This window comes from Caldibacillus sp. 210928-DFI.2.18, from assembly GCF_020554505.1.
In the GTDB taxonomy this organism is placed as follows: Bacteria; Bacillota; Bacilli; order Bacillales; family Caldibacillaceae; genus Caldifermentibacillus; species Caldifermentibacillus hisashii.
In genome coordinates, this window is record NZ_JAJCHL010000002.1 from 1 (window position 1) to 57,671 (window position 57,671).

The window sequence follows — 57,671 nt, forward strand, 5'->3', positions numbered from 1 at the left end:
TTCTCAGTCGCTGGCGCTCGGAGCTAGACAATAAAACTAATCCCAAGTTATTTACATGTATTTTTATACTTTCTTATACTAAAAAAAAGAAAGAGCAAGTTTACACTCACTCTTGTGGTTTTTCTTTATAATCGCAATTCGTACATTGGATTTGTACACCTTTTTTAATCTTTTTCTCGACCAGCATTCCGTTACATTTTGGACATGGCCTCGCGACCGGTTTATCCCAGGACAAGAAGTCACATTCAGGATAGCGGCTGCAACCATAAAAGATGCGGTTTTTTTTACTTTTTCTTTCAATAACTTGACCTTTGTTACATTTTGGACAAGGAACACCGATTTCTTTAATAATCGGTTTCGTATTTCGACAATCGGGAAAATTGCTACAAGCCATAAATTTCCCGAATCGTCCCATTTTAATTACCATCGGGTTCCCGCAAATTTCACAATCTTCCCCTGCGTATTCATCCTTGATTTCTATTTTTTCCATTTCCAATTCAGCTTTTTCTAAATACTTCCTGAAATCTTTATAGAACTCATCGATGACTTTAACCCATTGGACTTTTCCTTCTTCAATTTCATCCAGTTCCCGTTCCATTTTTGCGGTAAACTCCACATTAATAATTTCAGGGAAAAATTCAGACATAAGTTGAATGACAATTTCACCCAGTTCTGTCGGTACGAATCTTTTATTTTCAAGGGATACATAACCCCTTTTTTGGATGGTATCCAATGTCGGTGCATAAGTAGAAGGTCTACCAATCCCTAATTCTTCCAGTGTTTTCACTAATCGGGCTTCTGAATATCTTGGCGGTGGCTGGGTAAAGTGTTGTTTCGGTTCGATATCCTTATTTTTTATTACCTCGCCTTCCTTTAGATCCGGAAGAAGAATATCTTTTGTTTCTTGATTATCATCTGTCGCTTCGACATATACTTTCATGAAACCTTGAAACTTCACTTTAGAACCATTCGCACGAAAAACGACTTGCCCATTTACTAAATCCACCGTCATCGTATCCATGATTGCCGGGGACATTTGACTGGCCACAAAACGTTCCCAAATAAGTTTATACAGTTTCCATTGATCTCTGGACAAAAAGTCTTTTATGCTGTTCGGCGTCCTTATCACACTTGTCGGTCGGATCGCTTCGTGGGCATCTTGGACATTCCCTTGTTTTTTTCCTTTTACTTCAACTTGTTCCGCATACTCTTTGCCAAATTCAGCTGTAATAAACTCTTTTGCTTCTTTTTGAGCGGTTTCCGAAACACGAACTGAATCCGTTCTCATATAAGTTATTAATCCGACAGATCCTTCTTTCCCAAGATCAATTCCTTCATACAATTGTTGTGCAATCATCATCGTTTTTCGGGCCCGAAAATTTAACTTTCTTGCTGCCTCTTGTTGTAAAGATGAAGTGGTAAAAGGTGGTGCCGGATTTCGTTTTCTTTCTCTTTTTACAATTGAATTCACTTGAAATTCTTTTTTATCTAATTGTGATAGGATTTTGTTCACTTCTTGTTCGGACTTTAGTTCCAATTTTTCTTTTCCAATCCCGAAAAACTGTGCAGGAAAAGTTATATTTCCATACTCGAACTGTCCACTGATCGTCCAGTATTCTTCAGGAATAAAATTGTTTATCTCATTTTCTCGATCAATAATTAGTTTGACGGCAACCGATTGAACACGGCCCGCACTTAAACCTTTTTTAACCTTCTTCCATAACAACGGACTGATTTTATAACCGACAAGCCGGTCCAGTATTCTTCTTGCTTGCTGAGCATCAACCAAATCCATATTAATGGGTCTTGGATGCTTAAACGATTCTTTGATGGCATCTTTGGTAATTTCATTAAAAACAACCCGGCAATCGGATGTTGTATCGAGATCCAGTGTATGTGCCAAATGCCAGGCAATTGCCTCACCTTCACGATCAGGGTCAGCTGCCAAGTAAATTTTTTTTGCCTTTTTTGCCGCTGATTTTAATTCTTTTAAGACTGGTCCTTTTCCCCGAATCGTAATATATTTCGGTTCATAGTTATTATCGACATCAACCCCGGTTTGACTTTTTGGCAAATCCCGGACATGGCCCATGGATGCTTTCACTTTATATTTTTTTCCTAAATATTTTTCAATCGTTTTTGCTTTTGCTGGTGATTCTACAATCACTAAATAATCTGACATATAGATCCTCCTTAGAGGTTTCCGCTACTGCTTTTAATTTAGAAACTTCCAAATTAATTTGTTTCCCTCTTATTATATGTTTATACGTTTTGAAAAGCCTTCTCCTTATATTCCAAAAATAAGTTCATTTGAAAGGATTTTCTTCCCAGCAATAAACTATCACTTATTATTAAAGATAATTTAATGATTTGTCAATAAGAAAGTCATTAGACCCAGAAAAACCTTTCAATTTCATTTTTCATATTATATACCCGATTATATGTAAAATGTACTGGAAACGTACATTTAATCAGAGGAATATTCAAATTCAGTTAATATATCTTCAATTGACATGACCAGTTTTGCCCCTTCTTGAATCAGTAAGTTTGTCCCTTTTGATGTTGGCGAAAATATCGAACCCGGAACAGCAAAAACTTCTCTTCCTTCATTCAAAGCGAATTGTGCGGTAATTAACGATCCGCTTTTTTCCTTTGCCTCTATTACAAGGGTTCCAAGAGAAAGACCGCTAATGATTCGATTTCTTGCCGGAAAATAAGATTTATGGGGTTTTATATATGGCGGATACTCGGTTAATAATAAATGCTTATTTTTCATTTCTTCTGCCATAGTAATATGCTCCCTAGGATAAATATGCTCAAAACCACTTCCTAAAACTGCAATTGTCTTACCGTTTGCAGCGATAGCTTGTTTATGAGCTTCAAAGTCGACACCTTTAGCTAAACCGCTTACTATTATAAAGTCCTTTTCCACCAGCTCTTTCACGATTAGTCTCGTTGCGTTTAGTCCGTAAACAGTTGGGATTCGTGTACCGACCACCGCTATCATTTTTTTCTGCAATAGCCTGGTGTCTCCCTGGCAATAGAGAACATATGGAGGCATATAAATTTGTTTTAATAAAAATGGATATTCTTTATCAACGATTGTTATGATTGTAATATGTTTTTTATTATAATCGGATAATATTCCTGAAATATTTTTTGTATGAAGATCGTTAAAAAATAACGAAACATATTGTGAGGGTATTTGGAATTGTTCCCGTAAATCATGGGGACTCATGAAATAGATCGACTTTAACGTCGGATCATATGATAGCATTTTGTAAATCGTTTTAACTCCAATCCCGCGACATTCATGAAGATGAATTAACCGCTCTCTCGTACTTACTTCTTTCACTTGACCAACTCCTTTATAAAAAATAGGGGACACCACAAGAATGCGGTGTCCTTTTTGTTTTAATTAATGGGTTTTACATTTTTCGTACAAACCTTTTTCTTTTAACACGTTAATTAGTGTTTCTCCAATAACAGATGGAGTATCAGCCACTTGTATACCACATTCATTCATGACTCGAATTTTTTCATCAGCCGTACCTTTACCACCGGAAATAATCGCACCGGCATGCCCCATTCGCTTTCCAGGGGGTGCTGTCCGGCCACCGATAAAGCCGACTACCGGTTTTGTCATATTCGCCTTTATCCATTGTGCCGCCTCTTCTTCCGCTGTACCGCCAATTTCACCAATCATGATCACAGCATATGTTTCCGGATCTTCATTGAATGCTTTTAATACATCAATAAAATTCGTGCCGTTAACCGGGTCGCCACCAATTCCGACAGCGGTTGTTTGACCAATACCAGCCTGAGTCAACTGATGTACGGCTTCATATGTTAATGTTCCGGAGCGGGAAACAACGCCGACATGTCCTTTTTTGTGAATATATCCCGGCATAATACCAATTTTACATTCATCAGCGGTAATGACACCCGGACAGTTTGGACCGACGAGACGTGTCTTCTTCCCTTCCATATATCGTTTCACTTTAACCATATCCAAAACCGGTATATGTTCAGTGATACATATAACTAAATCCAATTCTGCATCGACTGCTTCGATAATCGCATCGGCGGCAAACGGAGCCGGAACGTAAATAACTGATGCATTTGCTCCCGTAGCTTTTACAGCTTCACTTACTGTATTAAAAACAGGTACTCCCTCAACTTCCGTTCCACCTTTACCGGGTGAAGTACCTCCGACAATTTTTGTCCCGTATTCCAGCATTTGTTTTGTATGAAAAAGTGCCGTTTTCCCTGTAATACCTTGCACAATCACCTTTGTGTCTTTATTAATAAAAACGCTCATACTTTTCCCCCACTTTTCGCAATTGTCCTGTTTGTTACACGTGCAATCCCCAAATGATCATTTACCGACTAATTCCACGATTTTTTGTGCACCATCTGCCATTGATTCGGCAGGAACAATATTCAAGCCGGATTCATGTAAAATATTTTTTCCTAAATCTACATTTGTTCCTTCCAACCGTACGACTAACGGTACAGATAAACCGATTTGTTTTGCTGCTTCTACGACACCGGTTGCAATAACATCGCATTTCATAATTCCGCCGAAAATATTGACAAAAATTCCTTTGACATTATTATCAGACAAAATGATTTTAAATGCTTCCGTTACTTTTTCAGCCGTTGCACCGCCACCGACATCAAGGAAGTTAGCCGGTTCCCCGCCGTAATATTTAATGATATCCATTGTTGCCATGGCGAGACCTGCTCCATTAACCATACATCCAATATTTCCGTTTAATTTTATATAGCTTAAGTCATATTTTGAAGCTTCAATCTCTTTTGGATCCTCTTCGTCAAGATCGCGGTATTCGAGGATATCCGGATGACGATATAATGCATTGCTGTCAAAATTCAATTTTGCATCTAATGCCATTACCTTCCCGTCACCTGTTATAACAAGCGGATTGATTTCAGCAATGGAACAATCTTTTTCTACAAATACCGTGTATAATCCGGTCATAAATTTGACAGCTTGATTGACAAGCTCTTTCGGAATGCCAATATTAAAGGCAATCCTTCTTGCTTGGAATGGTGCAAGACCAATAAGCGGGTCAATGGTTTCTTTAAATATTTTCTCTGGTGTTTTTTCAGCTACTTCTTCAATTTCCATACCGCCTTCACTGGATGCCATTAAAGTCACTCTTGAAGTGGCACGGTCTAAAACAATACCAATATAATATTCTTTTTTGATATCGCAACCCTTTTCAATGAGTAAGCGTTTAACTTCCTTCCCCTCAGGACCCGTTTGATGGGTAACAAGGGTTTTCCCCAGCAACTCACCCGCATATGTACGAACTTCATCTAAATTTTTCGCAATTTTCACACCGCCTGCTTTTCCCCTTCCACCGGCATGAATTTGCGCTTTTACAACAACGACATTACTGTTCAATTCTTTTGCAGCTTGAACTGCTTCATCAACTGTAAATGCAACTTTACCATCCGGAACAGAAACTCCATACTTTCTGAGAAGTTCTTTTCCTTGGTATTCATGAATATTCATTCTCCATCCTCCTGTCAAACAAAAAAATAAGGTTGCATACCAATTGTAATATAATGCAGAAAATAATGTCTAGTTTTATGCAAAAATATCTTTCTTTAAGTTTCTTTTTTCATGGCTAAAACTTTTGATCATGACTACTTTCTACGTTCTCGAACACTATCAATTTGATAAATAAAGGCGAGTACTTCTGCAACAGCTTTATATAATTCTTCGGGAATTGTTTCATTTATATTGATTTTCCCTAATAATTCTACAAGTGCTGCATCTTCGTGAATGGGAATGTTATGTTTTGCGGCTTCACGGATAATATTTTCGGCAATTTTACCCCTCCCTTTTGCTTTCACAACAGGAGCAATATTTGCTGCTTCATCATATTTTAAAACCACTGCTTCTTTTCGTTCATCTTCTTTTTTCATATTCTCACATCCAAGCTTCCCGATTGCACAGGTGGAATAAGATTTTGTTCCCCCAAATTTGTTTGCCGGTTGGCATCGATTTTTTCAAATTTAATTGCAGCGAGCTGATAGTTTAGTTTTTTCAAGTTTTCCTTTAATAAATCAACAAATGGTTGACTAAGATGTTCAATCTTGTCATCTTCGCAAAAAATATAAAGGCTGATTGTTCTATTTTGGACTTGCATGCGAGACACAATTTTTCCCAGACTGGGCATTTGAAGATCAAAAATAATCAGGCAAAAATTCGGATCTAATTTACCATCTTCTGTTTTTTTTCCACGCCAATGGATATTCGCATCGATCACTTTTTCAGCCAGTGGAAGCGGAAGAGATAGAGTCATTTGTAGTAATCCGTTGCTTTCGATATTGACTAATTGTGTACCTATAATTTTGTGAAATAATTGTTCCGCTTCTTTTTTTACCGGTAAAGGCAGCCCGTCCATCGTCAATAGTTGGATTAATTGACCTTTTAATGGCAAATTTTTCATTTCTGCCCCATTTATTAATGCTTCATAGTTCATGCCGAGCAAAGTGTTTAATTGGCGGAAAAGTTGATGGATTTTATTCCCGTCTGACCCATTTAAAGAGAAAGCAATATTCGGATCATCTTTACCCAATAAATGCTGTAAGGTTTGGAAAATGGGCAGGTTCTTTGCCTGGCTATCTTGATTCAGTTGTTGATACAAATTTTCAATAAGAACCGATAAAGGGGAACTGCTTTTCATGGATAATAAGCTTTGAAATACAACATCCGTCATCGGTAAATTATGTTTATCCATCTGTTGGACGATCTCAAGAACTTTTTGAATATCATTGACTTGATTTATCCAATCGGCAACTTTTGTTAGAACATTTCTCTCAAACGAAAAATTCATTTGTTTCCATTGTTGTAAAAATTCATTCATCAATTTTGTTTTCGGTAAATGTAAAAATGATAAAAACGCATCATTATTTGAGATATTATCCAAAACTTTTAATTGAATGGTTCCGTCTGTTTTAACCACTTCAAACCAATAATCTTTTCGGACGTCGAGGGGAGCCTCGATATTGGCGATTATTTTTTCCCCGCCGATTTGAATAATGGCATGATTAGAAGGATCGATATACCGGACTTTGCCATAAAAAATTTGCCCCGGTTTAAAAACTGGAGTTCGGTCAAGTTGCGATCTTTTGTTTGATTGTATAATTGATTGCATCGAATCGATGTTCATTTGCATCATCCCGATCAATTTCTTTATTTTTCATTTTCGTTATGTATATATTCTTTTATCGGAGCGAATGTCTTTCGATGAATGGGGGTCGGACCAAATTTACGGATTGCTTGAATATGTTCACGGGTTCCGTAACCGGCATTTTTTTCAAACTGATACTCGGGATACTTTTTACTGTATTCCATCATTAGCCGATCACGATAAACTTTTGCAATAATTGATGCACTGGCGATGGACACCGATAATGAATCACCTTTTATTAATGATCGCTGGGTAATAGGCGTATCAATCTTCATTGCATCAATTAAAAGAAAGTCAGGAAAAATTGATAATTGGTTAATTGCTATATTCATTGCTTTTTTTGTCGCTTGATAAATATTGATTTCGTCAATTACATCGGCTCCAACCACACCGATACCGATAGCTAACGCCTCGTTTTTAATCTCTTGATATAGCTGTTCACGTTTTTTGCTTGATAGTTTTTTTGAATCATTAATTCCGGAAATAAATATATTTTCCGGTAAAATAACAGCCGCAGCAACAACCGGACCTGCCAACGGACCTCGACCTACTTCATCAATTCCGGCAACATATTGGAAACCTTGCTTTTGTGCTTCTTTTTCATATACCATCATTTTTTCAAAACGCCGCTTCTCTGCCATTAACTCTTCTTGTTTTTTCTTCCAACGTTGGAGAAGTGCTTGGACACCTTTCCGTTCATCTTGCTGACATTTTTTAACAAAAGGGTCATCTGGTTCTGTTACAGATTGCAAAATCATTTCGATTTCTTTAATTGTTTGTTTCATTTGACAGGCCCTCTTTTTTTATTTGTTCAGGTGGCATTTCGAAAGTGAGGCGGCCAAGTTTCAGTGAACGGATATCACGGATAATCACCTCTGCGGTTTTATCATAATCAACCATGCCTCCACCTGCCAAGCATCCCCTTCTTGTCCCGATGGCATCAAATATCTCAACAATTTCTTCGGGAATATGATGAAACCCATATCGTTCCATTAAACGATCCGGATACTCTTTTTCCAGAAAGCGAAGAGCAAAAACGGCAACATCTTGTAAGTTTAAAATCGTATCTTTAATGGCCCCGGTCAAAGCAAGGTTAAAGCCCACTTGTTGATCTTCAAATTTTGGCCAGAGGATTCCGGGCGTATCCAATAGTTCGATTTCCTTTCCAACTTTAATCCATTGCTGCGCTTTCGTTACACCGGGCGTATTTCCGGTTTTGGCGATGTTTTTTTTGGCCAGACGATTGATTAACGTTGATTTACCGGAATTTGGTATTCCCACGACCATCGCTCTAATAGCACGCGGTTTTATTCCTTTTGCCCGCATTTTATCAAACTTTTCACTAACGATTTGTTTTGTCGTTGTTACGATTGCTGCCATTCCTGCTCCCGATTGAGAATTAATTGGAATGGCGACAACGCCTTGTTTTTGAAAATAGGAAACCCATTCTTTCGTTTTTTTTGCATCAGCCATATCTGCTTTATTTAATAAGACAAGTCTAGGTTTCTGTTTAATAATTTCATCAATCATTGGATTGCGTGAAGACAAAGGTATGCGTGCATCTATCAATTCATATACAATATCGATTAATTTCAATTTTTCGGTTACTTCTCTTCTTGCTTTTGCCATATGGCCTGGAAACCATTGGATCGACATAATCTCACCCTCCAGTCTAAACAAAGTCTCTGGTGTTGTTCACTTCTTTAATGAATCCAACGAAATTCTTCCAAAGGCCAGTAAATAATACTTGCTTTCCCAAGGATTTCATTAATTGGTACGGGACCGATATGTCTGCTGTCTTTACTGTATCTGCGATTATCTCCCATAACAAACACATAGCCTTCCGGAACTTTTACAGTAAAAGGTTCTGTTAGCGTTCCACCTATCAAGTCTTTTTTATAATCATCCAAATAAGGCTCGTCCATCGCTTTACCATTAACATATAAAGTATCATTATTGTATTCAATGGTTTCGCCGGGAAGACCGATGACCCGTTTTATATAATCCTTTTCTTCTGATGCGTGGAAAACAACGATATCAAAACGTTTTGGCTCACCTATTTTGTATGATAGTTTATTAACGATCATCCGGTCACGATCCTCCAATGTCGGCATCATGGATTCACCGTCAACGATAATTGGAGTAAAAAGAAATAAACGAATGACTGCTGTTAATGCAGCCGCAAAGACGAGAATTTTTATCCACTCCCATAATTCACTATTTTTTGCCATATGAACGCCCTCTCTTTTCTCAAAAAAATTTTCAGCTTCTATAATTGTATGTATGCTTAATTATAACTATTTTATAGAATAAATATAATGGTTAGACTTAAAAAGCCCATTTTCTAAAAACTTACGGTCAAAGGAAAATTGTTATTGTTGCTAAACAATCGGAAATTTTCAATAAACATCTTCTAAATATTTTAAAAAAGTATTTTAAAATAAGCAAATTTGTGGATAGGATGAAAAAAAAGAGCTTGTAGGCAAGCTCTTTTTTTCATGCATCAGCAGCAATGTTTTATTAAAGAATTTCTTTAATTCTTGCTGCTTTCCCACGCAGATTACGTAGGTAATATAGTTTCGCGCGTCTAACTTTACCACGGCGTACCACTTCAAGTTTTACGATTTTTGGTGAGTGAAGAGGGAATGTCCGTTCTACACCAACCCCGTAGGAAACTTTACGCACAGTGAAAGTTTCACTGATTCCGCCGCCACGACGTTTGATTACAACACCTTCAAACAATTGCACACGTTCCCGGTTTCCTTCCACTACCTTAACATGAACACGAACAGTGTCACCAGGACGGAATGCAGGCAGGTCTGTGCGAAGTTGCTCTTTTGTAATTTCATCGATAATACCTTGCATTCGAATCAACTCCTTCCAACAGATGCTCATACAGAACAATTCACTGCAGCGGAACATCGTTATAACAGGCATGGATCAATATCCAAAACCACAAATTATATATTACCACACAGAATAGTAGTAAATCAATAAAGTTTTTATTTTTTTGTTGTATTCTTCTTGCAACTAACCGTTTCGTTTCAATTCGTTTAACCATTCAATTTCCTGTTCCGTTAACGGATAGGATTCCAACAGATCCGGCCTGCGTTCAAGCGTCCGTTTCAGCGATTGTTTTCTTCTCCACTCATCAATAAGCTTATGATTTCCGGATAAAAGTACATCAGGTACTCGCATCCCGCGAAATTCGGCAGGTCTTGTGTAATGGGGATGCTCTAAAAGCCCGGTTGAAAACGAATCAAGAACAGGTGAGTCCTCATTACCTAAAACACCCGGTAACAATCGGACGATACTATCAACGACCACCATTGCAGCTAATTCACCGCCTGTTAAAACAAAATCGCCGATGGAAATTTCATCGGTTACAAGATTTTCCCGGATTCTTTCATCATATCCCTCATAATGTCCGCAAATAAATAAAAGATGTTCCTCTTTTGCCAATTGTTCCGCTTTCTTTTGTGTATAACGCTCTCCTTGGGGACAAAGAAGAATTACTCTCGGTGATGAATTCGTTACGCTCTCAATATGTTCAACCGCATGGAAAATCGGTTCCGGTTTTAAAACCATCCCTGCCCCGCCGCCATATGGATAATCATCTACCGCTTGATGTTTATCCGTGGAAAAATCGCGGAAATTTGTTATATGGTACTGAACTTTTCCTAATTCCATTGCTTTTTTTAAAATAGACTCGTTGATAACTCCTGTAAACATGTTGGGAAAAAGCGTTAAAATATCAATTCGCATCAATCAAACAATCCTTCCATTGGTTCAATCCAAACTACTTTTTCATTCACATCCACTTTTTTTACAATTTCCTCAATATAGGGAAGGTAGTATTCTTTATGATCTTTACCTTTAATCACCCAAACATCATTGGCACCGGGTGTTAAGATTTCTGTAATGATCCCGTATTCCTTTTCGTCCGGTCCTTTCACCGTGCAACCGATGATTTCATGAAAATAATATTCATTTTCTTCCAGTCGGTCCAATTGATCAGCCGCTATTTTTAATAATCCGCCTTTAAATTTTTCAACTTCATTAATGTTTGTATACCCTTCAAATTGTAATAAATCAAAGTTTTTATGACGTCGCCAATTTTTAATTGTCAAAGAGATCGGTTCCTTCGCATTTTGTAAAAATAAATATAAGGTTGCCCCCTTTTGATAGCGTTGTTCGGGAAAATCTGTAACGGAAATCACTCGTACTTCTCCGTTAATCCCGTGGGTATTAACAATCTTGCCGACATTGAAATACGTTTGCAAACATATCACCTCTATTTTATATCTACGACAATTCCATCTTTAACAGTAATTTTTCTGTTAAGGAGTGATTCATTCCAATTATCACCAATATTAACGTCAATAAGTCCTTGTATCTCTCGCTCTTTTAATTCGGAGCCTAAAGGAAGAAGGTCAAGTTGTTCTATTTGAAATTCTAGCAATTTTACCTTCTCTTTTCTTTTCTCTATTTCTTTTTCAAAATATGTATTTATGCTGGAAACAGGGTATTTTTTCATTTTTTCCATACGCTTCATTTCAAATTTCAGTTGGTCGATTTCCTTTAATAATTGTTGTCTTCTTTCTTGAAAGGATATAAACAACTGTTTTTTACTTGATTCGGTTAATATTTGATTAACCGTTATGGTGGTTATTATTTGCATGTTAAAAATTCCCCTCCTCCCTGATCTTAATCTATATACGAAAAAAGGAGGGAATTCCCTGATGGGCCCCCTCCTTATTCACTGATCTCCAGAAAAACCTTCTTCTTCATTGTTGCATGTGCATGAGCATAAACAACAGTCCGAATCGCCTTTGCCACTCTACCTTGTTTCCCGATAACTTTCCCGATGTCTTTACTGTTAACTTTCAATTTGTAAATAATGCGGTTTTCATTTTCTTCCACATCAATTTTTACGTCCTCAGGAAAATCGACAAGGGGTTTGACGATAGTTTCGATCAAGTTTTCCATGATATCACTTATTTACCGTATTTTTCATTATGGAATTTTTCTAAAACACCTTTTTTAGAAAGAAGATTCCGAACTGTGTCAGAAGGTTTTGCACCATTTCTTAACCATTTCAAGGCTAACTCTTCATTGATTTCGAGTGTTGCCGGATCTGTTAACGGATTATAAGTTCCGATTGTTTCGATTTGACGTCCGTCACGAGGGGAACGTGAATCTGCTACAACGATACGATAAAAAGGAGATTTTTTTGCTCCCATACGTTTTAAACGAATTTTTACTGCCATAATATATTGCACCTCCAAATAGTTTCACACAAGTAGATATAATAGCAAGAAATAAATTGTTTGTAAAGTATTTTTTCTTAACAGCTATTCTTTTTATAGATTAGCAAATTTTTTTCCAAAAGGCAAGATGATAACAAATTATATATTACATGAATGGTAATTTAAATCCGCCTTTTTTCTTGCCTTTTTTCGTCATATTGTTCATTTGTTTCATCATTTTCTTCATTTCTTCAAATTGTTTAAGCAAACGATTTACTTCCGGGACTGTTCTTCCGCTCCCTTTGGCAATTCGTTTTCTTCTAGAGGCATTAATAATTTCCGGATGTTCTTTTTCTTCCTTTGTCATGGAACGAATGATAGCTTCAACGTGAGCTATTTGCTTTTCGTCGATCTTTAAATTGTTAAGCCCTTTTATTTTATTAGCCCCAGGCAACATTTTAATCAAGTCATCCAACGGTCCCATGTTGCGCACTTGTGATAATTGATCAAGAAAATCGTCCAATGTTAATGAGGCGGATCGCATTTTCTTTTCTAATTCTCTTGCTTTTTCTTCATCGACATTGGCTTGTGCTTTTTCAATTAATGATAGAACATCACCCATGCCAAGAATTCGGGATGCCATTCGTTCCGGATGAAACGGTTCAAGCGCGTCCATTTTTTCACCCATCCCGACAAATTTAATCGGTTTTCCCGTAACGGCCCGGATTGAAAGGGCTGCCCCGCCTCTTGTATCCCCGTCCAGTTTCGTTAAAATTACACCGGTAATACCGAGTTGATCGTTAAAACTCGTTGCAACATTCACCGCATCTTGACCGGTCATTGCATCGACAACAAGAAAAATTTCATCCGGTTTAACCGCTTCTTTTATATTTTTTAATTCATCCATTAAGTTTTCATCTATATGAAGTCGACCGGCTGTGTCAATTAAAACATAATCATGATGTTCTGCTTTTGCATGTTCAATCGCTTTCGCAGCAATTTCGACCGGACTCACCTGATCACCTAGAGAAAAAACCGGCATAGTAAGCTGTTTTCCCAATGTTTGCAACTGATTAATGGCGGCCGGACGATAAATATCCGCGGCAACCAAGAGCGGCTTTCGATTATAATTTTTCCTGAGTAAATTAGCCAGTTTCCCTGTCGTTGTTGTTTTCCCTGCCCCTTGCAATCCGACCATCATAATTACGGTTGGAGGCTTGGGACTGACAGCAATTTTACTTTGTTCGCCACCCATCAATTCAGTTAATTCTTCTTTAACAACTTTAATCACTTGTTGACCGGGGGTAAGACTTTTCATTACCTCTTGCCCAATTGCCCGTTCACTTACTTTTTTGATAAAATCTTTAACGACTTTTAGGTTGACGTCGGCATAGAGTAAAGCAAGACGGACTTCTCTCATCATTTCTTTCACATCCGCCTCGGTAACTTTTCCTTTACCGCGGATTTTTTGCATGGTTTTCTGCAACCTGTCAGCTAGTCCTTCAAACGCCATAGGTCGACCTCCTAATCTAATTCTTGTATTTCCTTTAGAACATCAAAAATTTCCTTGCTTTCCTCTTTTTTTATATGTTTTTCCAATAAGGAGGAGAGTTTTTTAAACATTTTCTGCCGCATAAGGAATTTTTCATAAAGATGTAGTTTATCCTCGTATTCTTCCAGCATTGCTTCAGTACGTTTGATGTTATCATAAACCGCTTGTCTTGAGACTTCAAATTGTTCTGCAATTTCTCCGAGGGAAAAATCGTCTAAATAATAAAGAGACATGTAATTTTGTTGTTTTGGAGTGAGCAAATCTTGATAAAAATCAAACAAATAATTCATTCTTGTTGTTTTTTCTAACATTGTTTCACCCTCCACTGTTAAGCAAAACACCTTTACACCGCTAATCTTACATAGTTTAAAAGAAAATGTCAATCCGGAATAGGTGAAACTTCCAGGGGCTATCCTAATAGTACAACTTCTAAAATTTTATTGCTAAAAGAATAGGTTCGGTTGATTTTTGGCTTTCTGGACAGCTCCTGGTTAGTTGAACCAAATCGGGCATGTTACGGGCACTTACCTTCTCCCTTTTGCTTTCTTGGTTGACTTAATCCTTAAGGAAGGAGATTAGTGCCCGTTCATGCGGGGCAAGGTGAAACATCAATCTTCTTTGTTTTCATCTGCCAAACCTGCAAATAGACCGTATACATATTGTTCCAAATCAAAGGGTTGCAGATCATCCATTTTTTCTCCAAGACCAACAAACTTTACAGGGATGTTTAATTCTTTTCTAATCGCGATCACAATTCCGCCTTTTGCTGTGCCGTCCAGTTTGGTAAGAACGATACCGGTGACATCAGTTGCCTCCTTGAATTGTTTCGCTTGGATCATTGCGTTTTGTCCGGTTGTCGCATCAAGAACAAGCAGTACTTCATGCGGGGCACCGGGGATTTCACGTTCAATAACTCGTTTAACTTTCTCTAATTCTTTCATTAAATTTACTTTGTTTTGCAATCGTCCGGCTGTATCACATAATAAAATATCGGCCTTACGCGACCGGGCAGCCTGAACAGCATCATACATTACCGCAGCAGGGTCTGACCCTTCATTTTGCTTAATGACGTCTACACCGACCCGCTTGCCCCACACTTCCAACTGTTCAATTGCACCGGCTCGGAATGTATCACCGGCTGCCAACAACACCTTCTTCCCCTCTTGTTTGAATTTATAAGCAAGTTTACCGATGGTCGTCGTTTTTCCCACACCGTTAACGCCAACAAATAAAATGACAGTTAAACCATTATCTTGAATATTTAAGGAAGTAATTTGTTCATCATCGGACTCATAGATGTCAACTAATTTTTCCACGATAATTTCTTTTACTTGTGAACTTTCCTGGATATTGCGTCTTTTCACTTCCATTTTTAATTCATCGACTAATTCCAAAACTGTATCAAAACCAACATCGGCCTGAATCAACACTTCTTCAAGTTCTTCAAAAAAATCTTCATCTACTTTTCGATAGCGGGCAACAAGATCATTCATTTTGTCTGAAAAGCTTTGTCGTGTCTTTGTTAATCCATCTTTAAACTTCTCGGTAACCGTTTCTGTTTGTTTCGTCAATTTTTCTTTCAACTTATCAAAAAAACCCATAGCCACACATCCCTTAGCACTGTAATTTACCTTTCCCGTTTTTTAGCCCACATTTGCGGTATCTTCCAAACGAACGGAAACAAGTTTGGATACACCTGATTCCTGCATGGTTACACCATATAATACATCCGCTTCTTCCATCGTTCCTTTCCGATGAGTGATGACGATGAATTGGGTTTCACTGCTGAAATGTTTTAAATATTGGGCGAACCGGTATACGTTTGCTTCATCCAAGGCCGCTTCTACTTCATCTAAAATACAGAACGGGACCGGTCTAACTTTTAAAATTGAAAATAAAAGAGCGATTGCTGTCAATGCCCGTTCGCCGCCGGATAACAAACCTAAGTTTTGTAATTTTTTCCCCGGTGGCTGAGCGATAATGTCAACGCCTGTATTCAATAAATCATCCGGCATTGTCAATTTCAATTCAGCTCGTCCACCACCGAACAGCGACTTAAACACGGAATCAAACTGTGACTTGATAGCAGTAAATGTTTCACTGAACCGTTTTATCATCTCGTCATCCATTTCCTCGATGACTTGAAACAATGTATTTTTTGCCGATAGCAAATCATCTCTTTGCTCTGTCAAAAACTTTAATCGCTCTGATATTCTTTCATATTCATCAATGGCACCCAAATTGACAGTTCCTAATTCATCGATCGCCAACTTGATTAATTTTACTTTTTTCTTCGCTTCCTCATAAGCAACCGTCATTGGATATTGCTCTTTTGCTCTTTCAAACGTTAACATATATTCTTCACTTAATGTCGTTAATCGATTTTCAAGATCAACATCCATCCGGTTCAACTTCACTTCTTCATCCGTTAAACTTTGCGTCAATCCTTTATGCTGCCGTTTTAACTCCTTTACTTCCTGCTCTAAGTCTTCCAATGCTTGTTGAAATTCCAGCCGCTGTTTTCGCCGCTCCGCAATTAGTTCAATTGTTTTATTTTTTTCCATGGCTTTTCGTTTCGCTTCTTCGGCAATTTTGTTTTCTCCGGAATGATCGGTTTCCATTTCTTTAATTAACAGTGACAAATCTTCTTTGTTATTTTTTAGTTGGTTGTGAATTTCTTCATGTCTTTCTTTATTTGTCCGGAGTTGATTTAGCACATGGTGAAGTTGTTCTTCCATCTTGGCAATATTTACTTTTAAATTATTTATTTCTTCGGTAATATCCGTTTTTTTCGATTGATCAAGGTTTCGCTTTTCAGATAGTTCGTTAATTAATTGATCGGTTTCGGCAATTTTCGCATTGATTTCCTCGAGTACTTTTTCATTCGCTGCCTTTTTGTCCAGCAAGCCGGATATTTCTTCATCGTATGCAGCATCTTCCGTATCAAATAAAGTAAGCCGCTCCTGGATGTTTTTTTCGTTCCACTGGATTTCTTTCAGTTGATCCTTTAGTTGCAATTCTTGTTGACGGAGTGTTTCACCTGTTTTTTGAATGGTTTGCAGTTTTTCTTCTTTCTCCTTCATCAGGTGTTTTTTTACTTTTACATCCTTTTCAAGTTTCGTACACTGGTTTTCCATCTCGACAAGTTTTTGTTTTAAGGTATCAAGTTCCAGTTTTCGGCTTAATAATGAACCGGTATTTTTCTTTAAGGATCCCCCGGTCATGGAACCACCCGGGTTCACTACATCTCCTTCTAAGGTAACGATTCGGTAGCGACGTCCGGAAAGTGCCGCAAGATCATTTGCACCGCGAAGATCTTTACTGATAATCACATTTCCGAGTAGATTGTGAATGATGTTTTGATATTTTTGATCATAGTCCAATAATTCAGCTGCGATGCCAATATAACTTGGGTGAGTTTCCAGACGTTCTCGCATGTTTTTTGGTAATTCTTTCGGTTGAATGACAGATAACGGAAGAAATGTCGCCCGTCCATACCCATGAGCTTTTAAAAACTTGATCGCCTGTCTTGCATGTTCTTCTGTTTGAACGACAATATACTGTTGACTGCTCGACAAGGCAACATCCAATGCCACTTGAAAGGATTTTTTAACTTTAATCAGTTCGGCGACAGCACCTTCAATGCCTTGAAGCTGGTCTTTTGCTTTCAAAATTTCCTTAACGCCTTGGTAAAATCCGGAATAGTCTTCTTCCATTTCTTCCAGCAATTCTTTCCGTGACTTTGCCTGTTGGACATATTGAAGAGCTTGATAATATGTTTTTTCAACTTTTTCATATTGTCTTGTCAATTGCTCTAATTGATTTCGCTCATCCCGAAATTGTCCGGCAGTCAGGTCAATTTGTTTTTCCAAGTTAGCAAGTTGTTTTTCCAACTCACCCTTTTTAAAAAGGATTTCATTTCTTTCGGCAATATACTTATGGTTATCATTTCGGAGTCGTTCTTGCTTCAATTTAAGTTGCTCTAATTGCTGGGTAATATGACGATGGTCATTTTTTATAGCAGCTTGTTTGTTCAGCAGTTCAATATAGTCACTCTTTAAAGATTCGATTTTTTCTTCTACATCAACGGAATACGCTGCCAATAATTTTTGTAAATCCTTCAATTTCTCCTTTTCTTCATTTAATCTTGTGCTGGTTTCATTTTTTTGCTGCTCCAAAATGGCAATTTCCTGATCAAGTGCAATTAATTTTTGTTCTCCTTCATCAATTGCCTGCTTGAGCTGGGTTCGAATTTGACCGGCATTTTTTTTCCGCTCTTTTAAAACTTCCCGTTTCCCTTCCAATTTTTCCAATTCTTCACTCGTAATCAGCAACAAATGTTGTAGTTGATCAATTGATTCATCCAAAGCTGTCATTTGATCACGCAACCGGGTCACATTCGCTTCTTTTGATTGTAATTGCGTAGATAATTCCAGCTCTTTATTTTTATTTTCTTCTAATTGCTTTTTCTGTTTTTCCCATTTTTCATGAAGCTGTTCAATTTCATACACTAACAAACTGATTTCATATTGTTGCAATTCATCTTTTTTTTGCAAGTAATCTTTTGCCATGGAGGCTTGAATTTTTAAAGGTTCCTCTTGAGCTTCCAATTCATGAATGATATCCCGAACTCTGTTCAAATTTTCTTCAGCTTCTTTTAATTTCACTTCAGCCTTCTTTTTCCGTGTTTTATATTTTAAAACACCGGCTGCCTCCTCAAAGATCGTTCTTCTTTCTTCGGATTTACTGTTTAAAATTTCTTCCACTTTTCCTTGGCTAATAATTGAAAAAGAATCCCTTCCAAATCCGGTATCCATTAATAAATCGACGATATCTTTCAGGCGACATGGCTGTTTATTAATAAAGTACTCACTTTCACCTGAACGGTACATTCTTCTTATAATACACACTTCATTGTAATCGATCGGCAAAAAATGGTCCTCATTTTCCAATGTTAACGAAACTTCGGCAAAATTGAGCGGCTTTCTCGTATCGCTTCCGGCAAAGATGATATCCTCCATTTTGCCGCCACGCAATGATTTCGCAGACTGTTCTCCTAATACCCAGCGAATCGCATCGGTGATATTACTTTTCCCACTGCCATTTGGCCCTACTACGGCTGTAACACCCGGAACAAAATCGACCGAAATTCTCTCCGCAAAAGATTTAAAACCAACTAATTCCAAACGTTTGAGAAACATCTAGCCCCTCCTAACTACTATTGTCATGATTCCGGCGTTTTGGACAGTTTCGTTAACGCCATATGGGCTGCTTTTTGCTCAGCCTCTTTTTTTGATTTTCCAACACCCGTACCTAAGCTTTGATTATTTAATTTTACTTGTGTAACGAATTCTCGATTGTGTGCAGGGCCTTTTTCAGCGAGAATTTCATATTCAAGTGTACCTAAACCATCTCGTTGAACAAGTTCTTGCAATTGGCTTTTATAATCCATCACATGAGAAAAAGCACCTTGTAGTATTTTAGGAAAAACGACCTTCTCTAAAAACTTGACAACTGTTTCCAACCCTTGATCCAAATAGGTGGCTCCAATAAAAGCTTCAAAAGCATCAGCAAGTAATGCGGGACGTTTTCTTCCGCCGGTTAATTCTTCGCCTTTACCAAGGCGCATCAAATCACCAAAGTCTAACTCCTGAGCAAAAGATAAAAGAGAAGGTTCACAAACAATTGCCGCCCGTAACTTGGTCATATCGCCTTCTTCCATCATCGGGTACGTTTTATAGAGAAAATCGGAAACCGTTAATTCTAAAACAGCATCCCCTAAAAATTCCAAGCGCTCATTATCTTCTCTTCTTTTTCTGCGATGCTCATTCACATATGATGAATGGGTAAAAGCCTGTACGAGTAAAGCTTCATTTTGGAAATGGATACCGACCCTATCTTGAAACTCTTTAAATTTATTTTCCAATTGGTTTTTATTCATGTCTTTCGTCCGTTTTATTTTTGTCATTGATTTACACCTCTTGTTTTATACAATCAAGTTTAGACTACCAAAGTCATACTCGTAAAGATATTTTTTCACCTTTTATTTTTGCCAAAGATTTTTTCCTTTAGACGGCGCAAAAGACGCATCGTTACTATTAAAATCATAACCGAAAAATGACGTTTCTGTGAAGAGGCACCACGCTTTACTTTTCAGAATCTGCAATTCCGAGTTTTTTAAAATAAATCCCTAAATCAATAGAAAACACCTCACTTTTACAAGTGAAGTGTATTCGTCAATACTATTTAATTATAAATCACTTGGATTGATTTACAACAAGTATTCCAAATTAAAGTTTACTTTCTATGTAAGATACAGCATCTCCTACAGTAACAATCTTTTCTGAATCTTCATCAGAAAATTGCAGACCAAATTCATCCTCTAGTTCCATGACTAATTCGACTACATCAAGGGAGTCTGCACCAAGATCTTCCTTAAAAGTGGCTTCAGGTGTAACTTTTGATTCATCAACCCCAAGGCGGTCAACAATTATTTTCGTTACACGTTCCAGTACGTTCGACATTACTTCACCTCCCCTCAAGTATTATATATAAATAGACAAATAATATAAAGGGTAAGTTAAAAAAATTTTACCCTAGTATCCAAATTTTTCAAGCTCTGAAAATTCCAACTTCTTATCTTTAAAATTACATGTACATTCCGCCGTTTACATGAATCGTTTGACCGGTAATATAACTGCTTTTCTCTGATGCCAAGAAAGCAACAACATAGGCAATATCTTTCGGTTCACCAAGTCTTGCCAAGGGAATCTGCTTATATAACTCCTGTTTTACGTCCTCCGGTAATTTGTCAGTCATATCCGTTGTGATAAAACCGGGTGCAACGGCGTTTACAGTAATATTACGCGGTGCTAATTCTTTTGCCGCCGTTTTTGTTAAGCCGATGATTCCTGCTTTAGCAGCTACATAGTTTGCTTGACCGGCATTTCCGCTTACGCCAACAATCGAAGAAATATTGATGATTCTTCCTTTCCGTTGTTTCATCATTTGACGTGAAACAGCTTTTGTCGTTAAAAAGACGCTTTTAAGATTTGTATTTAAGACATCGTCCCAATCACTTTCTTTCATACGCATCAGCAGTTGGTCTCTGGTAATTCCCGCATTATTTACTAAAATATCAAGTGAGCCAAACATGTTCACCGTTTCTTTTACCATTTGTTCAACTGCTTCACTGTTAGCCACGTCTGCTTGAATTGCTATACTTTCTCTTCCAATTGAACGAATTTCATCAGCCACTTGTTCAGCCAGTTGTGTATTACCGGCATAATTCACGACAATATTTGCTCCATTTCTTGCAAGTTCCAAAGCAATTTCCTTCCCGATTCCCCGAGAAGCACCTGTAACGAGTGCGGTTTTACCAGCTAAAGTCATGACTTCCCTCCTTCAAGTTCTCGAACCGTATGATTGATACTCTCTTCATCAAATATTGCAAAGGTATGAACGGTACGATCGATTTTCTTCACCAACCCGGTTAAAACTTTCCCCGGACCAATTTCAATAAATGTATCTACACCATTTTCAAGTAAATATCGAATGGAATCTTCCCAAAGTACCGGTGAAAACAACTGTTGAACTAATAATTGTTTTATTTCCTCTGCATCTTGGACCGGTTTTGCCGTTACATTTGATATGACCGGAATCTCGGCATTTCGGATGTTGACAGTCGTCAGCAATTTATGTAATCGGTTTGAAGCCGGCTCCATTAACCGGGAATGAAAAGGTCCGCTGACTTCTAACGGAATGGCCCGTCTCGCACCGTTCACTTTAGCCAGCTCACAAGCCTTATCGACCCCATCTTTTGTCCCTGAAATGACAATCTGTCCGGGACAATTTAGATTAGCCAGTTGAACAGACCCAACCGTTTCTGTTACTTTTTCCGTTATTTCAGTCAGTTTTTCGCGGTCCATCCCTAATATTGCCGCCATTGTTCCTTGCCCGTGCGGTACCGCCTCTTCCATAAATTCTCCACGTTTATGAACGATTTGGACACCATCTGTAAAGGACAAAGCATTTGCTGCTACAAGTGCAGTATATTCCCCTAAACTATGGCCGGCAACAAAATCAGGTTTAATGTTAAACTCGGTAAACTTTTGCAAAATGGCAATACTTGTTGTTAATAACGCAGGTTGGGCATTTGTTGTCAATGTTAATTTTTCTTTTGGTCCTTCAAAAATGACCGAAGAAAGCGGAAACTGCAGTGCTTTATCAGCCTCCGAAAAGATGTCCGCCACTTTCTGGTCACTCACAGCAAGTTCTTTCCCCATTCCGACCGTCTGGGAACCTTGTCCTGGAAACAGCAATGCAATTTTCCCCATGAAACGGCTCCTTTCTCTATTTCCATTTTGAATAGATAAATATTTATTTACTTATGTCTTTAACAGCTTCAGCAATTTTAAGAGGAACTTCACCCATTACCATATCTCTTGTTTGACGTATGGCATGGAAAAAAGCTAATTCATCCGAAGAACCATGTGCTTTTACGACAGGTGCTTTTAAACCGAAAAGTGAAGCACCTCCATATTCCGAGTAGTCCATTTTGCTTTTTAATTTTCCTAAATCAGACTTAATGACAGCTGCCGCCATTTTTGTTTTGAAATTGCTCATCAATACTTCTTTGACCATTTTGAATACAGATGATGCAGTCCCTTCAATCGTTTTTAACACCATATTGCCGGTAAAACCGTCAGTAACGGCAACGTCACAAACACCATTCATCAATTCTCTCGCTTCAATATTACCGATAAAATTTAATTTTGCATCGCTTAATAATTCATATGCTTGTCTAGTTAATTCATTGCCCTTTTTTGACTCTGTCCCGATATTCAACAAACCGACCCGCGGATTTTTTATCCCCCGCACTTTTTCACTATAAATTGCACCCATATAGGCATATTGTAAAAGATGAGACGGTTTTGCATCAGCATTGGCACCAACATCTAACAGTAAAAAACCCTTTCCGTCAATCGTCGGTAATGTTGGTGCCAGGGCAGGACGTTCAATTCCGTCAATTCTCCCGACGATAAACAAACCGCTTGCCATCAACGCTCCCGTATTTCCGGCAGAAATACAAGCGTTACACCGTCCTTCTGCAACCTCTTTTGCCATTAGAACCATGGATGCATCTTTTTTCCTGCGAACGGCACGGACCGGTTCGTCTTCACCTGAAATCACTTCTTCTGTATGAATCATGTGAATCCTGTCGCTTGATGAAAGATATGGTTTTATCTTTTTTTCATTGCCAATTAATGTAATATGTAAATCAGGGAAATTTTCGATTGCTTTGAGCGTCCCTTTTATTACTGCTTCAGGAGCATGATCGCCACCCATTGCATCTATCGCTATATTCATTTTTGCACACCTTCTTTATGTTTTGGACGGTACATGTGAAATTCACCTTTAAATACGAGTTCGTGATTCACAAAACTTTCCACATGAACAACGGTTCTTCCTTTTTCCATCTCTTTCTCTACTACTTTCGCTTTTGCAATAACTCGTTCCCCTAATTTCACTTGGCGGATAAATTGAATATTACTTTTTATCGTCAAGGCCAATTCATCATTTATGACGGCAACGGCAAGGGAATTTGCTTGAGCAAACAAATGATGTCCACGAGCAATGTTATTTCGCTTAAAAACATGTTCTTCTTTAATATCCAATAGAGAAATAGCGTGCTCATCCAGCTCGATGTCAATAATTTCTCCAATGACTTCTTCAATTGGTAAAGATCGTACTTCTTCTGAAAAATTCTTTTGTGCAACATTTTTTATACGTTCTCGAAGTTCAGGTATATTTAACTCTAACCGGTCCAGCCTGATGGTTTGAATGCTGACTGAAAATTTTTCAGCCAATTCTTCATCGGTAACAAATGGATTTTCCAAAATGGTTTCTTTTAAGAGCCTTTGTCGTTCTTTTTTATTTAGTCTCATACTTACTCCACTCTAATTTTATGACTAGGTACTAATAGTAGTATATATAAGCAAAAAATAGAATGCAAGGGAAAAATTTAATAAGTCTTCAGAATCATAACTTTCATTTCGAAAATACCTGTTTCTCAATCAATCGAGTTTTTCCCCGGACATGACGCCTGACTCCACAATATAGTTTCGTAAATAGAGATATTCAGGATCGTTCCAAAAGGCAGGGGATTCAATCAAGTGATAGGCATCTTGTCTTGCCGTCTCTAAAGCCCGATAGTCATGAACCATATCTGCCACTTTAAATTCCGGCAAGCCGCTTTGCTTTTTACCAAAAAAGTCACCCGGTCCACGTAATTCTAAATCTTTTTCGCTCAATACAAAACCATCCGTTGTTTCCGTCATAATTTTCATCCGTTCTTTCCCGACTTCAGATTTCGGATCGGCTAACAAAATACAATAAGACTGGTGTTCAGCGCGGCCAACTCTGCCTCTTAATTGATGTAATTGTGCCAACCCGAAACGTTCCGCATCATAGATCACCATCATGGTTGCATTAGCGACGTTCACACCGACTTCCACAACCGTTGTCGAAACAAGAATCTGCACTTTATTCTCGCTAAACAATTTCATCACATCGTCTTTTTCATCCGATCTGAGCCGGCCGTGCATTAACCCGACTCGGTAACGGCCACGAAAATATTGAACAAGCTGGGCGTGTACATCAATGGCATTTTGCACATCCAATTTATCTGATTCCTCGATTAGCGGACAAATCACATAAGCTTGTCTACCTGATTGAAGTTCTTTTTCCATCATCGCCAAAACTCGCTCAAACATATTCGGTTTTACCCAATACGTAAGAATCTTTTTCCGGCCTTGAGGCATTTCATCAATGATTGAAACATCCATTTCACCAAAGGCCGTAATGGCAAGTGTTCGGGGGATGGGGGTCGCGGTCAAAAATAAAGAATTAGGATATTCACCTTTTTCCCGTAAAATTCGTCTTTGTTCCACCCCGAAGCGATGTTGTTCATCAGTGATGACAAGTCCTAATTTTCTAAAGTTAACTTCATCTTGTATTAATGCATGGGTCCCCACCACAATAGAAACAGTTCCGTCAAGTAATCCCTGCAAAATTTCTGCTCTTTCCTTTTTCTTTGTTGAACCGGTAAGCAGGGCAACTTGAATATGAAATGGAGAAAACATCGCTTGTAAACTATTCGCATGTTGTTCGGCTAAAATTTCTGTCGGTACCATTAATGCAGCTTGAAAACCCGCCGTAACAGCAGCATACAAACTGACGGCGGCAACAACTGTTTTTCCGGAACCGACATCACCTTGGAGCAAACGGTTCATGCGATACGGAGACCGTAAATCTTTCAAAATTTCGTTTATGACTCGTTTTTGTGCATTTGTTAAAGGATATGGCAATGCAGCAATAAATCTTTTTAATAATTCATTTTTGTAGGGAATTTCTACACCTTGCTGATTTTCTCGCTCAAATTTCCTTAAAGCTTGCATTTTTAATTGAAACAGTAAAAACTCTTCATAAACAATCCTTCTGCGGCCTTGCTTTATATCCAATGCATTTTGTGGAAAATGCAATGCCCGGACGGCTTGTTTTAATGAATAAAGACGATATTGTTTTAGCAAATGAGGGGGCAATGTTTCTTCGATTTCATTTCCAAATTGCTCAAATGTCAGGCGAATAAATCGTTTCAAACCTTTGACGGTTAAATTGCCTTTAACTGAATAGACCGGTTGGAAATCAATGGCATTTGTATGGATCGTTGAACCGAGGTGATAAGAAATGACAGAGATTTGTTGTCGGTGTCGATTCCACTTTCCTGTAACAGTAATCGTCTCATTTATATTGATTTTGTTTTTTAAATAGGCCTGGTTAAAAAAGACAGCTGTGACCACATAATTTTCAACCATGATCTTGATCGATAATCGTGATTTTTTACGACCGTAATAGCTAAGTAAAGGTTGACTGATCACTTTTCCTTCAACAGTGACTCGTTCATCATGCCCGACTTCGGCCAAATCACGAATCCGGTTATCATCATAGCGGTAAGGAAAATACATGAGTAAATCTTCAACCGTGTAAATGTTTAAATCAGCCAGTAATTGTACCGCTTCCGTTCCAATTCCTTTTACCATGCTTACCGGTTGTTTCAATCTTGCACCCACGTTATTTTTCTCCTCCGGCATGAATTTCTTTTTGAATTTTTAAGGCTGTCGGCGTTACGGCAAGGCCGCCTTGTGCTGTTTCTCGCAAACTGGACGGCATCATCTTCCCGACACGAAACATAGCTTCAATGACTTCATCACAAGGGATTTTACTCTCAATTCCTGCCAGTGCCATATCGGCGGCAACAATTGCATTGGCTGCCCCCATCGCATTTCTTTTTATACACGGAACTTCAACAAGTCCTGCAACAGGATCACAAACCAACCCGAGCATATTTTTTAACGTAATGGCCATTGCATGAGCGGATTGTCTTGGTGTCCCCCCGGCCATCTCAACAATTGCCGCACTTGCCATTCCACTCGCTGAACCGACCTCTGCCTGACAGCCGCCAGCCGCTCCGGAAATAAACGAGTTATTGGCCACAACATACCCGAAAGCACCTGCAGTAAACAAAAATTCAATCATTTCTTGCCGAGACGGATGAAATTTATTTTTGACAGCAAACAATGTTCCGGGAACAACCCCGGCACTACCGGCAGTCGGCGTTGCACAAATCATTCCCATCGCCGCATTTACTTCATTTGTTGCCACCGCCATACTTACCGCTTGAAGTAACAAATCTCCTGATAAATGATTACCTTTTTCAATGTATTTTTGCAAAAGTACTGCATCGCCTCCGGTTAATCCGGAATGTGAAGTTACCCCGGACAAACCTTTCTGAACCGCATTTTCCATTATTTGAAGATTTTTATCCATTTGGGCAATAATTTCTTCACGACTTTTCTTTGTTACTAACATTTCTTGTTCAATCATAATATGACTGATCTTTTTATTTTCTTTTTCCGCAAGTTCAACTAAATCACGGACTGTTTTGAAAAGCATATACATCCCCCTATCTTCTTGTAAGTTCTTGCTGTCTGTCACTCTACAATTCTCGCAACTTGCAGGATATTCGGTAATGCATGAATTTCGTCCATTATCTCGTTATTAATATTTTCATCAAGTTCTAACACCATTAAAGCCAACTTCCCTTTTTCTTTCCGGGAAACCTCCATATGGCCGATGTTGATCTCATGTTTTGCCAGGATATTAGCTACATTAGCAATACAACCAAACCGATCATTGTTAAGAATGACGATGGCAGGATTTTCCCCGGTTAATTTTAATTTAAATCCGTTTATTTCCGCTATTTCGATCTTCCCGCCACCGACAGAAATACCGACAACTTCAAGTTCACCCAATTCATCGCCTACTACAATTTTTGCGGTATTTGGATGGTCGGGAATCCCTTGTTCGATAAAAAATGCATAATCCAGTCCTTCTTCTTTGGCAATTTCAAAAGACCTGATAAGTCTATCATCAAATGTATCAAAATTTAACAGACCCCCGACAATGGCAACATCTGTTCCATGACCTTTATAAGTTTCTGCAAAAGATCCATATAAATGAATATGTGCCCATTTGGGTCTTCTACCAAACAAGTTTCTGGCAACTTTTCCAATCCGGAGTGCACCGGCTGTATGCGAACTGGATGGACCGATCATAATTGGACCAATAATATCAAAAACACTGCGGAATTTCACACGAATGCCTCCCTCGTAGGTCATATTCTTTAAAATCAACATAAAATAAATTATATACATTTCTAATCATATTATATTAATATGAAAAATCAAATGTAAATGAGTACAAAAAGAAAAAGGTCCCGAAATAAAGGACCTTTGGTTATAACAATTATTCCACAGAAAAAATAAATTGATAGAGCGGCTGCTTTCCATCATGGATTTCAATTTCAACTTCCGGAAATTTTTCCTCAACAAATTGGACAATTGCTTTTGTCTGTTCTTCTGTTGCCTCTTCACCTTTGATGATTGTTAAAATCTCACTATCTTCATCCAACATTTTATTTAATAATTCTTTCGCAGTAACATTTAAGTCACGATTGGATACAACGATGGAGCCTTCTTCAATTCCCATATAATCATCTTTTTTAATCGTTAAGTTATCAATCATCGTATCACGGATCGCAAAAGTGATTTGACCTGATTTTACGGTTTTCAAAGCATCATTCATTGCTTTTTCATTTTTTTCAGCATCTACACTCGGATTAAATGCAAGTAAAGCTGCTAACCCTTGAGGAACTGTTTTAGAAGGAATGACAATTACTTGCTGGTCGCAAACGTCCCTTGCCTGTTCAGCGGCTAAAATAATATTTTTGTTATTTGGTAAGATAAAAACTTTTTCAGCATTCACTTGTTCAATAGCTTTCACGATATCCTCGATGCTTGGATTCATCGTTTGACCGCCTTCAATCACTACTTCGGCCCCGATACTTTTAAAAAGATCACGAATACCGCTTCCCATTGAAACAGCTACAATCCCGTATTCTGACGGTTGTTTTTGCTGTTCCTGAACAGTATTCACCTTGTCATTTTCGAGTATCGTTGTATGCTGCTGACGCATATTTTCGATTTTCAGATTAATAAGGTCACCGTATTGTTGTCCATATGTAAGAACAACACCGGGTTGTTCTGTATGAATATGTACTTTTGCAAGTTGATCATCGGCAATAACAAGAAGAGAATCACCATATTCACTTAAATCATTGCGAAATTTTTCCTCTGAAAACGGGTGATTTTTCAATTTACTATCCTTAAATTTTACCATGAATTCGGTACAATACCCGTATACAATGTCTTCGGTATTTATAAAGCCTTGCACACTTTTATGGTGTTCTTGTTTGACCAGTTGATCCATTGAAACCTCAGCAGTTGTCAGCTCATCAACCTTTTCACCTTTTAATTGAGCAAGAAATCCTTCATAAACAAAAACGAGACCTTGCCCACCACTGTCAACAACCCCGACTTCTTTTAGAACCGGTAGCAGTTCGGGCGTCCGTTTTAATGATGCTTTTGCCTCTTTAACGACTTCTTCCATTAAAACAGTCATGTCCGTTGTTGTTTTGCTAACCTCTAAAGCTTTTTTTGCGGAATCTTTGGCAACTGTAAGTATCGTCCCTTCCACGGGTTTCATAACAGCTTTATATGCAGTTGTAACTCCTGCATTAAGTGCTTCAGCAAAATCTGTTATGTCAAGTGATTCTTTCGCTTCGATCGCTTTTGCAAAACCCCGAAATAGCTGTGATAGAATCACTCCGGAATTCCCGCGGGCACCCATGAGTAAACCTCTGGATAAAGCTTGCCCAACCTTTCCTACATGAGGCACAATATTGTTTCTAACTTCTTTTGCCCCTGACTGAATGGATAAATTCATGTTTGTACCTGTATCACCGTCAGGAACAGGGAAGACATTTAAAGAATCTACATATTTAGCGTTTTGAGACAAACGATTTGCTCCATAGAAGATCATTTCTGCAAAACGTTTCCCATCTATCATAGTAATAGACACTAATTTTTCCTCCTTACCTACGGGTTCGTTACCCGAACACCTTGGACAAATATATTGACAGAATCAGCTTTTAAACCAATTGTTTGTTCAAGTACATATTTTACTTTTGATTGAACATTATGAGCAACTTCAGAAATTTTTGTTCCATAACCAACAATAATATACAAATCGATATGCGTAAGGTCATCTTCTTGTCTTACAATGACGCCTTTTGAATAATTTTCTTTCCGTAATATTTCTGAAATTCCATCCTTAATTTGATTTTTTGAAGCCATTCCTACAATACCGTAACAATCTACAGCAGCACCACCACAAATTTGTGCAATGGTTTCATTTGAGATTTCAATATGTCCGTAATTTGTTTTAATTTCAATGGACATGACAGGTTCCCCCTTTTCAGTTTCAACTGCTAGATTTATTTTACTATAACAATCCTCATTTTAAAAGACAAGCTGTCCCTTAATAATATAAACGTGAACGGAAACAAGATGTCAAGCACTTTTTCAAGCTGTTGCATTATTGTATAATATATGGTAAAGTATTTTAGTATCTTTAACAATTAGTTTTCATATTGTATAACGGTTTTAAGTAAGGAGGGGACATAAATGGCTCGCAAATGCATTGTTACAGGTAAAAAAGCTTCTTTTGGTAACGCACGATCCCACGCACTGAATGCTAATCGCCGTAAATGGGGCGCTAATTTACAAAAAGTTCGTATTTTAGTAAACGGGAAACCAAAACGTGTATACGTTTCTGCTCGTGCTCTAAAATCCGGGAAGGTTGAACGTGTTTAATAAAGAAAGGGCATCACAAAAAGATGTCCTTTTTATTTTTGCTTAAATAAAACTTGAGTTCAATCATATGGAAAGAAAAAACCTTTGTCAGATTCATTCCAACAAAGGTTCAGTAAGTGATCTTTTCTTACTTATCCTTTTTTAAAAGTACCTAATATCGCTCTTATAAACCCACCAAGAAATCTAGGTAATTTAATTGTGTAAAATTTCAATGAATATTCCCTCCCCGATACAAACAATAGGATCCGTAGACATATGACTATCCGAATATATCCCTATCATATTCCCAATATATCCGAAAAGTACATTTCAATGAATAAAATAGGCTTGTTTTTCCTAATCGTCACAACTTCTTATTACTAATAATATGCCATTTGTAAATGAATAAGTACCGAAATCATAAATAAGTTCATTACTTATACATAATGTCGATCCGAAAAAAATATGACGATTTTTCAAAGGATATTTAAAGCCTTCCAACGTCAGATTTTCGACCATTTTTGTAACGGGAACAAAGGAAATATATGGTTTAGCAGAAGACTTCTTTATTTCAAATGTACCGGGATTTTTAATTTCTATTTCATTTTTTTGATCAATAATCATGATGGAAATAGACGGGTCTTTTTCAGCTGAAACACTAAAAAGTTGAATGTTTGCCAAAAAATGATCAAGTCTTCCGCCGGTTGCACCGAAAATACGAATGATTTCAGGTTTCAGCTTTAAAGCATGTTGTAAAGCTAATTCCATATCCGTTTCAGCCTTTTCTGACGGATATTTTAGAAGATGTATATTCTTATCTTTCAGTGCATGAAGCGTCTCTTTTGAGATGGAATCAAAATCGCCAATCGCCATATCCGGATGGATGCCTCTTTCCATTAAATAATTTGTTCCTCGATCGACACCAATCCACTTTATCTTTGTTTCAGTTTTATACTCTTCAAAATCAGGGAGGAATCGTTCCGGACCACCGGCAACAATATGTACGATCATTGAACTTCACTGACTCTTGTTCGAATCATCTCAATGGCTTGTTCCCGATTTTTATTATTAAATATATAAGAACCGGCAACTAACACGTCTACACCTTTTTCCACACACTGTTTTGCAGTTTCATCATTAATGCCGCCATCAACTTCAATTTCAAATGTTAAATTTTGCTCATCTTTCCATCGTTTCACTTGTTCAATCTTTTTTAATACATTTGGTATAAAAGTTTGCCCGCCAAATCCCGGATTTACTGTCATTAATAAGACTAAATCGATATCCGTTAAAACATCACGGATCATTTCTACGGGAGTCGCGGGATTTAAAACAACACCGGCTTTTATCCCTTGCTCTTTTATTTGATACATGGTGCGATGGAGATGTCGACAACTCTCTGTATGAACCGATATAATATCAGCACCGGCACGGACAAAATTTTGAATATATTTTTCCGGATTTTCAATCATTAAATGGACATCAAATGGTAAAGAAGTGACCGGTCTTATTGCTTCAACAATTAACGGTCCGATGGTAATGTTTGGGACGAAATGACCATCCATGACATCAATATGGATATAATCCGCACCGGCTTTTTCTACATCTTTTACTTCTTTCCCTAAAATTGAAAAATCAGCTGACAATATCGATGGTGCAATTTTGATCATTTTTCATACCTCGGCTTTCTTTGTCTGATTTCTTCTAAAAAGGATAGATAGTGCTGATAGCGATAATCTTTAATATCTCCATTTTTCACAGCTTCTTTGACCGCACAGTCCGGTTCTTTTAAATGGAGACAACCCCGAAATTTGCAGTCATTGATACGTTCCTTCATTTCAGGAAAAAAGAACGACAATTCCTCCACCTCAATGGTTTTAAATTCCAATGAGCTGAAGCCGGGGGTATCAGCGACCAGCCCCCCGCCAATTTCCAATAATTCCACATGTCTAGTAGTATGTTTGCCGCGCCCCAAATGTTTGGAAATCGCATTCGTTTCCAGTTTCAAGTCAGGCCGGAGTGCATTTAACAAAGATGATTTGCCGACACCGGATTGACCGGCAAAAACGGAAATTTTATTTTTTAGGATCGGGAAAAATTGTTGCATACCTTCTCCTTTTGTTGAAGAAACAAGGGCAACTTCATAGCCTAATTGTTTATAATCATTGACAAAATTTTCCATGTTAACCAATTCACGTTCATTCAGAAGGTCGATTTTTGTAATGACAATAACCGGACGAATGTGGTTCGCTTCGATTAACACTAAAAAACGATCCAATAGTGTTGTGTTAAAATCAGGATTTTTGGCAGAAAAAATGAGAATAGCTTGATCAACATTGGCAATTGGTGGTCGAACCAGTTCATTTTCCCGCTCTTTTATATCGAGAATATATCCTTCTTGCCTGTTTTCTGCAATAAATTCAACATTATCCCCGACTAACGGATTTATTTTATTTTTCCGAAAGACACCTCTTCCCCGACATTGAAAAATACCGTCATCCGTTTTCACATAATAAAAACCACTTAATGCTTTAATTATTTTTCCTTCCTGCATAGCATCACCCTTTTATTATATTAATTGTTATTCATATGGAACGACTTGATCTTGAACAACTTGGTTATCGATAACAACTTTATATCTGCCGCTTGAATTTGGTTGAATCACGAGATCAAATCTTTTCCTCGTTGTTTCTGTCATATCAAATGTTTCATAAGGTACTGAAAAGTCATGATTCATATCATCTATAAAAATTTGCACGTGTTGTACTTGTTTTTCTTCCGGATTCCCTGTATAAACAACGGAAATATCGATCGTCACCGTTTTAGGCGGTTTTTCTTCTTTTCCTTTTGAAACAACAACATGGACAGTGGCACCCTTTTTTAAAGAAGTTCCGGGTTTTACGTCTTGACTAATCACGTTACCTTTAGGAATCGTATCATGGTATTGTTCTGTCGTTGTTATATTGATACCGGTCGCTTTCATATAATAATTTAAATCTTCTGTTGAATAATTCGTTAAATCTTTTAGTGAAATGCTTTGATCACCTTTACTTACAGTGAAAACTAAATCGGTATCTTCCGGAACAACCTTTTTACCGGGTGCGGGATTTTGGTCAAGAATGATTCCTGCTTCCTTGTCACTGTATTCTTCATTTACCTCGATGCTTTTAAAATTTAATTCTTGTTCAGTTAATAATGCTTGAACCTCGTCAAATTGTTCTCCGCGATAATCTTCCATTTCTATTGTTTCTTTCCCGGTACTGACATAAATCGTAATTTTGCTGCCTTCCGCTTTCATACTCCCTGCTTTTGGATTTGTTTTTATGACGTAATTTTCCCGAATCTTATCATCCGGCTTTTCAATCGTATCACCGATAACAAAATTGGCTTTTTCTAGTTCTTTAATGGCATCATCTAATTTCATATTGCGAACATCGGGAACTTTTACGTCTTTCGCACCAAAAACATCTGTTGTTAATACAAGAATACCCATTAAAATAATAAGTAGGGAAGTGAAAATTAATACAAACGGCCATTTTTTTCGTTTTTGTTTATTTCCCTTTTTTTTCTTTTTATCTTTCTTTCCTTTATCTTTTCCCGAATCATTATCAATCTTAAGCTCTTCCTTTGATTCTTTTGGTTCTTTTATAACCGGTATTACTTTTGTTGCTTCTTCATCTACAGGTAAAACAAATGGAGGCTCGTTGATACGTGACGGGTCAAGACAAGTAAGTAAATCAGCTTTAAACTCTTCAATGTCGTCATATCGGTAAAACGGATCTTTGGCCGTCGCCTTCAAAATAATATTTTCAACAGATTGTGGAATGGACGGATTCCAACTTCGCGGATGAGGAGTTTCAGTTTGCAAATGTTTCAGTGCGATGGAAACTGCCGATTCACCTGAGAATGGAAGTCTGCCTGTTAATAACTCAAATAAAACGATGCCCAAAGAGTAAATATCAGATTTTTTTGTTGCTACTCCGCCCCGAGCTTGCTCAGGAGAGATATAATGAACCGTTCCCAACACAGAATTCGTTTGGGTAATCGTTGTTGATGTCAAGGCAACTGCAATACCAAAATCCGTTATTTTCACATTTCCTTTTTTATCGATCAAAATATTTTGCGGTTTAATATCTCGATGGATAATATTATTTTGATGTGCATGACTAATTGCCGATGTGATTTGCAGTGTAATATCTATGACCTTTTCAATGGGTATGGGAAAATGATTTTGGATATATTGTTTTAAGGTTTCTCCATCAACATACTCCATGACAATATAATAAATGTTGTCTTCTTCACCGACATCATAAATATTAACGATATTCGGATGAACAAGACTTGTGGCAGATTGTGCTTCACGATGAAAGCGGCGAATAAGTTCATCATCATTGGCTAAATCGAGTCGTAAAACTTTGACGGCTACATCCCTCTCGAGAATCATATCACGAGCAAGATATACGTTGGCCATACCTCCCCCGCCAATATATTCGATGATCTTATATCGATCGTTTATTCGCTTGCCAATGAGCATGAATTATCACCTGCTTTCTCGCATTCGCTGTTATGTATGATTGCCAGTGTTATATTATCTTCGCCCCCATTATCATTGGCCAGTTGAATCAATTGATCTGCCTTATCTTCCAATTTTTCATCCAAACTAAGAATTTCGGCAATTTCTTTATCGGATACTTTATTAGACAAACCATCCGTACAAAGAATCAAATAATCACCTATATCAAAATCAACGGTAATTGTGTCAATGGTAACAGATGGTTCTGTCCCCAATGCCCTTAGTAATACATTTTTCCGTGGATGGTGTTCAGCATCTTCTTTTGAAATTTGTCCACTTTTGACCAGTTCATTGACTAATGAGTGATCATCAGTTAATTGACGAAATCCATGTTCATTTAATATGTAACAGCGGCTATCACCAATATGTGCGATAGAGACAAATTTATTTGTGCATAAAGCGGCAACTAAAGTAGTGCCCATTCCTTTACATTCAGGATTTTCGTTGGCATAGGTGTATATTTTTTCGTTGATCTCTTGAATGGCTTGTTGGAACCACATTTCCGTTTGGTCCGGGACTTCTGTATTCGGCGCATTGTTGTCCCACAAGTCTTGAATTAACTCAATTGTCATTTTACTAGCAACATCGCCGGCTAAATGGCCACCCATGCCATCAGCAACCACCGCCAACAGATGTCCTGAATGATTTGTAAAAATACCTACGTGATCTTCATTGTGATTTCTTACTTTTCCTCGATCCGTACGTTGGACAACCTTCATAATTTCACCTCGTTCATATGCCTTAACCAGTTTATTTATCTCCATTTTATACCTTCTATTTCAAAAGTTACACTTTCTTTTGAAAGCATGCAATATAAAAACCATCACTTTTTAAATACTGTGGCAAAATTTCGATCTCATGATGGTGTACAAACGGTCTAATCGCTTGCGGAACCCGCTCGTAAATTGTTTCATCGCCTGCAAAATCCGGATGTTCGGCTAAAAATTTTTCCGTTACGCTCTGATTTTCATCTTGGTCAACTGTACATGTACTGTATACCAATATTCCTCCCGGTTTGACAAGAGGGGCAGCTTGGTTTAATAACTCCAATTGCAGTTTTGTTAAATTTTTAATATCTTTTTCAGTTTTTGTATATTTCACATCCGGTTTTCTTTTCAGTACTCCGAATCCTGAACAAGGCGCATCAACTAATATACGATCAAAGGATTCTTTCTCAAAATGGGTCCCCATTTGGCGACTGTCCGTTTGCTTTGCTCGAATATTCGTTAATCCAAGTCTTGCCGCATTTTGATTAATCAGTTTCACTTTATGCTCATGCAGATCTAAGGCGATAATTTCTCCGGTATTTTCCATTCTTTCAGCCATATGTGTCGTCTTTCCACCGGGAGCAGCACAAGCATCCAGGATTTTTTCTCCTTTTTCCGGTGCCACAACGTACGCAACAATCATGGAACTTTCATCTTGCATCGTTAGTAAACCGTTTTGAAATGCGAGGGAGTGAACGAAATTACCTTTATCTGCTTTTACCGCCACCGGAATAGAAGAGCTTTTTTCAACCGAAATTCCTTCCTTACCAAGGGATTCAATCACATAATCAATATTCGTTTTCCACTCATTGATGCGAGCGGTTTGTTTTGCCGGCCGTACATTTTCTTCACACATTTGCTTTGTTTTATCAAAACCATATTGTTGAACCCATCGCTCAACCAGCCATTTCGGATGACTTGTTTCAATTGAAAGACGTTCGATTGAATCTTGAATGGCGGCAAGAGGAGGAACACCTTCTCTTTGAACAGATCGTAAGACTCCGTTAACAAAGCCGCTAATACCTTTATTCCCCCGTTTCTTAGCAATTTGAACAGCTTCATTAATAATGGCATGATCCGGTATTTTATCAAGATAGACCATTTGATAGACAGATAATCGTAACAATTGTCGTACCCAGGAATCAATCCGCTTTTGTTTTTTAATAAAAGGATTGAGAAAAAAATCAAGGGTTATTTGCCGCTGCAATGTTCCGTAACAAAGTTCTGTTAATAAGGCGGCATCCATACTGGAATATTTGTTTTTATTGATCGTATTGTTTAAAACAAGATTGCTGTAAGCTCCGTTTTTTTCAACAAATTCCAAGACATCCAGAGCCGCTTCCCTTACCTTTTTACTCATCTTCTACCCCCAATATACTTCTTTCTAAATCAGGTTTTCCAAGTAAAAATTGTGCTGCCGGCATTCGTTTTTTTCCCGCAGGTTGTAGTTCAGTAATTTTAATAGCGGTTGAATTTCCGGTTGCCACGATAAATCCGTCCTTTTCAACGGCAACAATAGTCCCGGGCTGTTCGATCTTTGGACGCGGCTGTTTTTCGCCCCACCAAATTTTAATCGGTTTCCCGTCTAATGTCGTATACGCAACCGGCCACGGGTTGAGACCGCGAATGTGATTATAAATTTCTTCTCCGGTCTTATGCCAATCAATTTTTTCCTGCTCATGTTTTATGTTTGGGGCAAAAGTGGCTTCACGATCATCTTGTTTGATTGGTGTAATCTCTCCGTTTAACAGTTTCGGTAACGTATCACTTAATAAATCGGCCCCTGCTTCACTAAGTTTATCATGAAGCGTACCAACCGTGTCTCTTTCAGCAATGGGTACTACCGTTTGCGCTAAAATGTCGCCGGCATCTAATTTTTCAGCCATATACATAATCGTAATCCCTGTCTTTTCTTTTCCCTGAATAATGGCATAATGAATGGGGGCTCCGCCTCTTAACTCGGGCAGTAAGGAAGCATGGACATTGATACAACCGTATGTTGGAGCATCAAGCAATTTTTTTGGTAAAATTTGACCATATGCCGCAGTAATGACCAAATCGGGATATAAATTTAATATAGCCTGAAGTGATGCTTCATCCCGCAGTTTTTCCGGTTGAAAAACAGGAATGCCGTGTTGTTCTGCCGCAATCTTAACCGGTGGCGGTGTCATCGTTTTTTTACGACCAACAGGACGATCCGGTTGGGTTACAACACCAATCACTTCATAGCCGTCTGTTAATAGCCGGTTGAGAATCGGTACGGAAAAATCTGGTGTACCCATAAAAACAACTTTTACCATTTTCATCCATTCCTTTCACCTTACATTTACATCATTGAATAAGGATTTAAATCAATTGATATATGAAGACCTCGTTTGACTTGATCTTCCTGAAAATGTTCCAATACCTGCTTTAATGTTGAGATTAGGTTCGGTTCATTTTTGTATTTTATCAAACACTGATAACGATATCTATTTTTGATTTTTAGAATCGGTGAGACTGCCGGACCAAGGATGAGGGTTTCTCCTTTTCCGTCTGCAAGTTGTCCCCGAACAAATGAAGTAATTTTTTCTATGACCGTATACGTATATTGCAAGTTTTCATGGCTCACATTGATCAGTGCCAAGTAATAAAACGGTGGATATTGCCCGCGTTTTCTTATCATCATTTCATACTGGTAGAATGTTAAATAATCATGTTCTTTCGCAAAATTAATACTGTAATGTTCAGGTGTATATGTTTGAATAATAACTTCTCCGGGCAATTCGTGACGCCCGGCCCGGCCACTTACTTGTGTCAGCAATTGAAAAGTTCTCTCGCTTGATCGGAAATCCGGAATATGTAGAGAGCTGTCAGCCGATAATACCCCCACTAAAGTAATGTTGGGAAAATCAAGTCCTTTCGCAATCATTTGTGTTCCCAGTAAAATATCTGCTTTTTTTTCTTGAAAAGCTGTCAACAATTTTTCATGTGATCCTTTCCTGGTGGTTGTATCAACATCCATTCGAATGACCCGGGCTTCCGGTAAAATTCTTCCAAGCTCTTCTTCTACTTTTTGTGTCCCGGTACCAAAAAAGCGAATATGATTGCTTGAACATTCCGGACATTGTTTAGGCGTACGCATCTCAAAACCGCAATAATGGCATTTTACTTGATCAGTCACTTTATGATAGGTTAAGGAAATATCGCAATTTGGACATTTTAACACATAACCGCAGTTTCGACACATAACAAAAGATGAATAGCCCCGGCGATTTAACATTAAGACAATCTGTTCAGATCTTTCCAGGCGCAACCGCATTTTTTCCAACAAAGCAGTAGAAAACATTGAGCGATTTCCCGTTCTCAGTTCCTCCCGCATGTCAACAATTTCGACAACAGGCAGTTGGGAATTGTTCATTCGTTTTTGCATTGTTAATAGGTGATATACCCCTTTTTGAGCTCTGGCGAAAGATTCCAAGGACGGTGTCGCACTGCCCAAGACGACAGGACAATGATGATTTTTCCCCCGTTCAATCGCCACATCCCTTGCATGGTAACGGGGATTGTCTTCCTGCTTATAACTTGTCTCATGTTCTTCATCAATAATAATAATCCCGATATTTTCAAACGGAGCAAATATTGCCGAACGGGCACCAACGACGACTTGTACTTCTTTTCGCTGAATTTTCCGCCACTCGTCATATTTTTCACCAAGCGATAGTCCGCTATGGAGGACAGCTACTTTGTTTCCAAATCTTCCTTTAAAACGTTCTACCATTTGCGGGGTAAGAGAAATTTCCGGAACAAGGACAATGGCTTCTTTTCCATTCTTCACGACCTTTTCAATCGACTGTAAATATACTTCTGTTTTACCGCTGCCTGTTACACCGTGAAGTAGAAACACTTCATGGGTGGAATGTTCAATCGAATCAAGAATTGGCTTGATGACAAGTTCTTGTTCATCTGTTAAAGGCAATGCTTTCGTTTCTTGAAATTTTTTATTTTGATAAGGGTCACGATATTCCTCATACTCTTCTTTTTTCAACAGACCTTTACTAACCAGTTGATTTAATGATGAACGGGCGTTGGGAACTTTTGTTTCAATCTCTTTTACCGTATGAGGGGCAAAATCTTGCAAATATATATTCACTACTTGTAACTGCTTTTTACCGGTAAGGTTCAATTGATTTAGTTTATTTAAAAATTGAGCTTGATCCGAAAACGGCACATAGTAAATATTTTTCTTTTTATTTCCTTTATTTTTAATTTCATATGAAACATCAAATAAACCTGCCCGTGCTTGTCGATACAAATAGGATGCCGGTACGAGCTTTTCCGCATCTTTCCAGTTTACTTTTTTCTGTTTCAAAAAGAGAGGTTCCAGTTCCTTTGGCAATTCCCCGATTTCTCGATCCTTCGCTAACGTTATATATTTGTCATATTTTGCTTTTAACGCAGGAGGCAACATGACTTGATAGGCGGAAATTTTTAAGCAAAGTGTTTCATTAGCCAAAAATTCCCCCAACTGTAAAAGTTCCTGATTAAGAACAGGTTCAATATCCATTGGTTCGATAATTTCTTTTAAACCGGATACGGTGGATGTTTCTTTAAAAGCAATAACAAAACCTTGAACCTGCCTGTTACCAAAAGGGACAATGACGCGCATGCCCACTTCCAAATTATCCTTTAATTCATCAGGAATCAAATAATCAAATGACCGATCCGTTTGTGCGGTTGGTACATCAACGATTACACTTGCAATTCTTTTCATACTACTCGCCCTTTTTTGCTTCATATGCTTCTTTTAAAATTTCATATGCGACTTCATGTTTCGTTAATTTAGGAAATTGTTTCTTTTCATTGTTCGCTTTATAAAAGGTTACTATATTCGTATCCGTTCCGAACCCGGCCCCTTCTTGCATGACATTATTGGCGACGATCATATCCGCATTTTTACTCAGTAATTTTTGTTTCGCATATTCTTCAACATGATTCGTTTCAGCAGCAAACCCAATTAAAAATTGAGCGTTTTTTCTTTTTCCTAATTCTGCTAAAATATCGACTGTACGTTCTAATTCGATGACAAGTTCCTGTGATTGCTTTTTCATTTTTTGTTGAAAGATTTTTTTCGGCCGGTAATCACTGACAGCGGCAGACTTAATAACAATATCGGCTTCATCGAAATACTGCAGAACCGCTTCATACATCTCCTCAGCACTTTCAACCCGGATGATCTGTACTCCGACGGGCGGTTTCATGCTCACCGGACCGGAAATAAGGATCACATTTGCCCCCAAATGTTGCGCCACTTCGGCAATCGCATAGCCCATCTTTCCCGATGAATAATTAGATAAATAACGAACCGGATCAATCTTTTCTCGGGTTGGACCGGCGGAAATTAACACCGTCTTTCCTCGTAAAAATTGTTGCTTATTTTGAACAAAAAATGTTTTTACATGCTCAACAATGATTTCAGGTTCTTCAAGCCTTCCTTTGCCAACATACCCGCAAGCCAAATAACCTTCACTCGGCTCGATAAAATGATATCCGAATGATTTCAAACGTGCTATATTTTCTTGGACAACCGGGTGATTATACATATGAACATTCATGGCCGGTGCAATAAATACAGGTTTCTCTGTAGCGAGTAAAGTCGTCGATACCATATCATCTGCAATCCCGTTTGCCAATTTTCCAATGATATTCGCTGTTGCCGGTGCAATTATAATGACATCCGGCCAATCGGCTAAGTCAATATGAGCAATTTTTTCCGGGTCTTTTTCATCAAAAGTATCTGTATATACATCATTGCGGGAAATCGCCTGAAAAGATAAAGGCGTAACAAATTTGGTCGCATTTCCTGTCATCATTACTTTCACATCAAAACCATTTTGCGTTAGTTTACTTGTTAACTGGACCGCTTTATATGCAGCAATTCCGCCGGAAACACACAACAATACTTTTTTCTGCATATTTTTACCTCTTTTCACTGAAAGTTTCTTTTCAAAAAGGTTGTTTCAATTTTTGATGAATTGCATGTCACGAATGATGTTACCCGAGCAATGATTACCTTTGTACAATCATACCATAAAAATAGGGAAGTGCTGTTAGAATAAAGAAAACTTGGGCGTCCAAATTTATATATTCTTTATGTATAAAAGGAAGAAAGCAACCGGTACATCCGATTGCTCGACTCTTTCGTCTGAATTTTTTAAAAAACTCCTTGGTGCCTTTTTTATTCTGCATCTTTCACTAAAACGCCGTCGTTAATTTCCTCTAATGCTTTTCCGACATTTTTTTGGGAAACGTAATGATTTAGTTGGTAATCATTCAATTCTTGCATTTGCCGGGCACGTTTTGAAGCAATGGTGACCAACAAATATTTCGAGTTTACTTTTTCCAATAAAGAATCGATCGAAGGATATAACATTTAATCTACCCCCAGTAATTTTTTTATTCTTTTTTCTATTCGGGTTCGCCGACAATGTTCAGCGATAACGATGGCTTTTATTTTTTTTACGGCATGATCAACCCGATCATTTTCAATAACATAATCATATAAATTCATCATTTTTAATTCTTCACGAGCAACAAGCATCCGATTTTTGATTAATTCATCAGATTCCGTTCCCCTCGTTTTGATCCGGTTCTCCAATTCACTCAAACTTGGTGGAATTAAAAAGATAAATAAACCATCAGGGAATTTTTCCCTTACTTGTTTTGCGCCTTCTACTTCGATCTCAAGAAATACATCTTTTCCTTCTGATAAAGTATCTTTTACATATTGAACAGGCGTTCCGTAGTAATTTCCGACATACTCGGTATATTCAAGCAGTTCCCCATCTTGAATCATTTGTTCAAATTGCTCTCTCGTTTTAAAAAAGTAATCGACTCCATCAATTTCACCTGGTCTCATCGGTCGTGAAGTTGCTGAAATAGAATATTCAAAACTAATATCCGGCTCAGAAAATACCGCTTTTCTTACCGTTCCTTTCCCGACTCCGGACGGACCGGAAAGAACAATTAACAATCCCTTATCTGTTTCCATTGTTTCACCTGCCATAAATAATCATTGATAAAAAACACTAATATTATGTATGGTTTATATTTATAAACGATAAAATATGGATCATTCAATATTTTGAACTTGTTCCCGAATTTTTTCAATAATACTTTTCAATTCAACTACTTTATTGCTTATATTCGCATGATTTGCTTTTGCTGCGATTGTATTGACTTCCCGATTCATCTCCTGGACAAGAAAATCACATTTTCGCCCAATCGGTTCCATAGAGTTAAGCGATTTTCGAAATTGATTTATATGACTATTTAAACGCGTTAGCTCTTCGGAAATATCAATTTTATCTGCAAATATGGCGACCTCTGTCAGCACCCTTGTTTCATCAAAAAGACCACTGGTATATTCGCATATTTTTTTTCGAAGTTTTTCCTCATATTCAACTTTTACAATTGGTGCCGCCTCGAAAATTTCTTGAACAAATGAATCCATTAATTCCAAGTAGTTGGCAATTTCATTTTGTAAAGCTTTCCCCTCTATGATCCGCATCTTCCGTAATTGCTGGACAGCCTCTTCCACTGCAATGATAATGGTATTTTCCATTTCCGGGTTGACGACTTCTTGTTCAATTACGGAAATAAGACCATCATGTTGCAAAAAGTGGGTAATCCCGATTTCTTCATCTAGTTGATAACGTTCCTTTAAATTGTTTATGAATTGATAATACTCGTCCAGAAGATTCCAGTCAATATGTAATCCACGATTTGTCGGCACGGATGTGGAAATATTAATGGAACAATCAACACGGCCACGTACGACATATTGTTGACATATTTTTTTAATTTTCTCTTCCAATTTTAGTAATGGCTGCGGAATTCGGGTATGGAAATCGAAATACCGGTGATTGACTGAGCGAATTTCAACAACAATCCCGTCTCTCTCACTCCTGCCAAAACCTGTCATACTCATTACCATAACATCACCTTTTCCATAAAAGCAAATGATTAGAGAAGCGCGATTAGCGCCCTGTTCGCGACGGACAAACTGTACAAGGTTCTGTCGCAACACATGTCTGACCACGTCTAAGGGTCCTGAGCGCCCCGCTTAGTGGATTTTCATTTTATCTTTACTTAATAAAAAAGAAAGGAAATTGGTTGAATCCAGATTCCCTTTCGTTATTATATCACATTCTCTATTTTTTTCTTATAAATAATGAACCTGCAAGTAAAAATGTTGGAATAGCTGCCATTGCCAAAATCAACAACCAGTCTGTCGGAACAATTGCCACGGTATGGAAAACCGTTTGCAGCGGCGGAAAATAAATCACAATAATCATTAAAACCACACTGGATAGAACTGCCCAGACTAAATACGGATTGCCAAACGGATTTCTCGCAAAAATAGAATGCTCACTGCGGCAATCAAAAACATGAATCAACTGGGCTAACACAAGGGTAGCAAAGGCGACCGTTTGCGCATATTCTAAATGATCCGGGTTTTGTTTATATGCAATAAGAAATGCCAGTAAAGTAGCCACGCCGATTAAAAATCCCCGCGAAATCACCTTCCAGCCAAGTCTCCTTGCAAACACACCTTCTTTCGGATGTCTTGGTTTTCTCTTCATCACATCTCCCTCAGGTTGATCGAGTCCTAATGCCATTGCCGGCAGTCCATCCGTTACCAGGTTTACCCATAGAATCTGAATCGGAACAAGTGGCAAAGGTAATGCCAGAATCATGGCAAATAACATGACCAATATTTCCCCAACATTAGAAGCGAGTAAGTAGCGAATGAATTTACGAATATTTTCATAAATATTGCGCCCTTCATGGATCGCCGCTTTAATTGTTGCAAAATTATCATCGAGTAGGATTAATGCCGAAGATTCTTTTGCAACATCCGTCCCGGTTATGCCCATTGCAATACCGATATCGGCCGCTTTAATTGCCGGGGCATCGTTTACCCCGTCACCGGTCATTGCGACGATATGGCCTTTATTTTGCAGTGCTTTGACTATTTTTAATTTATGTTCTGGTGAGACGCGTGCAAAAACGGAAACATTATCGACAATCTCATCCAATTCCTTAAGCGACATCGACTCCAACTTCCTGCCTTCCAAAACAAAGTCGTCTCTATTTAAAATCCCAAGTTGTTCCCCTATTGCCCGAGCTGTTATCACATGGTCCCCGGTAATCATCACCGTTTTTATACCGGCTGCTTTACATTCTTGGATTGCTGCTTTCACCTCAGGTCTAGGCGGATCGATCATGCCTTGTAAACCGATAAAAACCAATTCATTTTCCACTTCTGCCTCATGATTGAATAACCGGTTTGGAACCGGCTTATAGGCAACGGCAATCGTTCGGAGTGCTTGTGAAGCAAGGCGTTCGACCGTTGTTTGCAGCCTATTAGTCCAAATTTGCGACATATGTTGTTTTTTTCCACCAACATATACTGACTCACTTAAGCTGATTAAAATATCGGGAGCGCCTTTCGTAATTGCAAAACGATGTCCTTTTTTATCTTCCACAATGACCGTCATCATTTTTCTAGAAGAATCAAACGGAAACTCTTGAATAATGCGATATTCCTGCAATAAATGATCTCTTGACAAACCTGCTTTCATCCCGGAAACGAGCAAAGCACCTTCAGTCGGATCCCCGTCAACGCGATATTTACCTTTTTCCTCTATCAAAGCTGCATGATTACAAAGCATACTAAAACTCAATAATTTATAAAAATGGTCATCTTGGGCAGGATTCATTGTTTGATTATTTCGAGTAAAATGGCCTTGTGGTTCATACCCTTGTCCTGAAACGGTCCAAGTTTGATCATTTGCCCATAAATGTGTAACCGTCATTTTATTTTGGGTCATTGTTCCGGTTTTATCGGAGCAAATGACCGAAGCACAGCCTAATGTTTCAACAGCCGGAAGTTTTCGGACAATCGCATTTTTCTTAATCATCCGTTGCACACCAAGTGATAAGGCGATCGTTACAATTGCCGGAAGCCCTTCTGGAATCGCCGCAACAGCTAGTGAAACACCGGATAAAAACATCGTATACAAATCATGGCCTTGCCAAACTCCGATTGCGACAACGAGTAAAGTTAAAACCAAAGCAACGACAATTAATATTTTCCCGAGTTGTTCAAGTCTTCTTTGCAATGGGGTTTGTAAGTTTTGTTCGGTTTGCAATAAATCAGCAATTTGCCCCATTGCTGTTTTCATACCAGTTCCAATGACAACCCCTTTTCCGCTTCCCCTCGTCACCATGGTACCCATGAAAGCCATATTGTTCAGATCCCCGAGACCGATATTTTCGCCATGAATTGGTGCAATTTCTTTAACTGCGGGGACGGATTCACCGGTTAAGGCCGATTCCTCAATTTCTAAACTGCTTATTTCGAATAAACGGATGTCCGCACTAATCCTGTCACCACTGGCAAAACGGAGAATATCACCCGGGACAATTTCTTTAGAAGGGATTTTTTCCCACTTACCACCCCTTAATACGGTTGCCATTGGGGCAGAAAGTTCTTTTAATGCCTCCAGTGATTTTTCTGCTTTTCGTTCCTGAAAAAAGCCTAAAATCCCGTTTACAAATACGATAAGAATGATCGCAATTGCATCAATATATTCACCTAAGATTCCGGATATCAGTGTGGCGACTAATAGAACGATTACCATAAAATCTTTAAATTGGCTAAAAAATAAAAGCAATGCCGATTGCTTTTCCGCTTCTTGTAATTCATTGAATCCGAACTGTTTCCGTCTTATTTTGATTTCTTCGTTCGTCAATCCGTTTTTAAAAGACGTTTGAACGGCCTTTTCCACTTGTTCGGGACTCATCTCATGATATTTCAACGCAATCGATTCCTCCATTCCCTATTGTAATTGTTGTCAATCGCTAAGCCAGTTTGTTTTCTCATTAAAGATTATTCATCCTTGTCCTAAAAAATGCTATACTTGTGAAAGATTCCATTTTGTAAAGCAAATCGGGTTTATTTACCTTGGTAGTCGTATACAATCGAAATCGAGATAAAATTTGAAAAGGGTGTTATTTATGTCTTTTGACGGATTATTTACATATGTTATGACACATGAATTAGCTTCCGTCTTAAATGGCGGACGCATTTTGAAAATACATCAACCATTTTTAAATGAAATTGTATTAACAGTCCGGGCCCGGGGGAAAAATGAAAAGTTACTTTTATCTGCACACCCATCCTATGCCAGGGTCCAATTAACTGAAGAAGAATATGAGAACCCGGCTACCCCTCCCTTGTTTTGTATGTTGTTAAGGAAACATTTGGAAGGACATATTATTGAAGACATCTACCAAAAAGAGATGGACCGGATCATCATCTTTAAAATTAAAGGCAGGAACGAAATCGGGGATTTATCCTATAAACATTTAATTATTGAAATTATGGGGCGACATAGTAATATCATTTTAATTGATGCTGATAAAGAGGTAATTCTTGATAGTATTAAGCACATTTCTTATGCAGTTAACCGGTATCGTGCCATTTTACCGGGGCAACCATATATTTGGCCACCTGCTCAAGGAAAATTAAATCCGTTTCTTTGTAAGGAGGAAGATATTCTAAAACAGATTGACTTCAATAGCGGGAAACTGGACAAGCAACTTGTTTACCAATTCAGTGGAATTTCTCCGTTGTTTGCCAAAGAAGTTGTCCATCGGGCAGGGCTTGCCAACCGGATAACGGTACCGAAAGAATTTATTGCTTTAATGAAAAAGGTGCAAAAACACGAAATATTACCGACAATGATAACAGGAAACCAAAAGGAATATTTTTATATGTTTCCGCTAGAACATATCCCCGGAGAAAAGAAATCATTCCCGACTTTAAGCAAATTATTGGATGCCTATTATTTCGGCAAGGCACAAAGAGATCGTGTGAAACAAATCAGCGGTGATATTGAAAAACGGATCAAAAATGAAATCGATAAAAACAAAGGGAAACTCGAAAAATTACAAGAAGCGATGGAAGAAGCGGAAAACAGCTCGATTTATCAATTATATGGAGAATTGTTAACAGCCCATATGTATGCCGTTCAAAAAGGTATGGAGCAAATTACGGTTGAAAACTATTATGATGAAAATAAACCGGTCGATATTCCGTTAAATCCTAATAAAACTCCATCTGAAAATGCCCAAATGTATTTTCAAAAATACCAAAAAAGTAAAAAGGCAATCATTCATGTTCAGGAGCAAATGGAAAAGGCAAAAGAGGAGTTGTTGTATTTAGAGAACATTTTGCAACAATTAGAGAGTGCCGCTCCAAAAGATATAGAAGAAATAAAAGAAGAATTGGCCGAACAAGGCTATATTCGTTTGCGGCAGAAAAAAACGGTGAAAAAACAAAAAACGCAACCGGAATTGGAAAAATACGAGGCGGCGGACGGCACTTCCATTCTTGTTGGAAAAAATAATAAACAAAATGATTATTTAACGATGAAGCTGGCTCATAAAGAAGATATTTGGTTGCACACAAAAGATATTCCCGGCTCACATGTTGTCATTCGGAGCGGAAATCCATCAGAGGAAACGATTGAACAAGCAGCCGTTCTCGCAGCCTATTTTAGTAAAGCACGTGCCTCAAGCAGGGTTCCCGTTGATTATACAAAAGTGAAATATGTCAGAAAACCAAACGGAGCGAAACCCGGATTTGTTATTTATGATCATCAACAAACAATCTTTGTGACACCAAAAGCTGAACTTGTAGCAAAATTAAAGAAAAGGAGCTGATTATCCGGCTCCTTTGTTCTGTTCTTTGTTTGGATTTATCCGATCTGATAAAAATTCCCGTCTGCTAATCAGTCACGCTCAACATTTTTAGTCAGCCGGTAACACGTACTAATTTCCCCATACTTTCGGATTTTCCCGCCACTTCATAACAAATGCTACATTGTCTTCCGTTAAATAGCCTTTCTTGACGGCGGTATCAATTAATGTAGAAAAATTAGAAAGGGAGTAATAAGGAACATTGGCTTCACGACATGCCTCTTCCGCCTCAATCAATTGATATGTAAAGATGGAAACGATCCCTAAAACTCGGCAACCTGCTTCTTTCAAAAGATTTGCTGCCTGAATTGAACTTTTCCCTGTGGAAATTAAATCCTCAATGACTACCACTTTTTGTCCCGTTTGAACCGGACCTTCAATCTGGTTCTTTTTCCCATGTCCTTTTGAACTTGAGCGTACATAGCACATTGGGAGACTTAAAAGATCACTGACCCAAGCAGCATGTGGGATACCGGCAGTTGCAGTTCCGGCAATCAATTCCACTTCAGGAAAATGCGATTCAATTAACCCCGTTAAGCCTTTTGCAACTTCTTTCCGTAATTCCGGATAACCTAAAATCAACCGGTTATCACAATAAATTGGGGATTTTATTCCTGAAGTCCAAACAAACGGTTCATTCGGGTTTAGTGAAACAGCTTTAATTTCTAACAATTTTTCAGCTACCATCGTTTCGGTAATCATACACCAATCAACTCCCATTGTTGTTTAATCTTTAAATATGTTTCATATGGATCGTGACTTTCGGTAATGGACCGGCCAACGACAATTGCTGACGCTCCTGATTGTCTCGCTTGTTTAGGTGTGGCAACGCGTTTTTGATCACGGACATCATCATTTTCCAAACGAATACCGGGTGTAATAATCAAAAACTCTTCACCGAGATGCCTAATGATCGGGGCTTCATGAACAGAACTAATCACACCATCCAATCCGCTTTGTTTAGCCAATTTTGCATAATGATAAACGGATTGTTCAAGGGTTGATAAAACCAGTTGTTCCTTTTGTATCTGCCATTCTGACGTACTTGTTAATTGGGTAACGGCAACACATTTCGGCCTCTTTTGACCGGCTCCGGTTCCTTGATCCAACCCTGCTAAAGCCGCTTTCATCATTTCGGTTCCACCGGCTGCATGAACAGTGACAAGATCCACGCCTAACCGGGCAATTCCTTTCATGGCCCGTCCGACCGTATTCGGAATATCATGGAGTTTTAAATCAAGAAATATAGAATGGCCCATTCCTTTTATTTGCTGAACAATAGCCGGCCCCTCCCGGTAAAACAATTCCATTCCCACTTTCACAAAAAGAGGTTCATCCGGGAATTTACGTAAAAAATGAAAAACTTCTGCGCCAGAAGGAAAATCAAGGGCAATGATAACCGGATATTCCATGTTTCCAACTCCTTCCACAAACATCTGAAATATGATCAATATTCAATTTTTCTAATAATTGTTCCAAATCGGTAATGATTTTCGGGCAAATAAACGGATCAATTAGATTTGCGGTACCGACAGCAACGGCACTTGCACCGGCATAAATAAATTCAAGGGCATCTTCCGCACTGGAAATGCCACCCATGCCAATAATTGGGATATTTACTGTTTGACTTACTTCATAGACCATCCGGATGGCGATCGGCTTAATTGCCGGACCGGATAATCCCCCGGTTATATTGGCTAAAATCGGCTTTCCTGTTTTCATATCCAAGCGTAATCCTGTCAACGTATTAATCATCGTAATTCCGTCCGCTCCACCATCTTCTACGGCTTTAGCCATTAAGCGAATATCCGTCACATTAGGCGATAATTTTACGTAGACAGGCACACGGGATACATTTTTCACACGTTTCGTTACTTCCTTTGCTACATCAGGAACCGTCCCGAAGGCGATCCCTCCGTGTTTTACATTTGGACAAGAGATATTAAGTTCAAGGGCATGAACATTTGACGCCTCAGAAATTTCTTTTGCAACTGAAACATAATCTTCAACTGTTGAACCGGCAATATTTGCAATAATTGGCACATCAAATTGACTTAACCATGGCAATTCTTCTTCCATTACCTTTTTCAGTCCGGGGTTTTGTAGTCCGATGGCATTTAACATCCCACCCGGCGTTTCTGCAACGCGCGGTGTTGGATTTCCATAACGCGGTTCAACTGTTGTTGCTTTGATCATGATCGCCCCAAGGATACTTAAATCATAGAATTCGGCAAATTCCCGACCAAAACCAAAACATCCGGAGGCAGGCATGATTGGATTTTTCAGTTGCAAACCAGGTAAAGATACCGAAAATCGATTCATAAAATCACCTCCCCTGCTTGAAATACAGGACCATCACTGCAAATTTTCCGATACCCCTTTTTGTCTTCTCTATCTTTTGTTGGCCTAATGCAAGCGAAACAAGCACCAATCCCGCAAGACATTCGTTCTTCTAATGAGAGATACACTTCTTTTTCCGGGAATTTTTGTTCCAACGCTTTTAACATCGGGGTCGGTCCACAGGCATATAACCGGTCAAAATCAAAATTTTGTTTTTTTAACACATCGGTTACGAAACCTTTTTCCCCATAGGAACCATCATCAGTAACGATATAAGTAACACCAAGCCGTTGAAACTCCTTAGTAAGAAAAACGGCACTTTTTGTTTGAAAGCCGAGTACATGGATGACTTGAACCCTTCTTTTTCTCAATTGTTTCGATAGCTCATATAAAGGCGGAACACCGATCCCGCCACCGATTAATAAGGCTACCTTCCCGCTTTTCATTTGAACCGGAAATCCGTTACCGAGCGGACCAAGTACATTTATATACTCACCTTGCTGTTTTTTGCTGAGCCAAGTTGTGCCTTTCCCTTCCGTCCGATAAATACATGTCATGCTTTGATTTTCACGATCAATCTCACAAATACTGATTGGTCTGCGGAGAAGTGGATCGACACCTTCTCCGACTTTCATATGAACAAATTGACCGGGTCTTTCAATCTCAGAAACTAGTTTTCCTTGTAAAATCAATTGAAAAATATTTTTAGCAATTTCTTTCTGGCTAACGATTTTCATTTCATCAATTTTCTTCAAACTTCAATCATCTCCTTGGCGTGCACCTTTTCTTGTTTCATTGAATCAACGGAGAAGACAAGTGATTCAAGTACCTTTAAAATCGCCCATGCTGTATCAAGGGAAGTCAGACATGGAACCGCATTTTCCACCGATTCTCTACGGATTCGGAAACCGTCTCGGGCAATTTCTTTCCCTTTTGTCATCGTATTAATGACGAGTTGCGCTTGCCCGGTTCGGATGATATCCAATAAATTATTTGTGCCGCTGCTTTCTACTTTTTCCACTTCTTCTACAGGAATGTTTTTTGTTTTTAAATACATTGCCGTTCCTTTTGTTGCTAGGATCCGGTAACCGATTTGGTGGAATCTTTTGGCCAACAGACCGGCTTCTTCCTTATCCTTATCCGCCACTGTTAATATGACCGATCCGTGCGTATGCATGTTCATTCCTGAAGCGACCAGACCTTTATAAAGTGCTTTTTCTAATGTGTAATCTTTCCCCATCACTTCGCCGGTAGACTTCATTTCCGGTCCTAAAGAAATATCGACATTTTTTAGTTTCGCAAACGAAAAGACAGGTACCTTTACATAGACCCCTTCTTTTTCCGGAATGAGCCCGGTCGGCAGATGTAAGTTTTTTAACGTATTTCCTAAAATGACTTTCATGGCAATTTTGGCCATCGGTATATTCGTTATTTTACTTAAAAATGGAACTGTCCGGCTTGACCTCGGATTTACTTCAATGACAAACACATTTTCGCCGCTAACCACAAATTGGATGTTAATAAGCCCGATAATATGTAAGGAATGTGCCAGTTTCATAGTATAATCAACAATTTTTTCTTTTACGGCAGCGGATAAATTTTGTGACGGATAAACGGCGATTGAATCCCCTGAATGGACACCGGCACGTTCAATATGTTCCATAATCCCCGGGATTAAGACATCCGTTCCATCTGAAATGGCATCCACTTCAATTTCTTTTCCGGTAATATAGCGATCGATTAGAACCGGTTGATCCGGATTCACATTGACGGCATTTTCCATATAATGTAATAACTCTTGTTTATGATAAACAATTTCCATCGCTCTTCCGCCAAGTACATAAGACGGCCGAACCAATACCGGATACCCGATCTCATCGGCAATTTCAACTGCTTCAGCAATACTTAATGCTGTACTTCCTTTTGGCTGGGGAATGTTGTTCATTTGTAAAGTTTCCTCAAATTTTTTTCGATTTTCCGCACGATCGACATCTTCCAATTGAGTTCCTAATATGTTTACCCCATGTTCGACCAATTGATTTGCCAAATTAATCGCTGTTTGCCCGCCAAATTGAACAACTACTCCTTTTGGCTGTTCCACTTCAATAACATGCATGACATCTTCAATCGTTAACGGTTCGAAATAAAGCTTATCGGAAATACTAAAGTCTGTTGATACGGTTTCCGGGTTATTATTTATGATGATTGCTTCATAACCGGCTTCTTTAATCGCCCATACAGAATGAACCGTTGCATAATCAAATTCAACTCCTTGACCAATCCGAATCGGCCCTGAACCGATCACGAGGATGCTCTCCCGGTCGGTTTTTACGGATTCATTTTCTTCTTCATATGTCCCGTAATAATACGGCGTTGTTGCTTCAAACTCGGCAGCACAAGTATCAACCGTTTTATAAACCGGCATAATGCCATATTTTTTTCTCAATTGATATACATCGATCTCCGGCATATTCCAAAGTTTTGCGATGATTTTATCGGAAAAACCTTTTTCCTTCGCTTTTTTTAACCGTTCAATATCGAAAACATTTTCGTTCAATTCTTGCTCTAATTCGATGATTTTCTTAAACTTATGCAGGAAAAATAAGTCAATCCCGCTCCATTCATGTATCTCATCAATATGAATGCCCCGTTTTAACGCCTCGCCGATATAAAAGAGCCGCTCATCATCCGCTTGTCGAATCTTTTCTGCTAAACAGTCATTCGTTAATTTTTCAAATGCATCGATTGTTATATGGTAAACACCCGCTTCCAAGGAACGAATCGCCTTAAGTAAAGATTCTTCAAACGTCCGTCCAATGGCCATGACTTCTCCGGTAGCCTTCATTTGGGTACCTAGTGTTCTTGTTGCCGATTCGAACTTATCGAACGGAAACCGCGGTATTTTCGTTACAACATAATCCAGTGCCGGTTCAAACATCGCATATGTTTTCCCGGTAACCGGATTGATCATTTCATCCAATGTTAAGCCGACCGCAATTTTACTGGCAATTTTAGCGATCGGATAACCGGTTGCTTTCGAAGCGAGAGCAGACGACCTACTGACTCGCGGATTTACTTCAATGATGTAATACTGAAAACTATTGGGGTTCAGAGCAATTTGTACATTACAACCCCCTTCAATTTCCAGAGCACGAATGATTTTCAAGGAAACATTGCGTAATAATTGATATTCCCTGTCCGACAACGTTTGGCTCGGTGCTACAACAATCGAGTCACCGGTATGGATTCCGACCGGGTCGATGTTTTCCATATTACAAACGACAATGGCTTGGTCTTTGCTGTCACGCATTACTTCATATTCAATCTCTTTAAAACCTTTAATACTTCTTTCCAGTAAAACTTGATGAACAGGACTTAATTTTAAGCCGTTTGAAACAATCTCGATTAAATCATTTTCGTTCTCACAGATCCCTCCGCCTGTGCCGCCTAATGTGAAAGCCGGGCGGACAATGACCGGATAACCGATTTCTTTAACAAATGCATAGGCTTCATCCAAATTATGGACAATCATGCTTTCCGGTACCGGTTCACCAATTTCATTCATTAATTCCCGAAACAATTCCCGATCTTCTGCTTTTTCTATTGAAGACAATTTTGTCCCTAAAATTTCGACATCATATTGTTCGAGGATACCGGATTTGGATAATTCAACTGCTAAATTTAAACCGGTTTGTCCGCCTAATGTTGGAAGGAGTGCATCCGGTCGTTCTTTTCGAATAATACGCGTGATAAAATCAGCGGTTAAAGGTTCCATATAAACGACATCGGCAATTTCTGTATCGGTCATGATCGTTGCCGGATTGGAATTAACAAGGATCACCCGATATCCTTCTTCTTTTAAAGCTAAACATGCTTGCGTACCCGCATAATCAAATTCAGCAGCCTGCCCAATAATAATCGGACCGGAACCGATGACTAAAATCGACTTAATATCTGTACGTTTCATGACCCGCTTCCTCCCATTTTTGAATCATTTCGATAAATTGATCGAATAAATCATTGGCATCTTCCGGACCCGGGGCGCTTTCCGGATGATATTGAACGGAAAACGCCGGATATTTTTTATGTTTCAACCCTTCTACTGTTCCGTCATTTATCGCAATATGAGTAATTTCCAGATTCGTATTTTTTACAGAATCGAGTGACACTGCATAGCCATGGTTTTGCGACGTTAAAATGACTTTTCCGGTTCTGACATCTTTAACCGGGTGATTGGCTCCGCGATGACCGAATTTCAGTTTTTCCGTATCAGCCCCATTTGCTAAAGCCAATAATTGATGACCTAGACAAATTCCGAAAAGCGGAACTTGACCGAGTAATTCTTCAACCATTTTGACGGCATACGGAACATCTTTCGGGTCCCCGGGTCCGTTCGATAACATCACACCATCCGGATGAAAAGCCAGTATCTCTTTACTTGTTGTGTTATGAGGAACAACAATGACATGACAATTTCGATGTGTTAATTCCCTGAGTATTCCGTGTTTCATCCCAAAATCAACTAAAACGACACGATAGCCCCGGCCCGGACTCGGAAAAATTTGCTTGGTTGAGACTGTTGATACGAGGTCGTTTGCCGCCTTTTCGTGTTGCAGTCGATCAATCACTTCATCTTTGTTTACATCGATCCCGCATAACATCCCGCGTAATGTACCGAATTGACGAATTTTCCTCGTTAATTTACGCGTATCAATCCCTTGCAAACCGGGGATATTTTTTGCTTTACAATAAGTGTCAATCGTCATTTGACTGCGAAAATTTGATGGGTAGTCAGCCGCTTCTTTAACAATCAATCCTTTAATTGCCGGTTGAAACGTCTCAAAATCTTCATGATTCACCCCGTAATTTCCGATTAACGGATATGTCAATGTTACAATTTGTCCGGCAAAAGAAGGGTCAGTAATAATTTCTTGATAGCCGGTCATGCCGGTATGAAAAACAACTTCTCCGATTGAGTCATTATTTGCTCCAAAAGCCTCGCCAATAAAAATCGTTCCGTCTTCTAAAATTAATTGTCTTTTCAATGATGAACACGCTCCTTCTCCCAGACAACTTCGCCCGAAACAATGGTTGCTTGCGGCCAACCTTTACATGTCCAACCGGCAAACGGTGTATTTTTTCCTTTCGATACAAAAGTAGCCGGATCAATCGTCTCCTCTTGTTTCCAATCAATAAGAACTAAGTCAGCCACATTTCCTTCCGCCAATTTTCCATATGGCAAGTTGAAAATATCTGCCGGTTTTTTTGTTAAGAAATCAACCAACTGTTTTAGTGATAGCACCCCTTTTTCAACAAAATTTGTATAGAGAAGGGGAAAAGCTGTTTCCAAGCCGACGATGCCAAACGGCGCTTTTTCCATTCCTTGACGTTTTTCTGACTCACTATGTGGCGCATGGTCAGTGGCAATTAGATCAATGGTTCCGTCAAGCAGGCCTTCAATAAGTGCTTCCTGATCAGCCCGACTTCTTAACGGCGGATTCATTTTATAATTCGTGTCATTACCCGGAATATCGTCTTCACATAATAACAGGTGATGGGGGGAGACTTCCGCTGTCACATGAATGCCTGCTCTTTTTGCGTCGCGGACAATTCTCACAGATTCTTTCGTACTAATATGACAAACATGGTAATGACAGCCGGATTGTTCAGCGAGCAAAACATCTCTGGCAATCTGAACCGATTCGGCAAGGGAAGTAATCCCTTTTAGACCAAGCCGTTTATCAACTTTCCCTTCATGGACGACACCACCTTGTACAAGGGACATATCTTCACAATGGGCGACAATGGCTTTATTTACTTTTGCCGCCTCCCTCATCGCTTGATACATTCTTTCTGCCGTTTGAATGCCAACCCCGTCATCAGTAAAAGCAAACGCACCCGCTTCTGCCAATTCTTTAAAATGATTCAGTTGGTCGCCCGCCAGTCCTTTTGTGATCGAACCGTATGGAAGAACGCGAACTTTTCCTGTCTCTTGGATTCGTTTTTTTAACCATTGAATCTGTTCTTTTGAATCCGGAACCGGATTGGTATTCGGCATGGCACATATCGTTGTGAAACCGCCTTTTGCTGCAGCTTTTGTACCAGTTTCTATCGTTTCTTTATGTTCCCCGCCCGGTTCCCGCAGATGAACATGGACATCAATAAATCCCGGGCTCACGAATAATCCGTTCGCATCGATTACTTTTTCTGCTTGATCCTCCCCTGAAAGATGTTCCGAAATTTTTACAATTTGTCCGTTGTCAATATACAGATGTTTCTTTTCCAATGAACCATTTTCATTAATTAGCAATCCGTTTTTTATAATGAGTTTCATATATTTTCTCCCCTTTATTTTGTTGCTGTATCGCCCGTTTCAATACACTCATTCGGATAAACACGCCATTTTCCATTTGTTTAAAAATCCGTGATCTGTTACATTCAACAAGTTCAGAAGCTATTTCCACATCGCGGTTGACCGGTGCCGGATGGAGGATAATGCTATGCTTTTTCATTCTTTTTTCTCTTTCCAAGGTAAGTCCAAATGTTTGATGATATTCCTCCTTCGTCAGAGAAGAAATCATTTTATGCCTTTCATGTTGGATTCTTAGTAACATCACGACATCAGCCTGTTCGATGGCTTCATCGATAGACAAGTATGTTCCTTGTTTAATGATTGATTCATCAAACCAATCAATCGGCCCGGAGAAACTGACTTTCGCCCCTAATCTTGATAATGCATCTGCATTCGAACGAGCCACCCTGCTATGGCGAATATCCCCGATGATTGCCACATGTAACCGGTCCAAGCGACCAAATTCTTGCTTTATGGTCAACAGAT

The 57,671-nt window shown here is 38.6% G+C and carries 54 protein-coding genes (1 of these 54 running past the window's edge); 2 read left to right on the forward strand and 52 right to left on the reverse strand.

Features of this window, described 5'->3' with window-relative positions; all coding sequences use genetic code 11:
- Window positions 1-106: 106 nt before the first annotated feature.
- From topA to LIZ98_RS00935, 30 genes are all read right to left on the reverse strand, one after another.
- Window positions 107-2,182, reverse strand: a complete 2,076-nt coding sequence (gene topA / locus LIZ98_RS00790) for a type I DNA topoisomerase (protein WP_034769755.1) — start codon at window positions 2,180-2,182, stop codon at window positions 107-109.
- 285 nt (window positions 2,183-2,467) lie between these two features.
- Window positions 2,468-3,355 (reverse strand): DNA-processing protein DprA, encoded by an 888-nt coding sequence (gene dprA / locus LIZ98_RS00795; RefSeq protein WP_227138733.1) that lies wholly within the window; start codon window positions 3,353-3,355, stop codon window positions 2,468-2,470.
- Between the two features lie 63 nt (window positions 3,356-3,418).
- Window positions 3,419-4,321 carry a succinate--CoA ligase subunit alpha gene (gene sucD, locus LIZ98_RS00800; RefSeq protein ID WP_034769752.1) on the reverse strand — a complete coding sequence of 301 codons (903 nt, stop codon included), beginning with the start codon at window positions 4,319-4,321 and terminating at the stop codon, window positions 3,419-3,421.
- 57 nt (window positions 4,322-4,378) lie between these two features.
- Window positions 4,379-5,542 (reverse strand): ADP-forming succinate--CoA ligase subunit beta, encoded by a 1,164-nt coding sequence (gene sucC, locus LIZ98_RS00805; RefSeq protein WP_227138732.1) that lies wholly within the window; start codon window positions 5,540-5,542, stop codon window positions 4,379-4,381.
- A gap of 134 nt (window positions 5,543-5,676) precedes the next feature.
- Complete coding sequence (locus LIZ98_RS00810) at window positions 5,677-5,958, reverse strand: EscU/YscU/HrcU family type III secretion system export apparatus switch protein (protein ID WP_227091184.1); 282 nt, start codon at window positions 5,956-5,958, stop codon at window positions 5,677-5,679.
- On the reverse strand, window positions 5,955-7,208 hold the full coding sequence (locus LIZ98_RS00815) for a hypothetical protein (RefSeq protein ID WP_227138731.1): 1,254 nt from the start codon (window positions 7,206-7,208) through the stop codon (window positions 5,955-5,957). The genes LIZ98_RS00810 and LIZ98_RS00815 overlap by 4 nt, the downstream gene beginning before the upstream one ends.
- Window positions 7,209-7,231: 23 nt before the next feature.
- Complete coding sequence (locus LIZ98_RS00820; protein WP_034769741.1) at window positions 7,232-8,014, reverse strand: ribonuclease HII; 783 nt, start codon at window positions 8,012-8,014, stop codon at window positions 7,232-7,234.
- Entirely contained in the window at window positions 7,998-8,885 is an 888-nt protein-coding gene (ylqF, locus tag LIZ98_RS00825) for a ribosome biogenesis GTPase YlqF (RefSeq protein WP_227138730.1), read from the reverse strand. Before ylqF ends, LIZ98_RS00820 begins: the two co-directional genes overlap by 17 nt.
- A gap of 47 nt (window positions 8,886-8,932) precedes the next feature.
- On the reverse strand, window positions 8,933-9,460 hold the full coding sequence (gene lepB / locus LIZ98_RS00830; protein ID WP_034769736.1) for a signal peptidase I: 528 nt from the start codon (window positions 9,458-9,460) through the stop codon (window positions 8,933-8,935).
- Window positions 9,461-9,749: 289 nt separating this feature from the next.
- Window positions 9,750-10,094, reverse strand: a complete 345-nt coding sequence (rplS, locus tag LIZ98_RS00835; protein ID WP_034769733.1) for a 50S ribosomal protein L19 — start codon at window positions 10,092-10,094, stop codon at window positions 9,750-9,752.
- A gap of 165 nt (window positions 10,095-10,259) precedes the next feature.
- Window positions 10,260-10,994: a tRNA (guanosine(37)-N1)-methyltransferase TrmD gene (trmD, locus tag LIZ98_RS00840; RefSeq protein WP_041846617.1), complete on the reverse strand. Its 735-nt coding sequence runs from the start codon at window positions 10,992-10,994 to the stop codon at window positions 10,260-10,262.
- Window positions 10,994-11,512, reverse strand: coding sequence for a ribosome maturation factor RimM (rimM, locus tag LIZ98_RS00845; RefSeq protein ID WP_034769729.1), 519 nt, complete (start codon window positions 11,510-11,512; stop codon window positions 10,994-10,996). Before rimM ends, trmD begins: the two co-directional genes overlap by 1 nt.
- A gap of 11 nt (window positions 11,513-11,523) precedes the next feature.
- Window positions 11,524-11,910, reverse strand: a complete 387-nt coding sequence (locus tag LIZ98_RS00850) for a YlqD family protein (protein ID WP_034769726.1) — start codon at window positions 11,908-11,910, stop codon at window positions 11,524-11,526.
- A gap of 74 nt (window positions 11,911-11,984) precedes the next feature.
- The gene (locus tag LIZ98_RS00855; protein ID WP_041846618.1) at window positions 11,985-12,218 is read right to left on the reverse strand and encodes a KH domain-containing protein; all 234 of its coding nucleotides are present in this window, start codon (window positions 12,216-12,218) and stop codon (window positions 11,985-11,987) included.
- 8 nt (window positions 12,219-12,226) lie between these two features.
- Window positions 12,227-12,499 carry a 30S ribosomal protein S16 gene (gene rpsP, locus LIZ98_RS00860; RefSeq protein WP_034769719.1) on the reverse strand — a complete coding sequence of 91 codons (273 nt, stop codon included), beginning with the start codon at window positions 12,497-12,499 and terminating at the stop codon, window positions 12,227-12,229.
- Window positions 12,500-12,644: 145 nt separating this feature from the next.
- The gene (gene ffh / locus LIZ98_RS00865; protein WP_041848593.1) at window positions 12,645-13,991 is read right to left on the reverse strand and encodes a signal recognition particle protein; all 1,347 of its coding nucleotides are present in this window, start codon (window positions 13,989-13,991) and stop codon (window positions 12,645-12,647) included.
- An 11-nt stretch (window positions 13,992-14,002) separates the two neighbouring features.
- Complete coding sequence (locus tag LIZ98_RS00870) at window positions 14,003-14,341, reverse strand: putative DNA-binding protein (protein ID WP_034769715.1); 339 nt, start codon at window positions 14,339-14,341, stop codon at window positions 14,003-14,005.
- A gap of 297 nt (window positions 14,342-14,638) precedes the next feature.
- Window positions 14,639-15,631, reverse strand: a complete 993-nt coding sequence (gene ftsY / locus LIZ98_RS00875) for a signal recognition particle-docking protein FtsY (RefSeq protein WP_227091177.1) — start codon at window positions 15,629-15,631, stop codon at window positions 14,639-14,641.
- Window positions 15,632-15,673: 42 nt separating this feature from the next.
- Window positions 15,674-19,231 carry a chromosome segregation protein SMC gene (smc, locus tag LIZ98_RS00880; RefSeq protein ID WP_227138729.1) on the reverse strand — a complete coding sequence of 1,186 codons (3,558 nt, stop codon included), beginning with the start codon at window positions 19,229-19,231 and terminating at the stop codon, window positions 15,674-15,676.
- A gap of 23 nt (window positions 19,232-19,254) precedes the next feature.
- Window positions 19,255-19,998 (reverse strand): ribonuclease III, encoded by a 744-nt coding sequence (gene rnc, locus LIZ98_RS00885; RefSeq protein ID WP_043988601.1) that lies wholly within the window; start codon window positions 19,996-19,998, stop codon window positions 19,255-19,257.
- A 322-nt stretch (window positions 19,999-20,320) separates the two neighbouring features.
- The gene (locus LIZ98_RS00890) at window positions 20,321-20,554 is read right to left on the reverse strand and encodes an acyl carrier protein (protein ID WP_034769711.1); all 234 of its coding nucleotides are present in this window, start codon (window positions 20,552-20,554) and stop codon (window positions 20,321-20,323) included.
- 124 nt (window positions 20,555-20,678) lie between these two features.
- Complete coding sequence (fabG, locus tag LIZ98_RS00895) at window positions 20,679-21,422, reverse strand: 3-oxoacyl-[acyl-carrier-protein] reductase (RefSeq protein WP_227091174.1); 744 nt, start codon at window positions 21,420-21,422, stop codon at window positions 20,679-20,681.
- Entirely contained in the window at window positions 21,419-22,366 is a 948-nt protein-coding gene (gene fabD / locus LIZ98_RS00900) for an ACP S-malonyltransferase (protein ID WP_108897921.1), read from the reverse strand. Before fabD ends, fabG begins: the two co-directional genes overlap by 4 nt.
- Window positions 22,367-22,409: 43 nt before the next feature.
- On the reverse strand, window positions 22,410-23,399 hold the full coding sequence (gene plsX / locus LIZ98_RS00905) for a phosphate acyltransferase PlsX (protein WP_108897920.1): 990 nt from the start codon (window positions 23,397-23,399) through the stop codon (window positions 22,410-22,412).
- Window positions 23,396-23,977, reverse strand: coding sequence for a transcription factor FapR (gene fapR / locus LIZ98_RS00910; protein WP_034769707.1), 582 nt, complete (start codon window positions 23,975-23,977; stop codon window positions 23,396-23,398). Before fapR ends, plsX begins: the two co-directional genes overlap by 4 nt.
- Window positions 23,978-24,106: 129 nt before the next feature.
- A complete protein-coding gene (recG, locus tag LIZ98_RS00915) occupies window positions 24,107-26,182 on the reverse strand; it encodes an ATP-dependent DNA helicase RecG (RefSeq protein WP_227138728.1) in 2,076 nt (691 codons plus the stop codon).
- Window positions 26,163-27,044, reverse strand: coding sequence for an L-serine ammonia-lyase, iron-sulfur-dependent, subunit alpha (gene sdaAA / locus LIZ98_RS00920; RefSeq protein WP_034769705.1), 882 nt, complete (start codon window positions 27,042-27,044; stop codon window positions 26,163-26,165). The genes recG and sdaAA overlap by 20 nt, the downstream gene beginning before the upstream one ends.
- 38 nt (window positions 27,045-27,082) lie before the next feature.
- Window positions 27,083-27,745 carry an L-serine ammonia-lyase, iron-sulfur-dependent subunit beta gene (sdaAB, locus tag LIZ98_RS00925; protein WP_041848599.1) on the reverse strand — a complete coding sequence of 221 codons (663 nt, stop codon included), beginning with the start codon at window positions 27,743-27,745 and terminating at the stop codon, window positions 27,083-27,085.
- A gap of 151 nt (window positions 27,746-27,896) precedes the next feature.
- A complete protein-coding gene (locus LIZ98_RS00930; RefSeq protein WP_108897918.1) occupies window positions 27,897-29,570 on the reverse strand; it encodes a DAK2 domain-containing protein in 1,674 nt (557 codons plus the stop codon).
- Between the two features lie 17 nt (window positions 29,571-29,587).
- Window positions 29,588-29,950, reverse strand: coding sequence for an Asp23/Gls24 family envelope stress response protein (locus LIZ98_RS00935; protein WP_041846626.1), 363 nt, complete (start codon window positions 29,948-29,950; stop codon window positions 29,588-29,590).
- Window positions 29,951-30,175: 225 nt separating this feature from the next.
- Between LIZ98_RS00935 and rpmB the strand changes: the two genes are divergently transcribed.
- A complete protein-coding gene (gene rpmB / locus LIZ98_RS00940; RefSeq protein WP_034769697.1) occupies window positions 30,176-30,364 on the forward strand; it encodes a 50S ribosomal protein L28 in 189 nt (62 codons plus the stop codon).
- Between the two features lie 131 nt (window positions 30,365-30,495).
- Here rpmB and spoVM read toward each other — a convergent pair whose 3' ends face one another.
- From spoVM to LIZ98_RS01010, 14 genes are all read right to left on the reverse strand, one after another.
- Window positions 30,496-30,576 carry a stage V sporulation protein SpoVM gene (gene spoVM / locus LIZ98_RS00945; protein ID WP_072012668.1) on the reverse strand — a complete coding sequence of 27 codons (81 nt, stop codon included), beginning with the start codon at window positions 30,574-30,576 and terminating at the stop codon, window positions 30,496-30,498.
- Window positions 30,577-30,700: 124 nt separating this feature from the next.
- Window positions 30,701-31,354, reverse strand: coding sequence for a thiamine diphosphokinase (locus LIZ98_RS00950; RefSeq protein WP_041846628.1), 654 nt, complete (start codon window positions 31,352-31,354; stop codon window positions 30,701-30,703).
- Window positions 31,351-32,013: a ribulose-phosphate 3-epimerase gene (gene rpe, locus LIZ98_RS00955; protein ID WP_108897917.1), complete on the reverse strand. Its 663-nt coding sequence runs from the start codon at window positions 32,011-32,013 to the stop codon at window positions 31,351-31,353. Before rpe ends, LIZ98_RS00950 begins: the two co-directional genes overlap by 4 nt.
- Entirely contained in the window at window positions 32,010-32,897 is an 888-nt protein-coding gene (rsgA, locus tag LIZ98_RS00960) for a ribosome small subunit-dependent GTPase A (RefSeq protein WP_108897916.1), read from the reverse strand. Before rsgA ends, rpe begins: the two co-directional genes overlap by 4 nt.
- 27 nt (window positions 32,898-32,924) lie before the next feature.
- The gene (pknB, locus tag LIZ98_RS00965; RefSeq protein WP_108897915.1) at window positions 32,925-34,877 is read right to left on the reverse strand and encodes a Stk1 family PASTA domain-containing Ser/Thr kinase; all 1,953 of its coding nucleotides are present in this window, start codon (window positions 34,875-34,877) and stop codon (window positions 32,925-32,927) included.
- Entirely contained in the window at window positions 34,856-35,635 is a 780-nt protein-coding gene (locus LIZ98_RS00970) for a Stp1/IreP family PP2C-type Ser/Thr phosphatase (protein ID WP_034769861.1), read from the reverse strand. The genes pknB and LIZ98_RS00970 overlap by 22 nt, the downstream gene beginning before the upstream one ends.
- A gap of 67 nt (window positions 35,636-35,702) precedes the next feature.
- Window positions 35,703-37,043 (reverse strand): 16S rRNA (cytosine(967)-C(5))-methyltransferase RsmB, encoded by a 1,341-nt coding sequence (rsmB, locus tag LIZ98_RS00975; protein WP_227138727.1) that lies wholly within the window; start codon window positions 37,041-37,043, stop codon window positions 35,703-35,705.
- Window positions 37,036-37,983, reverse strand: coding sequence for a methionyl-tRNA formyltransferase (fmt, locus tag LIZ98_RS00980; protein ID WP_227138737.1), 948 nt, complete (start codon window positions 37,981-37,983; stop codon window positions 37,036-37,038). The genes rsmB and fmt overlap by 8 nt, the downstream gene beginning before the upstream one ends.
- Window positions 37,984-38,009: 26 nt before the next feature.
- Window positions 38,010-40,436: a primosomal protein N' gene (gene priA / locus LIZ98_RS00985; RefSeq protein WP_227138726.1), complete on the reverse strand. Its 2,427-nt coding sequence runs from the start codon at window positions 40,434-40,436 to the stop codon at window positions 38,010-38,012.
- Between the two features lies 1 nt (window position 40,437).
- Entirely contained in the window at window positions 40,438-41,637 is a 1,200-nt protein-coding gene (gene coaBC / locus LIZ98_RS00990; RefSeq protein ID WP_227138725.1) for a bifunctional phosphopantothenoylcysteine decarboxylase/phosphopantothenate--cysteine ligase CoaBC, read from the reverse strand.
- Window positions 41,638-41,900: 263 nt separating this feature from the next.
- Complete coding sequence (rpoZ, locus tag LIZ98_RS00995) at window positions 41,901-42,095, reverse strand: DNA-directed RNA polymerase subunit omega (RefSeq protein ID WP_108897912.1); 195 nt, start codon at window positions 42,093-42,095, stop codon at window positions 41,901-41,903.
- Window positions 42,096-42,713, reverse strand: coding sequence for a guanylate kinase (gene gmk, locus LIZ98_RS01000; protein WP_034769677.1), 618 nt, complete (start codon window positions 42,711-42,713; stop codon window positions 42,096-42,098).
- An 81-nt stretch (window positions 42,714-42,794) separates the two neighbouring features.
- Window positions 42,795-43,751, reverse strand: a complete 957-nt coding sequence (locus LIZ98_RS01005; RefSeq protein ID WP_227138724.1) for a YicC/YloC family endoribonuclease — start codon at window positions 43,749-43,751, stop codon at window positions 42,795-42,797.
- Window positions 43,752-43,875: 124 nt separating this feature from the next.
- A complete protein-coding gene (locus LIZ98_RS01010; RefSeq protein WP_227138723.1) occupies window positions 43,876-46,548 on the reverse strand; it encodes a calcium-translocating P-type ATPase, SERCA-type in 2,673 nt (890 codons plus the stop codon).
- A 199-nt stretch (window positions 46,549-46,747) separates the two neighbouring features.
- Here LIZ98_RS01010 and LIZ98_RS01015 point away from each other — a divergent pair, with 199 nt between their 5' ends.
- Window positions 46,748-48,457 carry an Rqc2 family fibronectin-binding protein gene (locus LIZ98_RS01015; RefSeq protein ID WP_227138722.1) on the forward strand — a complete coding sequence of 570 codons (1,710 nt, stop codon included), beginning with the start codon at window positions 46,748-46,750 and terminating at the stop codon, window positions 48,455-48,457.
- 108 nt (window positions 48,458-48,565) lie between these two features.
- Here the strand turns inward: LIZ98_RS01015 and pyrE are convergent, their stop codons facing one another.
- The 8 genes in view from pyrE to LIZ98_RS01055 are tightly spaced (each overlapping or abutting the next) and all read right to left on the reverse strand, a layout consistent with a single transcriptional unit that may run on beyond the window.
- The gene (gene pyrE, locus LIZ98_RS01020) at window positions 48,566-49,195 is read right to left on the reverse strand and encodes an orotate phosphoribosyltransferase (protein ID WP_227138721.1); all 630 of its coding nucleotides are present in this window, start codon (window positions 49,193-49,195) and stop codon (window positions 48,566-48,568) included.
- Window positions 49,192-49,905, reverse strand: a complete 714-nt coding sequence (gene pyrF, locus LIZ98_RS01025) for an orotidine-5'-phosphate decarboxylase (RefSeq protein WP_227138720.1) — start codon at window positions 49,903-49,905, stop codon at window positions 49,192-49,194. The genes pyrE and pyrF overlap by 4 nt, the downstream gene beginning before the upstream one ends.
- Complete coding sequence (locus LIZ98_RS01030; RefSeq protein ID WP_227138719.1) at window positions 49,877-50,815, reverse strand: dihydroorotate dehydrogenase; 939 nt, start codon at window positions 50,813-50,815, stop codon at window positions 49,877-49,879. Before LIZ98_RS01030 ends, pyrF begins: the two co-directional genes overlap by 29 nt.
- Entirely contained in the window at window positions 50,812-51,588 is a 777-nt protein-coding gene (locus LIZ98_RS01035; RefSeq protein ID WP_108897907.1) for a dihydroorotate dehydrogenase electron transfer subunit, read from the reverse strand. The genes LIZ98_RS01030 and LIZ98_RS01035 overlap by 4 nt, the downstream gene beginning before the upstream one ends.
- Window positions 51,585-54,800: a carbamoyl-phosphate synthase large subunit gene (gene carB / locus LIZ98_RS01040; protein WP_227138718.1), complete on the reverse strand. Its 3,216-nt coding sequence runs from the start codon at window positions 54,798-54,800 to the stop codon at window positions 51,585-51,587. The genes LIZ98_RS01035 and carB overlap by 4 nt, the downstream gene beginning before the upstream one ends.
- Window positions 54,781-55,878: a carbamoyl phosphate synthase small subunit gene (locus LIZ98_RS01045; RefSeq protein ID WP_108897905.1), complete on the reverse strand. Its 1,098-nt coding sequence runs from the start codon at window positions 55,876-55,878 to the stop codon at window positions 54,781-54,783. The genes carB and LIZ98_RS01045 overlap by 20 nt, the downstream gene beginning before the upstream one ends.
- Window positions 55,875-57,167: a dihydroorotase gene (locus LIZ98_RS01050; protein ID WP_041846643.1), complete on the reverse strand. Its 1,293-nt coding sequence runs from the start codon at window positions 57,165-57,167 to the stop codon at window positions 55,875-55,877. Before LIZ98_RS01050 ends, LIZ98_RS01045 begins: the two co-directional genes overlap by 4 nt.
- Window positions 57,133-57,671, reverse strand: the 3' portion of a protein-coding gene (locus tag LIZ98_RS01055; protein ID WP_227138717.1) for an aspartate carbamoyltransferase catalytic subunit. The gene runs 397 nt beyond the window's last position; only the last 539 of its 936 coding nucleotides appear in the window; its start codon lies beyond the right edge, outside the window; it ends in the stop codon at window positions 57,133-57,135. Before LIZ98_RS01055 ends, LIZ98_RS01050 begins: the two co-directional genes overlap by 35 nt.

Excerpts from the sequence above, each read along its gene's own strand:
- topA (WP_034769755.1), bottom strand. The coding sequence starts at position 2,182 with ATGTCAGATTATTTAGTGATTGTAGAATCACCAGCAAAAGCAAAAACG.
- sucD (WP_034769752.1), bottom strand. The coding sequence starts at position 4,321 with ATGAGCGTTTTTATTAATAAAGACACAAAGGTGATTGTGCAAGGTATT.
- sucC (WP_227138732.1), bottom strand. The coding sequence starts at position 5,542 with ATGAATATTCATGAATACCAAGGAAAAGAACTTCTCAGAAAGTATGGA.
- LIZ98_RS00810 (WP_227091184.1), bottom strand. The coding sequence starts at position 5,958 with ATGAAAAAAGAAGATGAACGAAAAGAAGCAGTGGTTTTAAAATATGAT.
- LIZ98_RS00815 (WP_227138731.1), bottom strand. The coding sequence starts at position 7,208 with ATGAACATCGATTCGATGCAATCAATTATACAATCAAACAAAAGATCG.
- LIZ98_RS00820 (WP_034769741.1), bottom strand. The coding sequence starts at position 8,014 with ATGAAACAAACAATTAAAGAAATCGAAATGATTTTGCAATCTGTAACA.
- ylqF (WP_227138730.1), bottom strand. The coding sequence starts at position 8,885 with ATGTCGATCCAATGGTTTCCAGGCCATATGGCAAAAGCAAGAAGAGAA.
- lepB (WP_034769736.1), bottom strand. The coding sequence starts at position 9,460 with ATGGCAAAAAATAGTGAATTATGGGAGTGGATAAAAATTCTCGTCTTT.
- rplS (WP_034769733.1), bottom strand. The coding sequence starts at position 10,094 with ATGCAAGGTATTATCGATGAAATTACAAAAGAGCAACTTCGCACAGAC.
- trmD (WP_041846617.1), bottom strand. The coding sequence starts at position 10,994 with ATGCGAATTGATATTTTAACGCTTTTTCCCAACATGTTTACAGGAGTT.
- LIZ98_RS00850 (WP_034769726.1), bottom strand. The coding sequence starts at position 11,910 with ATGCAAATAATAACCACCATAACGGTTAATCAAATATTAACCGAATCA.
- LIZ98_RS00855 (WP_041846618.1), bottom strand. The coding sequence starts at position 12,218 with ATGGAAAACTTGATCGAAACTATCGTCAAACCCCTTGTCGATTTTCCT.
- rpsP (WP_034769719.1), bottom strand. The coding sequence starts at position 12,499 with ATGGCAGTAAAAATTCGTTTAAAACGTATGGGAGCAAAAAAATCTCCT.
- ffh (WP_041848593.1), bottom strand. The coding sequence starts at position 13,991 with ATGGCGTTTGAAGGACTAGCTGACAGGTTGCAGAAAACCATGCAAAAA.
- LIZ98_RS00870 (WP_034769715.1), bottom strand. The coding sequence starts at position 14,341 with ATGTTAGAAAAAACAACAAGAATGAATTATTTGTTTGATTTTTATCAA.
- ftsY (WP_227091177.1), bottom strand. The coding sequence starts at position 15,631 with ATGGGTTTTTTTGATAAGTTGAAAGAAAAATTGACGAAACAAACAGAA.
- smc (WP_227138729.1), bottom strand. The coding sequence starts at position 19,231 with ATGTTTCTCAAACGTTTGGAATTAGTTGGTTTTAAATCTTTTGCGGAG.
- rnc (WP_043988601.1), bottom strand. The coding sequence starts at position 19,998 with ATGACAAAAATAAAACGGACGAAAGACATGAATAAAAACCAATTGGAA.
- LIZ98_RS00890 (WP_034769711.1), bottom strand. The coding sequence starts at position 20,554 with ATGTCGAACGTACTGGAACGTGTAACGAAAATAATTGTTGACCGCCTT.
- fabG (WP_227091174.1), bottom strand. The coding sequence starts at position 21,422 with ATGACTTTAGCTGGTAAAACCGCACTCGTTACAGGTGCTTCTCGGGGA.
- fabD (WP_108897921.1), bottom strand. The coding sequence starts at position 22,366 with ATGGGGAAAATTGCATTGCTGTTTCCAGGACAAGGTTCCCAGACGGTC.
- plsX (WP_108897920.1), bottom strand. The coding sequence starts at position 23,399 with ATGAATATAGCGATAGATGCAATGGGTGGCGATCATGCTCCTGAAGCA.
- fapR (WP_034769707.1), bottom strand. The coding sequence starts at position 23,977 with ATGAGACTAAATAAAAAAGAACGACAAAGGCTCTTAAAAGAAACCATT.
- recG (WP_227138728.1), bottom strand. The coding sequence starts at position 26,182 with ATGCCGGAGGAGAAAAATAACGTGGGTGCAAGATTGAAACAACCGGTA.
- sdaAA (WP_034769705.1), bottom strand. The coding sequence starts at position 27,044 with ATGCTTTTCAAAACAGTCCGTGATTTAGTTGAACTTGCGGAAAAAGAA.
- LIZ98_RS00935 (WP_041846626.1), bottom strand. The coding sequence starts at position 29,950 with ATGTCCATTGAAATTAAAACAAATTACGGACATATTGAAATCTCAAAT.
- rpmB (WP_034769697.1), top strand. The coding sequence starts at position 30,176 with ATGGCTCGCAAATGCATTGTTACAGGTAAAAAAGCTTCTTTTGGTAAC.
- LIZ98_RS00950 (WP_041846628.1), bottom strand. The coding sequence starts at position 31,354 with ATGATCGTACATATTGTTGCCGGTGGTCCGGAACGATTCCTCCCTGAT.
- rpe (WP_108897917.1), bottom strand. The coding sequence starts at position 32,013 with ATGATCAAAATTGCACCATCGATATTGTCAGCTGATTTTTCAATTTTA.
- rsgA (WP_108897916.1), bottom strand. The coding sequence starts at position 32,897 with ATGCAGGAAGGAAAAATAATTAAAGCATTAAGTGGTTTTTATTATGTG.
- pknB (WP_108897915.1), bottom strand. The coding sequence starts at position 34,877 with ATGCTCATTGGCAAGCGAATAAACGATCGATATAAGATCATCGAATAT.
- LIZ98_RS00970 (WP_034769861.1), bottom strand. The coding sequence starts at position 35,635 with ATGAAGGTTGTCCAACGTACGGATCGAGGAAAAGTAAGAAATCACAAT.
- rsmB (WP_227138727.1), bottom strand. The coding sequence starts at position 37,043 with ATGAGTAAAAAGGTAAGGGAAGCGGCTCTGGATGTCTTGGAATTTGTT.
- fmt (WP_227138737.1), bottom strand. The coding sequence starts at position 37,983 with ATGGTAAAAGTTGTTTTTATGGGTACACCAGATTTTTCCGTACCGATT.
- priA (WP_227138726.1), bottom strand. The coding sequence starts at position 40,436 with ATGAAAAGAATTGCAAGTGTAATCGTTGATGTACCAACCGCACAAACG.
- coaBC (WP_227138725.1), bottom strand. The coding sequence starts at position 41,637 with ATGCAGAAAAAAGTATTGTTGTGTGTTTCCGGCGGAATTGCTGCATAT.
- rpoZ (WP_108897912.1), bottom strand. The coding sequence starts at position 42,095 with ATGTTATATCCTTCGATCGATTCTTTATTGGAAAAAGTAAACTCGAAA.
- gmk (WP_034769677.1), bottom strand. The coding sequence starts at position 42,713 with ATGGAAACAGATAAGGGATTGTTAATTGTTCTTTCCGGTCCGTCCGGA.
- LIZ98_RS01015 (WP_227138722.1), top strand. The coding sequence starts at position 46,748 with ATGTCTTTTGACGGATTATTTACATATGTTATGACACATGAATTAGCT.
- pyrE (WP_227138721.1), bottom strand. The coding sequence starts at position 49,195 with ATGATTACCGAAACGATGGTAGCTGAAAAATTGTTAGAAATTAAAGCT.
- pyrF (WP_227138720.1), bottom strand. The coding sequence starts at position 49,905 with ATGGAATATCCGGTTATCATTGCCCTTGATTTTCCTTCTGGCGCAGAA.
- LIZ98_RS01030 (WP_227138719.1), bottom strand. The coding sequence starts at position 50,815 with ATGAATCGATTTTCGGTATCTTTACCTGGTTTGCAACTGAAAAATCCA.
- carB (WP_227138718.1), bottom strand. The coding sequence starts at position 54,800 with ATGAAACGTACAGATATTAAGTCGATTTTAGTCATCGGTTCCGGTCCG.
- LIZ98_RS01050 (WP_041846643.1), bottom strand. The coding sequence starts at position 57,167 with ATGAAACTCATTATAAAAAACGGATTGCTAATTAATGAAAATGGTTCA.